Source organism: Micromonospora sonchi, assembly GCF_014646235.1.
GTDB lineage: Bacteria > Actinomycetota > Actinomycetes > Mycobacteriales > Micromonosporaceae > Micromonospora > Micromonospora sonchi.
The window spans coordinates 56,287-113,957 of record NZ_BMNB01000006.1 but is presented as its reverse complement, the minus strand read 5'-3'; the positions used below and the strand labels follow the sequence as shown (position 1 = coordinate 113,957).

Genomic DNA, 57,671 nt, shown 5'->3' with positions numbered 1-57,671 from the left:
GAGGAGTTCGACTCCTCGTGGGAGCGGGGCGAGCCGGCCACCTTCCCGATCGGCGTGGGGCAGGTCATCGAGGGTTGGGACAAGGGCCTGGTCGGGGTGACCGTGGGCAGCCGCGTGCAGCTCGACATCCCGGCCGAGCAGGCGTACGGCGACGGCGAGGGCGGACGTCCGGGTGGCCCGCTGCGCTTCGTGGTGGACGTTCTCGCCGCTCAGTAGGAGGTACGGATGACGGCGCTGGACAGCCCGGGGCAGGTCGCCCGGTTGATGTGGACCTGCTACGAGTCGGTGCACGCCGTCACCTACTTCCACCCGCGTGCCCGGGCCGCGTACGAGGCGGCCGGGCTGCGCGGGTTCTGGCGGGGCTACTTCGCTGGCCGGGCCGCCCCGCTCGGGCCGGTCGGTCCCGCGCCGGTGATCGCCGCCTTCTTCACCTTCGCCCCGCACGTGGTGGCCCGAGCCCTGCCCGCGGTGTGGCAGCTGGCCACCCCCGAGGAGGCGTTGCGGGCCCGGCTCACCGGGGCGGTGCAGGCGCTGGCCGAGTTGACGTACGAGTTGCCCGAACGGCACCTGACGGAGACCGCCGAGCTGCTGGAGGCCGCTGCCGCGGCGGTCGGGACGGCTCCCGGCCGGGTTCTCGGCGCGGCCAACGCCGCCCTGCCGCGCGGCGAGTATCCGCTGGCCCGGCTCTGGCAGGCCGCGACCACGCTGCGCGAGCATCGCGGCGACGGGCACATCGCGGCGCTGGTCGCCGCCGACCTCGACCCGATGGAGACGCTGACCTGGCGGGTCGCGGCCGGCATGGCGTCCGAGCCCCTGCTCCGTCGGGGCTGGTCGGAGCAGGAGTGGGCGCAGGCCCGCGACCGGCTGGCCGCCCGAGGCTGGCTCACCGCCGACGGCGAGCCCACCGAGCGCGGCCGGGCCGGCTTCCAGGCGATCGAGGACGCCACCGACGATGCCGCCGCCCGCCCCTGGCAGACCCTCGACCCCGGCTCCCTGGACCGCCTCCGCACCCTCCTGGCTCCCCTGGCCAATGCCGCCCACCGCGTCATCCCCTCCGACAACCCGATCGGCCTTCCCGGCCCCCGAAGTTAAAAAGGGGCCCTTCCTCTACGCCAGGCGTTAATAAGGGGCCCTTCCTTACTTCCGGGGTGGGGGAGGGAGGATGGCGGGGTGACGGTGGATGCGGTGGTGTTCGATCTGGACGGCGTGATCGTGGATTCCGAGCCGGTCTGGGAGGAGGTGCGCCGGGCGTACGTGGCAGACCACGGGGGCACCTGGCAGGACGACACCCAGCGCCGGCTGATGGGGATGAGCACCGGCGAGTGGGCCCGGTACCTCAGCGGTGAACTGGGCGTACGACGTACCGCCGAGCAGGTCGCCGCCGAGGTGGTCGAGGAGATGGCCCGGCGCTACGCGGCCCGCGTACCGCTGATCGACGGGGCCGACCAGGTGGTGCGCCGACTGGCCGCGCGGTGGCCGCTGGGGTTGGCCAGTTCCTCGCCGACCCGGCTGATCGCGGCGGCGCTGGCCGCCACCGGCCTGACCGACGCCTTCCGGGCCACGCTGTCGACCGAGCAGACCGAGCGCGGCAAGCCGGCACCGGACGTCTATCTGACCGTGGCGCGGCAGCTCGGCGTCGAACCGGCGCGCTGCGTGGCGGTGGAGGATTCCTCCAACGGCGTACGCTCCGCCGCCGCGGCGGGGATGACCTTGGTGGTGGTGCCGCACGGGTCGTACCCGCTCGATCCGGATGCGCAGGGGCTGGCCACGGCGGTGCTGGGCTCGATCGACGAGCTGACTCCGGAGGTGGTGGCCCAGCTCGGCTGAACCTCTGCCGGCCGGCCCCCGCCCCGCCTACGGTCGATGGTGGATCAGTGGCGGGAAGCGAGAGGAAGCGGGATGAAGGCCATCGTGTACGAGCACACGGGTGACCCTTCGGTGCTCCAACTGGTCGATCGGCCGGTGCCGGAACCCGGCCGGGGCGAGGTGCTGGTGCGCGTCGCGTACTCCGGGGTCAACCCGTCGGACTGGAAGGCCCGCCGGCAGTGGCCGCTGCCGGAGGGCTGGCGGATTCCCGGCCAGGACGGTGCCGGGGTGGTCGAGGCGGTCGGCGAGGGCGTCGACCAGGACCTGGTCGGCGAGCGGGTGTGGCTCTGGGAGGCGGCCTGGCAGCGGCCCTGGGGCACCGCCGCCGAGTACACGGTGGTGCCGGTTCGCCAGGCGGTACGCCTCGGTGACGCCTCCTTCGAGTTGGGCGCCTGCCTGGGCATCCCGTTCCTGACGGCGCACCGCTGCCTGACCGTCGGGGAGTACCTGCCGGACAGCCTGCGTCCGGGCGCGTTGAGCGACCACGCGGTGCTGGTGCAGGGCGGGGCGGGCGCGGTGGGCAACGCGGCGATCCAGCTCGCGGCCTGGGCCGACGCGTGCGTGATCGCCACGGTGAGCAGCGCGGAGAAGGCGCAGCTGGCCGCGGCGGCCGGCGCCTCGATGGTGATCAACTATCGGGAACAGGACGTGGTCGAGGAGGTCCGCAAGGTCGCGCCCGACGGGGTGCACGCGATCGTGGAGGTCTCCGCCGCGCGCAACGCCGCCACCGATGTGCAACTGCTGCACCACGGCGGGGTGGTCTGCGTCTACGCCGACGACGGCGGCGACGAGGTGACGCTGCCGATCCGGCCGCTGATGACGCCGAACGCACGCTGGCAGTTCGTGCTGGTGTACACGTTGCCGAAGGCGGCCAAGGCGCAGGCGGTGGTGGACGTCGCGGCGGCTGCCGCGCAGGGCGGCATCCGGGTGGGCGAGGAGGCCGGTCTGCCGCTGCACCGGTACCCGCTGTCGGCCACCGCCGCCGCACATCAGGCGGTGGAGGACTCCGTGGTGGGGAAGGTGCTGGTCAGCGCCAGCGAGTAGCGGGCAGATTTACCCATCGCCGGGACAGAACCGAACAAGTTTCGCGATACTGACGGTGCGGGTCGCCCCGCAGAGAAATGGGCGGCCCCGGCGCGGTGCGAACGCCGGGGCCGCCCACCGGGAGAGAGGTCTGTGCGAGGCCACTGTCCCTAACGGCGATGATGCGCCGAAAAACGTTACGGCGGGGCCCGTTTCGCAGATCCGGGCCGTCCTGCCCGGGCCGCCACCGTAGATTTGTCCGGGTGAGCATCTCCTGGGCTGATTCATATGTCGGGCAGCTGCGCGCCCTGGCCGGCGACCGGACGCTGATGTTCGTCGGCGCCCGCGCCGTGGTCCGCGACAACGCGGCCCGGATCCTGCTGATCCGTCGCTCCGACAACGGGCAGTGGGCAATGCCCGCCGGGGCCATGGAACTCGGCGAGTCGATCGCCGACTGCGCCGTGCGGGAGGTACGCGAGGAGACCGGCCTACGCGCCCTGCGGGTCAGCGCCTTCGCGCTCTACACCGGACCGGATCGCACCCACACCAACATGTACGGCCACACGTACCAGATCTTCACCGCCGCGTTCCGGGTCGAGGAGTGGGACGGTCAGCTGGCCCGGGTCACCGACGAGACCACAGACGCCGGCTTCTTCCACCGCGGGGCCATGCCGCACCCGCTCTCCGCCAGCGTCCTGGAGACCCTCGCCGATCTGGACGTCTTCGAGCAGACCAACCGCCTGATCCTGAAGTAGCTTCTGTAAGGAAGGGCCCCTTATTAACGCCTCCGGTAGAGGAAGGGCCCCTTATTAACACCCTTTCCCCATCGCGCCGTTGCACTGGCTCGCAGCGAGCCATCCCGGGCGGCAGGTTCGACCTCCTGCGCTCCGAGCGGCAGGTTTGACCCCGTCGGCCCGGGGGATCCGCCGGCATGGCAGGAGCAGCAGCGGAACATCCCCGGCTCGCCGATGTCGTGCAGAGCTGGTTCGGGCGCCCGGTTCTGGTGATCGGTGACGCCATGCTCGACGAATGGCGGTTCGCCGACTCGGACCGGCTGTGCCGGGAAGCCCCGGCCCCCGTCCTCACCCTGCGCCGCCGTATCTCCGCCGCGGGCGGGGCCGCCAACACCGCCGTCAACATCGCGATGTTGGGCGGACGATCGGCGCTGGTGGCACCTGTCGGGGCGGATGCCGCCGGCGACGAGCTGCACGACTGCCTGGACCGGGCGGGCGTCTGGGACCGTACGGTCAGCCAGCCCGGCCGCCCCACGCCGGTCAAGCGCCGAATGCTGGCCGGCGATCAGATCCTGCTTCGGGAGGACTCCGGCGAGCCGGACGATCCGCTCAGCGACGTCGGGGTCGACTGCCTGCTGACTTCCCTGGAATGCGCGACCGAGGAGTTGCAGGCCGCCGCCGGTGGCGCCACCCCGGCCCTGGTGATCTGCGACTACGGCCTGGGTGCCCTGCCCGCACCGGTACGCGCCTGGCTGGTCGCCGAACGGGACCGGTACGCCACAGTCGCCCTGGACGCACACGACCTCGCCGACTGGGGTGGCCTCGCCCCGACCGTGGTGACCCCGAGCTTCGCCGAGGCGGCCCGGCTGCTGGCCCGCGCCCGCACCGGCGCGAGGGCCGCCACGCCGCCCGAAGGCGGTGGCCGTGACGGCACGAGCCACCCGAACGGCACGGTTGGTGGTCACGAGGGCGGCGGCCGCCAGCTGCACCTGAAACATCCGGAGGTCGACCCGGCGGACGGCCCCTCCGAACTGACCGTGGGCGCCGCGCCCGGCGGATCCGGGCTACGGCGTACCGACGGGCCGACCGGCGAACCCACCCCGGGCGAGGGGCGGGTGGCGATGACCCGGGACGGGCTCAGCGTGACCGGCACCGGCGTGACCGTGAACGCCGACGCCGGGGCCGGCGTGGACCGGGCGGTGCTGGCCGAATCCCGGCTGGCCGAACTGCGCGCGCACACCGGCGCGGAGGTGGTCGCGGTGACCCTGGACTCCGACGGCGCGGTGGTTGGCGGTGCCGACGGGCAGCCGGCGCGCAGCCACAGCACCCCGGTGCCGGCCAGCCACGCCGTCGGTGCCGGCGACGCGTACCTGGCGACCATGACGCTGGCGCTCACCGTCGACGCACCGTTGTCGACCGCCGCTGAGCTGGCGCAAATCGCCGCGACGAGCACCATCGCCGGCACCGGCACCTGCGTCTGCCATCGCGAGGACCTGCTGGCCGCGCTGGGCCGGCCGGTGCCCGGCGGCGACGGTCGGCAGGTGCTGGTCGGCGCCGAAGCGCTGACCGCGCTCATCGCGGAGCACCGCCGCGCGGGCCGCTCCGTCGTCTTCACCAACGGCTGCTTCGACGTGCTGCACCGGGGACACGTGCGCTACCTGGAACAGGCCCGCGCCCTCGGGGACCTGCTGGTGGTGGCGGTCAACTCCGACGACAGCGTACGACGACTCAAGGGCACGGACCGGCCGGTCAATCCCGTCGAGGACCGCACCGCCCTGCTCGCCGCGCTGTCCTGCGTGGACCACGTGGTGGTCTTCGAGGAGGACTCGCCGGCCGAGCTGATCGAAGCCGTCCGCCCGGACGTCTACGTCAAGGGCGGCGACTACCCGCCGGAGCTGGTGCCGGAGGCGCCGCTGGTGCAACGGTTGGGCGGTCAGGTGCGCACTCTCGGGTACGTGCCGGACCGCTCCACCTCCGCGATCATCGAGCGGATCCGGGCGTACGGTCAGCAGGATGCCACGCCGGTGACCGCGCCTCCGGTGACCGCGCCTCCGGTGACCGGGCCGACCGGGCCGCCGGTGACCGGCAAGGCGCCGTGAACCGACCGCTGGACGCCGGCTCGCCCGAGGATTTCCGTGCCGATCGTCTGCTCGACGTGCTGGTGCCGACCCGCGACCGCCCCGCCGAACTGGCCGTCACCCTCTCCGGGCTCGCCGCTCAGGAGGGGGTGCCGGGGTTCGGCGTGGTGGTCAGCGACCAGTCCGACGGCGAACCCGGGTACGCGCACCCGGCCGCGGCCACCATGGTCCGGGCGCTGCGCCACCGGGGCCACCCGGTGCTGCTGACCCGCCGGCTGCCCCGGCGGGGCCTGGCCGAACACCGGGCCGCTCTGCTCGCCGCGTCCGCCGCCCGGTACGTGCTCTGCCTCGACGACGACGTCTGGCTGGAACCGGGGACGGTACCCCGGCTGGTCACCGCGATCGAGGAGCTGGGCTGCGGATTCGTCGGCAACGCGGTGCACGGTCTGTCCTACCTGGATGACGTACGACCGCAGACGCACCAGCATTACCAGGAGTGGACCGGCCGACCCGTGCCGGAGCGGATTCGCCCGGGCACGCCCGAGTGGGACCGGGCGCAGATCCACTCGGCGGCGAACCTGCTGCACGTCACCGAGGCGCTGGCGCTGCCCGAGGGCAGTTGGCGGGCGTACCGGGTCTCCTGGATCGGCGGCTGCGTGCTGTACGACCGCGCCAAGCTGGTCGACTCCGGCGGCTTCGACTTCTGGCGTCGGGTGCCGGAGCAACACCAGGGCGAGGATGTCGCCGCCCAGCTCGCCGTGTTGGCGCGCCACGGTGGCGCCGGGGTCCTGCCCAGCGGCGCCTACCACCTGGAGTCCCCCACCACCGTCACCCACCGTGACGTGGAGGCGTGGCAGGTCGTGCTCGCCGCCGACGACGCCGGAGCCGACGCCGGAGCCGGATGTTAATAGGGGGCCCTTCCTTACCCGCTTACCCGTTTACCCGAAAAGCAGTTCGCGGGCGGCTTCGAGGACCTCGGCTACCGGAACGTCGGTGACGAAGGAGTCGCGGTGCGGGCACTCGCCGTCGCCGGGTCGGTGTGGATAGATGCCGGGGGTGCAGTCCACGCCGCAGACCGGGCAGTGCAGCGTCCACGACGTGATCGGCCGGTGCCGGCCGCGCAGCGGGGTGGCCGTGGTGATCAGGTTGCCGACCCAGAAGATGCCGACCGTGGGGGCGCCGACGGCGGCGGCGAGGTGCAGCGGGCCGGTGTCGTTGGAGACCACCAGTGCGCAGCCGGCGTAGCAGCCGGCCAACCCGCCCAGGCTGAGCGTGCCCACCAACGGCCGGACCGGCACCCCGGCCGCCGCCACCACCTGGTCGACCACCTCCTGCTCGGCGGGGGTGCCGGTGACCAGCACCTCGTACCCGTCGGCGTGCAGCGTCCGGGCCACCTGAGCGAACCGGTCGGCGGGCCAGCGCCGCCGGGTGTCGGTCGCTCCCGGGTGCAGCGCCACCCGGGGGCGCTCCGGATCACCGAGCACGGAGCGCGCCTCGGCACGGTCGGCGTCGGTCACCGCCAGCGCCGGCGTGATCGTGGTGGCCGGGGCGCCGACCAGCGCCGCCACCTCGAGGTAACGGATCACCTCCGGCTGGTAGTAGACGTAGCGCAGCCAGCGGTCCAGCGGCGGGGCGTCCTCGGCGCGCAGCCCGGCGGTGACCCGGGCACCGAGCGCGGCGACCAGCGGGTTCGAGTTCGCTCCGCCGCCGTGCAGTTGCAGCGCCAGGTCGAAGTCTTCCGCGCGGGTCTCGGCCAGGAAGTCCACCATGCTCGACTCGGCCTCGCCGTCGGTCGGCGCGCGGATCCCGGGCGCGGGCGGCACCACCAACACCCGGTCCAATGGCCCCGGCCGGTCGCGCCAGAGCCCCGCGTGCCACGGCGTGCCGAGCAGCACGATCTCCGCCTGCGGGTACGCCGAGCGCAGCGCCTCCAGCGCCGGCAGTACGAAGATGAAGTCGCCGAGTGCGTTGGCGCGCAGCACGGCGATCCGGGCCACGTCGGGCACGAACCCGGTGGCCGGGGTGAGCAGGGGCGCCACCACGCCGCGCCGTTACCGGCCGGACTCGCCGGCGATGACGTCCGGTTGGTGCAGTTCCCGGTCCGCTGCCGGGTCGGCGCTGCTCGGCGTACCGCCGGAAAAGCCGGCGCGGCGCGGTCCGGTGCGGCCGACGGTGATGGTGCGCGGCGTGGGGCGGGTCGCCCGGGGCAGCCGCACCCGGAGCAGACCGTGATCCATCACCGCGTCGATCGCGTCCGCGTCCACCCGCGCCGGCAGCGGTACCCGATACTCGAAGCCCCGCGTCTCGAACCCGCCGGGGATCCCGTGGTCGGCGTTGACCTCGGCCTCCGTCCGGGCGCGTACGCACAGCTCGCGGTCGTCCACCTCCACCGCGACCTCCTCCGGGGCGACGCCCGGCAGCCGGACGACCACCTCCCAGCCGTCGGCGATCTCGCCCATCTCCACCTCGGGCGGCCCCGGTCGGCCACCGACCAACCGGCTCAGTTCGGCCCGCAACGACTGCAGTTCACCGAGCGGGTCCCAGCCCTGCTGTCCGCCTCGCCAGCCGCGTCCCGGTCCGGTCATCGCACGTCTCCCATCCGATGGCTGCTCGCTGCGCGCAGGGAACTCGGCGCGTCGAGGTTGGCGTCCGGGTCGACGCCCACGCCGAGCCGGTCGACCAGTTCCCCGCCGAGCCAGGCGCTGACGCCGAGGATGCCCAGCGCGACCACCTCGATGGCGATCAACGCGCCACCGGCGGCCCGCGAGTCGGCGTTGAGCCGCACCACCCAGACCGCCGCGAAGAGCAGGATCACCGCGAGGTTGGCGGCGGCGTGGGTGAGCCCCACCCGCTTGGCCCGGGTGCCGGTCGGGATGGCCAGCAGGTCGAACGTCCCGGCCGCCGCGGCCAGCAGGCCGCCGATCAGGCCGACGGTGATGTTCCAGTACGCCACCTCGCCGAGGAACCTCGGCCCGCCGACGGTGTCGATGATGTCGAACAGCACCGCCGTGACGAACAGGGCGGCCGGGAACATCACCAGCATCGGGTGGACGGGCTGACCCAGGATCTTGAGTCGACTCTCCATCTCCGGGCCTCCACGGTTTCCTGGTCATGGCGGCGCGCTCCCGCCCGGTGGGAGCCGTACCCCGGCCCGCACCGGACAAACCTCGCGGTAGGCGCGAGTAAGCTGATCGTGGCGGTTTCCCGTGCGGGTGCCGCCGTCATGGTCAACGCCACGGGGAGGCACACAGTGACGGTGGAGATCACGTCGGCGGCTCAGTTGCGCGACCTGCTCGGCACCCCGACGCCCCGCGTCCTCGCCAAGGAGCGCGCCGCGCTGCACGACCGGGACCGGCAGTGGCTGGACGCGTCGCCGTTCTGTCTGGTGGCGACCGCCGGGGCGGACGGCACCTGCGACGTCTCGCCCAAGGGCGACCCGCCTGGCTTCGCGCTCGTGCTGGACGACCGGACCATCGCCATCCCCGAGCGCCCGGGCAACAGGCGGGCCGACGGCTACCGCAACATCCTGGAGAATCCGCACGTCGGGCTGATCTTCCTCATCCCGGGCCGCACCGACACGCTACGGATCAACGGTCGGGCCCGGTTGCTGAGCGACGCACCCTGGTTCGACCAGATGGTGGTCCAGGGGCACCGACCCGTACTCGCCATCGTGGTCGAGATCGAGCAAATCTTCTACCACTGCGCGAAGGCGTTCCTCCGCTCCCAGCTGTGGCAGCCGGAGGCCTGGCCGTCGGATCCGCTGCCCAGCCGAGCCCGCCTGATCAAGGAGGTCGAGGCGCCGGCGAACACCCTGGCCGACCTGGAACGCCACTACGGCCCCGACTACGCCCGCAACCTCTACGCCTGACCCGACCTCGCCGGTGGGCGCCCGGCCTCGTGGTGCGGCACCTGCTCGGACAGGTTCCGGCGCCGCCAGGTCTGACCAACCTTCAGCACGCCGGCCGCGACGGCGACGTGGGCGGCAGTGGGAGCGAGCACGGCACCCGCAGCACCCAGGCACGACCACAGTGTCGCGGCGACCGGTTCCCCGGTTGCGACTGCCACGACAGCCATGTAGATCGCGGCCAGCACTGCGGCACCCGCGCACGTGATCAGCATCTTCGGGATAAACCGTCCGTCCTTCGCGACGGCATCACCGATCAAGCCAGCCGGCACGAACAGCAGCGGCACCAGGACGACACCCACGGCAGCGGCGATCAGCATCAGGATCAGACCCCCGAGCGGTCCACCCAGGCCCTCATTCGCCACCAACGCGTACCCGATCAGTCCGAGGTAGACGACGGCTGCCTGCCCGACGAACATCAACCAGGCGGCAACCGCACCAGCGAGGTGCCGAGCAAGCCTTCCGACCACGACGCCTCCCCGAAAAGACTTCAGCTACGCCTTCGGATCCTAGGCGGCAGGCCGGCGAGCGCGGCGTGGCCCCGCTTGACCTTGACACAGTGACAAGGTCTTCGCTGGGGGCAGGAGGTGATTCCGATGAGCAGTTCGGATCAGGACATCCGCGTTCTCCAAGGGCTGGAACACAGCAATTCGTCGGTGCGGCTGCGGGCCGCGATGGCCGTCGGCACGACCCCGGACCCGCAGTTCATCGACGCGCTCCTCGAGCGCTGCGCGATCGAGACCGACTTCTCCGTACGCGAGATGCTCACCTGGGCGCTCACCCGCCACCCGGCGTCGCTGACGGTTTCGAAGCTCGTCGGGGAACTCCGCGCGCAGCGTGCGCAGGCACGAAGCCAGGCATTGCACACGCTGTCCAAGCTCGGTGATCGGCGAGCGTGGCCGGCGATCACCCGGGTGCTGCTGACCGACGCCGACGACGAGGTGGCGCGCAGCGCCTGGCGAGCAGCGGTCGCACTCGTACCCGAAGCTGAGAAACCGGAGTTGGCCAGGGTGTTGACGACGCAGCTCGGGCGCGGCGAGCGTGAGATGCAGTTGAGCCTCAGCCGGGCGCTGATCGCGCTCGGTGAGATGATCGAGCCGATCCTGCGCGCGGCGATGACGGATCCCGACCCGGGCGTACGTCAGCACGCGATCGCCACGCAACGCTTGCTGCACGACCCGGATGCCGGATTCGAGTTCGCGTTGGAGGAGGCGAAGCGCGTCGTGGCCCTCGGCGGGACCAGCCAGGAGGGATGACCGGCAGTGTTGATCGGTGAGGTGGCCCGACGCTCCGGGGTCAGCGCCCGCATGCTCCGGCACTACGACTCGCTCGGCCTGGTGCGGCCGACAGGTCGCACCGGCTCGGGCTATCGCGAGTACTCCAACGAGGACATCCGACGCATCTTCCACATCGAGAGCCTGCGGTCACTAGGTCTGTCGCTGCGCGAGGTCGGGCGCGCACTCGATGATCCCGGCTTCACCCCCGCGACGCTGGTCGACGACCTCATCCGCCACACGCGAGCACGCATCGCGGCCGAGACGGAGTTGCTCACCCGACTCCGCCGGATCGGTGCCGCAGAACCCGCCGGCTGGGAGGACGTCCTCCAGACCGTCGCTCTCCTCCAAGCGTTGGGCTCGGAGAGCGCCGGGCGGCGCCAGCGCGCGGCCCTCTCCTCGGTCAGCGAGGTTCCGGCGCCGGTGGAGGCACTGGTCGAGGCGGTGTTGAACGAGACGGACCCGAACGTCGCCGGAGCCCTTCGCTGGGCTCTGGCGCAGTCGGGCGATGCCGGACTGGCGCTGCTGGCGGCGGGGCTCGACGCCCCCGTGGCCGAGGTACGCAGACGCGCCGTCCAGTCCATCGCCGAGATCCCGGGCGATGCCGCCACCGCACTGCTACGACACGCCCTCGCGAACTCCGACGTCGTGGTCCGCAGGTACGCCGCCCTGGCGCTCGGGGCACGTGGCGTCACCGACGCCGTCCCCACCCTCATCGACATGATCGTCGAGGAGGCGAACGACGTCGATGCGGCCGATGCGCTGAGCGTGCTGGCGAGTGATGCCGCGCTGGCGGATCAGATCGCCACCAGACTCGTCGACCGCCTCGCCCACGGCACCGCTGAGTCGTCGGCACGGCAACGGCTGGCCCAGGCGCTCGCGGACATCCCGGGGCCCGCGGCGTCACGTGCCCTCGCCGAGCTGTCAGCTGACGAAGACCGCGCCGTCGCGCTCACCGCGGCCTACATCCGCAAGCTGCGCGACGCGCGATAACCCTTGATCAGTACGGCTTCAAGCGGCGCGCCCGACGGTGGCGCCCCGACACTACGATCCGGCCCATGAAGGCGCCCCTGGTTCGGCTACTCGCCTGTCTGGCGGTCGTACCGCTCCTGGCAGGGTGCATCGCCGAGGCCTCTCATGAACCGACCGCTTCGCCGATGACGTACAGCTGCTGCGAGACGGCGGACATCGAGAAGCTTTACCAGCCAGGGCAGACGTTCACCCTGCACTGGATCGTCGGGGTGCGCGACGCGTCCGCGACCGTTCCGCCCCGGGTCGAGCTTCAGGCGAGCCTGACCGGCCCGTACGCCACGGAGGCGGAACTCAAGGACGCGGAGATGGGCGTAGTCACCGTTCCCGGGTTGGTCACCTACACCGCCGAACCGGTTCGACCCGCCGGTACGCCAGATGAACAGCCAGTCAGCGTCATCCCGATCGCCCCCGCGGCCAAGCCTGGCTACTACAACCTGGCCAGCTCGATGGTCGACGGTGACGCCACGGCCAGCGGGGCGAGCATCATCCGGATCGTCGCCGGAAGCTGACCGACCATCTGGTCCGCAGGCGCGCTGGTCGGCCGGCCCTAAGGAGGCGCTGGCGTCGTCGCCCGTTTCGGCCGGACCGATCCCCCAAACATCGATGGGTCATCAGTTGACCGGTATCGAAAGGACTCGCTAGAGTCGGCCGGCTATTGGTCATGGAGACGCGCCCACCATCAGCGATGGGGTACGGGCCAAGACGGAGGCGACCGTGGGTGCGGAGAAGGCCAGACAGCGGCTCATCGATACGGCGTCACCGTTGCTACAGGAGGGCGAGCGTGTCGAGGTAGCCAGCGTGGCGATCGTTGGCTCTGTCTCGACGAAGAACCAGGTCGTGTCGGGGGTGGCGACTGCTGTCTTGTCCGGCGGCCTGTTCACCGCCTTCTCAGTCGCGCTGAAGCAGTACGTGCTGTTGACGGACAGACGTCTGCTGTTCTTCGAAATGAACCAACTGACTGGCCGACCGACCCAGAACGTACTCGGTGAGTTGCCGCGTTCGGTCCTGCGTGCGTCTGATGTTCACGGTCGGCTGACCCGTGTTGTCGTCCTGACGGCAGACGGTGAAGCGACAAATCTGAAGCTGCGCTTTCCGTGGCCTGCACGCCACGATGCGGAGGCCCTGGCCGCCGCGCTGGCGGCGCCCGCGAGAACTGGCGGTGGTCCGGCGGCCGGAGCTTAGTCTCCGGCTGCCCACGGTGGCAGCAACGCCGCCGGCACTGATCGGTTCCCCTCGGTTGCACACCGGACCGTGCGCGTGATCCTCGCTGGAATAATCGCCCGATGCCCCGCGCGCGCCTCGCCCTGACCATCGGTGTCGTCCTGTTCGTAGCCTCGTGCGTCCTGCCGTGCGGACCGCTCCTGGATGAGATCGGGGCGTCCTTCCCGTACCAGGACCCGACGCCGGAAATGCTGGAGAAGCAGGCCGCCGAGATTGCTGCGGCCGAGCAGGCCCTGGCGGCACGCCTGCAAATCACCGTCGGGGTCGTGCTGGTTGGCGCCGCTGCAACCGCGTACGGCCTGTGGGCCTGGCACCGCACTCGTCGCAGCAGACGCCAGGCGAAAATTGCGGACCGTTGACGGTCCGCAGACGGCTGGGGCCTCTGCCTATGGATAGGCTGCGGAGGTGTCGGAGCAGGGTTGGCGTGAGCTGACGCCGGAGACCACTGCGATGGCGCCTCAACCCACTGCCAGCAAGCTAGCTCCTCGCGGGCTGTGCGGACCGCAGCAGCCAGGCCGAAGACTCACCGCGGAACCGCCAACCTGAAGGTGGTGGAACCGGCGCCCGTCCACATCCCCAGGCACGACGGCCACTACGCCTGGATCCAGCCGCCACCACCTGTTCCGACGACGGTGTCGTGGATCTCGGGAAACGGCGAAGCCCAGGTCGGTGACCCGGGCTTGCGTGTCGCTGCCTAGACGGTCGGCGCCGTCCGCCTGGTGCTGGTCCTCGAACGCTCGGCAACTCGATCCGCCCCGGCTCGTCCGATCCAGTCCGCCCCGGTGGTTCCCACGCGTGGCTCCCACACTGTCGGCTTGGGAATCCTGCACAATCGGCTGCGGCGGTTGCGGTGCGCCTACTGGCCAGCCAGTTGCTGCGCTCCCGAAACCAAGTCCTTGCCGTACCACACCTCCGTGTAGGGACCTGTGCAGTACGCCGGAGTCTCGACATCGCGCCCGTTACGAACTGGCGTTACGGCGGCAGATCCTTCCGAGCTGGGAGGACATCCCGCTTTCGGCAGTCTCGTACCCGGAGGCTGAGCGTGGTCGACCTCGGAAAACGGCGAAGCCCAGGTCGGTGACCTGGGCTTGCGTGCCGAGCCGCCTATCGGAATCGAACCGATGACCTACGCATTACGAGTGCGTCGCTCTGCCGACTGAGCTAAGGCGGCAACGGTGGTCAAGTGTACGGCACGCGCCGACCCCGGGTGGAGCGGGATTGCCGATTCGCCAACCGGACGCGAGGCGCTTGCGGCACAAGCGCGCCCGGGCGGTCGGCACTAGGCTGCAGCGGGTGACCGAGGATGCCACCCCCCGCGACGAACCGGTCGACACTCCCGACGACGGTCCGCGCCCCGAGCCCGCCACCCGAACGCCGCCGGCCGGCCCGAACACCATAGAGCCACCGGCCGAGGCGCACGACAGCGAATCGCCGGGCGCCGCGACCGGCCGGGCGGTGCCGCTGGGGCCGTACGCCGAGGAGGCGGACGGTGGGCGGGCGGCGCGCCGGCCGCGCAGCACCGATCCGCTGGAACTGGGGTTCACGCCGCGCAAGCCGGTGCCGTGGCTCGCGCCGTTCCTGCTGGTCAGCACCGGCCTGCGTACGCTGCTGGCAATGCTGTTCGGGGCGTACCTGGACAAACGGGAGCTGCAGAAGGCCCTCGACGCGGAGGTCGCCAAGCAGGTCGGGCCGGACGGTGGGCTCTGGCTGGACTACGTGGCCGACCTGGGCGACGGCTTCAACGCCACGTACTCGGTGGCCTACCTGCTCGCCCAGCCGGAACTGGTGGTGGACGGGCACCGGCTGCCCCGGGCGCAGACCCTGGTGATGGGGGGCGACCAGGTCTACCCGTCGGCCGACTACGCGGCGTACGAGGACCGCTGCAAGGGGCCCTACCAGGCGGCGCTGCCGGGCACTCCGCCGGAGCAGCCGACGGTCTTCGCGGTCCCCGGCAACCATGACTGGTACGACGGGCTGACCGCGTTCCTCCGACTCTTCGTCCGCAGCCGGGACCGCCACTTCGGCGGCTGGCGGACCGGCCAGTCCCGCTCGTACTTCGCCGTCGAACTGCCCGCCGACTGGTGGCTGCTCGGCCTCGACGACCAGTCCGGCTCGTACGTCGACGATCCGCAGCTGACCTATTTCGACACGGTGGCAAAGCGGCTGGGACCGCAGAGCAGGGTGATCCTGGCCGTGCCGGCGCCAGCGTGGGTCAAGGCCGTCGACCACCCCACGGCGTACGACTCGATCGACTATTTCATCCGGACCATCATCGCGCCCACCGGCGCCCGGGTACGCCTGCTGATCTCCGGCGACCTGCACCACTACGCCCGGTACACCGGGCCGGACGGCCGCCAGTTGATCACTTCTGGCAGCGGCGGCGCCTACCTGTATCCCACGCACAAGCTGCCCGAGCGGATCGAGGTGCCGCCCCGGGACACCCTGGCCCGCCGATCCAGCCCGTCCCAGACGTACGACCTGGCGGGCCGTTACCCCGACGCGGCCCGCTCCCGACGGTACGGCTGGGGGATCTTCGGCCGGCTGCCCCGCCGCAACCCGGGCTTCGCGGCGCTGCTCGGCGTCCTGCACACCCTGCTGATGTTCTCCATGGCCGGGGTGGCCGATTTTCGGTCCGTGGCCTCCGAACAGCGCCTGTTCAGCGTGCCGCTGGTGATGATGGTGCTGGTGACGGTCCTCGCGGCGGCGCTGTTCGCCAAGCCGCCCAGTTCGAGCGGCAAGCGACACGCGCGGCACTGGATCCTCGGTGTCGCGCACGGCCTCGCCCATGTCGGGCTGGCCGCCGCCGGCACCTGGGCCTGGCTGGCCCTGCCCTTCCACGAGTGGCCCTGGCCACTGCCGGCGGTCGCCGCGGCAACCCTCTACCTGCCGGTGATCGGTCTGGTCGCCAGCCAGTTGGTGGCCGCGTACCTGCTGTTCGCAAGCGGGTTCGGGGTGAACGTGAACGAGCTCTTCGCCGGTCAGGGCATCGAGGACGCGAAGGGCTTCGTACGCCTGCGCATCGACCCCGACGGCACCCTCACGATCTACCCCATCGCGATCGACCGGGTGGCCCGCGACTGGCGCGTCAACCCGGACGACTCCCCCGAGTCCTCCTGGCTGACCCCCGCCACCCCCCTGCACCCCCACCTGGCCGAACCCCCCACCACCCTCACCTGACAATGCGCCGATGCCGGCCCTCACGCCCGCGACGCGTTCAGCGAGGCCGCGATCTTGCACTTTTGGTCGCCGGTTAGTCCTGTTGTGCGGCTTTTGTGACGACACAAAGTGCAAGATCGACGCGCAGAGGGAGTGGGTGGGGTGGGGTGGGGTCAGGGGGTGTAGTGGGTGTCGTGGGCGCGGCGGGAGCCGCAGACGTCGGCGCGGGAGCACATGGAGCGCGAGCCGTCGGCGTCCAGACGGACGGTCACCGCATCCCTCGGGACACTGTGGCCGACCACGCGGCCCTCCCCTTCCGGCGTGCTGACGCGGGTGCCGATCGCCGGGGCCGACTCCTGGAACTTGGCGTACAGGGGATGCTCGTACTTCAGGCAGCACATCAGCCGACCGCAGGCGCCGGAGATGCGCAGCGGGTTGAGTGGGAGGTCCTGATCCTTGGCCATCCGGATGGTGACCGGCTCGAAGTCGGTCAGGAAGGTGGCGCAGCACAGGTCACGCCCGCAGGAACCGATGCCGCCCTGCACCCGCGCCGAGTCCCGGGCCGAGAGCTGGCGCAGTTCCACCCGGCAGTGCAGGGTCGCCCCGAGATCGCGTACCAGCGAGCGGAAGTCCACCCGGTGTGGGGCGGTGAAGTAGATGGTGCTCCGCTCGCCGCCGCCCTCGCCGCCGAGCACGTGGTCGACCGCCACCACCCGCATCGGCAGGTTGTGCTCGCGGATCAGGCGCTTGGCCGCGACCTTCGCCTCGGCCTTGCGTCGGCGCAGCGCCTCGTCCCGGCGCAGGTCCTCCTCCTGGGCCAGCCCGGCCAGCCGGGGAAAACCGTCGGTCTCCTCGGTGACCCACTGCGCCGCCCAGACACACTCGGCCACCTCGGGACCGTCGTCGGTGGGCACCAGCACCTTGTCGCCCACCTGCGGGCGCAGCTCGCCCGGATCGAGGTAGTAGAGGCGCCCGTACCGCTGGAAACTGACCGCGCAGAGCATGCCCATGCCCTTCACCCTACGACGCCGCACCGTGATCCCGCTCCGCCGGCGACACGCGCGACCACACCGGGCGACCATCCAGGACTGTCGACTTGATCGACGCCGGCGCCGGTCACCAGCCGATGCGGGTCGTCCGGGTGCCGGGCGCGGCACCGCCGCCGTCGGGTCGGGGTCGGCTGCCGGACGCGGCGCCGCCGCCGTCGGGTCGGGGCCGGGTGCCGGATGGGCGCAAGGGAGACTCGGCCAGGCTCGGCCCCCACTGCCGCAGCAGGGTCTCCGCCCCGTCGTACGCCACGCAGAGCACGGCCAGCACCCGGGCGGCGATCTCGGCGGCACCGGCGTTGCCCGGTGACGACGGCCCGGAGTGGGACTGCTCACGGGTCAGCGAGGTGGCCGCGATGACCGCCACCGCCTCGGCCGAGCCGATCACGTCGGCCAGGGCCCGCGCGACGGCGAGCCGGCTGTCCTCCACCCAGTGGGCGAGCGCGTCGGCGTAACCGGCGGTCGCCTCCAGTCGCCCGACCAGGCTCTCCGGCCCCTCGTCCAGGTGGCGCAGCAGCATCGCCCGGGACTGGCCGTACGCCGCTGCGGCCGACCCGGACCAGAGCAGCGGGTCGGTCAGCGCGGCGCAGGCGTGGTCGTACCCCTGGATGTGCCGGCGCACCGCGTGCCCGGCGCCGGCCAGCGGCGCGGGACGCAGGTCGAGGAAGCTGCGCAGCGCGTCGCCGGGAAGCACCTGCATCCGGCGCAGCAGCGGCCAGACCCGATGCCCCTCGGGCGCGCCGGCGGCGAGCAGGGTGTCGACCCGGCGCAGCAGGTCGAGCCCGGGCTCGGCGAGCCGGTCCAGGGCGTCCATCACGCCTCCCCCACCAATCGGCGGGCGGTGACCGAGTCGGTGTCGGCGTACCGGTCGGCGGCCTGACGTAGCGCGTCCGCGGTGGCGGCCAGTCCCGCCGCGGCGGCGTGCGCCTCCCGGGCCCGATCACCGGTGGCGGCGGCCCACTGCCGGTGCAGCGCCCGCCCGATCTCGCCCGGCCGCCCCGGGGCGTCGACGCCGAACGCCACCTGCGGCGGGTCGGTGGCGGTGACCGAGCGGGAGAGCGCGGTCAGGGCGGCGCTCGCCTCGTCGAGCCGGTCGGCCAGGGCGCGAAGGTCGTTCACCTCACGCCCCCGCCAGCGGCCGGTAGGCGGCGAAGGTCTCGTTGTGCAACTTTTCCCGCGCCCATTGTGCGGCGTCCGCGGCGGCGGCCACCGCGGCGCGCACCGAACCGGCCACGTCGCGCGGCGCTCGACTGTGCAGCGGACCGAGGAACCGCACGTCGGTGATCCGGCCGCTGGCGGTCACCACCACCTCCACCAGGCCGTCCGGTGACCGTACGGTTACTTCGACCGTCGCCACGGACCGGTCGAACTCGGCCTGGAGGGACTCGATCCGGCGGTAGCGCCGGACCGCCTCCTCGATCCACGCCTCGTCGATCTCACCGCGCGGCATCGGCGGACTCCTCCCCCAGTTGTCCTCACTATCCGTGCCGCCACCGTCACCACGGCACACCGGACCGTACCGCACGCGAATTGCACCTGTCGATGCCCGTGGACAACTGCCCGGCCAGCGAGGACCGGGCCGGCTACGTCGAGGTCAGCCCTTCCAGAGGGCGAGCATCATGGCTTCCACGGCGATCCGGGGCTTGACGTTGGTCTCGATCGCGGTACGGCAGGCGAGCACCGCCTCCAGCCGCCGCAGCGCCCCCTCCGCCTGCCAGCTGCGGGCTCCCGCGCCGGCCAGTTCGGCGGTGTCGGTGTGCACCGGTGCCACCGGTGCGCCCAGAGCCATGGTCAACGCGTCCCGGTAGAACGCGGCCAGGTCGACCAGGGCCCGGTCCAGCGCGTCCCGCTGGGCCCGGGTCGCCCGCGACTTCTGGCGCCGCTCCAGGTCCTTCAACTGCCCGGCGGCTCCCCGGGCGGCACCGGCCGCGCCCCGACCCGTGCCACCCGCACCGAGCGCGGTCTCCAGCGCCGCGCGCTCCGCCGCGTCGATCTCCGCCACCGACGCTTCGGCCTCCGCCTCGGCCGCCTCGATGAGCGCGGACGCCGCGTCGAACGCGGCACCGACGCCGGTCAACCGACGCGGCACCGCGAGCACCGCCTCCCGCCGGGCCCGGGCCTGCGGGTCGTTGGCCAACCGTCGGGCCCGCCCCACGTGGCCCTGGGTGGCCGCCGCCGCCCACCGCGCCACGTCGGGCGCGATCCCGTCGCGCCGAGCCAACACCTCGGCCACCGCGTCGGGCGGTGGCTGCCGCAGGGGTACGACCCGGCAGCGCGACCGGATCGTCACCGAGATGTCGTCCGGGTGGGTGGACGGCGCACAGAGCAGGAAGACGGTCCGCGGCGGGGGCTCCTCCACCGCCTTGAGCAGCGCGTTTCCGGCCGCCTCGGTCAGCCGGTCGGCGTCCTCGATGATCACGATCTGCCAGCGCCCGCCGGACGGGGTGCTGGCCGCCCGGAGCACCAGCGCGCGCATCTCGTTGACGCCGATGGAGAGCCCGTCGGGCACCACCAGTCGTACGTCGGCGTGGGTGCCGGCCTGGGTGGTGTGACATCCGGGGCACTGCCCGCATCCGGTGCCGTGCACGCACTGCAACGCGGAGGCGAAGGCCCGTGCCGCGACCGACCGGCCCGACCCGGGCGGCCCGGTGAAGATCCACGCATGGGTCATTCCCGCGCCCGGGTCACCTCCGGCCCCGGCCGGAGCCGCGCCGGCGTCCTCCGCCGGGGCGGTCGTGGCCGCCTCCCGCTCGCCAGCGGTCCGCAGGACGGCTGCGGCCGCCGCCGCGGCGCGGCGCAGCGTGTCCACCGCCTCGTCCTGCCCGACCAGGTCGGCGAAGGCGTCCGGCATCAGGTCCGCTCCGTCGTCACCAGCTCCGTGGGGGATAACTCGGACTGTACCGGGATGTCCGGGCCGTTCGCCGAGCCCGGGTTCGCGCCGGAGGCGCCGAGCAGATCCTTCACCCGGCGGGCCACCCGCTCGGCGATCTCGTCGGCCGGACGGGCGGCGTCGAGCACCAGGTACCGCTTCGGGTCAGCGGCGGCGAGGTCGAGGAAGGCGTACCGGACCCGCTCGTGGAAGGCGACCGACTCGGCCTCCAGCCGGTCGGCGGCCTGGTTTCGCGCGGCGACCCGGGACAGCCCGGTACCCGGATCGACGTCGAGCAGCACCACCAGGTCGGGCTTGAGCCCACCGGTGGCCCAGGAGGAGAGCCAGGAGACCTCGTCGACCGGCAGCGTGCGGCCGGCGCCCTGGTACGCCAGGGAGGAGTCGACGTACCGGTCGCTGATGACCACCGCGCCCCGGACCAGCGCGGGGCGGACCACCGTGGCCACGTGGTGCGCCCGGTCGGCGGCGTAGAGCAGCGCCTCCGCGCGCGGCGAGGGTGCCTCGTCGACGGCGGTGTCGAGCACCAGCGAGCGGATCCGCTCGCCGATGCCGGTGGCACCCGGCTCACGGGTGACCACCACGTCCCGCCCTTCGTCCCGCAGTCGCTCGGCCAACCCGGCGAGCTGGGTCGACTTGCCCGCGCCCTCGCCGCCCTCGAAGACCACGAAGAGCCCGGCCGAGACGAACCGCTCGGCCGGCATCAGCGGGCGGCCCCGGATCGATCCCCAGAGGTCGGCCAGGACCGGAACGCCCTTCTTGTCGTCCATCTGACCGAACGCGCTGATCCCGGCGAAGATCCCGGCCGCCCCGGCGGCGAGCAGCAGCAGACGGGTGGCGGAGACCGAGATACCGAGATCGGCGATGGTCAGCATGCGGGACCCACCGACACCGGCGAGCAGGCTGCCCAGCGCGATGGCGAGGATCAGCACCATCCGGGTGCCGATCTGCACCACGGCGAAGACGCGGCCGCGTACCTCGTCGGCGACCTCGCCGCCGAGCAGGGTGGTGCCGGCGAGGAAGGCCATCCCGGCACCGGCGCCGACCAGGACCGCACCGACCAGCGCCATGGACAGGTGGATGGCGAAGGCCAGGGTCATCACCGAGGCGCTGGCCAGCACGATGCTCATGCCGAACCAGCGGCGCCGGGACAGGTCCCGGACGATCATCGGGCCGAGCCCGATACCGACCGCCAGACCAACGAAGATCGCACCGAAGAGCAGGGAGAACGCGGCGTCACCGGCGCCGAGCGAGTCGGCGAAGAACCGGCCGGTGCCGATGACGATGCCGCCGCTGGCGAAGGCGCCGAAGATGCCGAGGACCAGCCCCCGGACCAGCGGGGTCTTTCCGATGAACCGCCAGCCCTCCACGAACTGACGCAGCATGCTCTGCTCGGTGTGCTCCCGCGCACCGTCCCGCACCTGGCTGATCTCCTTGATGCCGAGCGCCACCACCAGGGCGGTGGCCAGCCGCGAGAACGCGTTGAACCAGAGAGCGAGCTGGGCGGGCTCGGCCCAGTTGGGCGCGTTGTCACCCACGGCGGCCCGGACGATCCCGTCCAGCGACGCGGCGACCACCGCGGCGAGGACCGGGGTGATGCCGTACGTGGTGATGAGGGTGAGCTGGTTGGCCGTCTCCAGCCGGGCCCGCGGGATGAGGTTCGGTACTGCGGCTTCCTTGGCCGGGATCCAGAGCAGGGTGACCGTCTCGATCAGGAACGTGGCGATCACCGCCCAGCTGACCACCCGCGCGCCGCTGGCGCCGCTCAGCGCGTACAGCGGGATGGACGCGAACAGCACGAACCGCAGCACGTCGGAGATGACCATCGTCCAGCGCCGGTCGAACCGGTCGGCGAACACCCCGGCGACCGGGCCGAGCAACAGCGCGGGCAGCAGCCGGACGGCGATCACGCCACCGAAGGCCGCGCCCTTGGCGGTGTTCCCCTCCACCTGGGCGGCGGCGAAGACGCTGGTGGCGAGCAGGCCGAACCAGTCGCCGAAGGAGGCCACGCCGAGCACGATCCAGAGCCGGCGGAACGGCCGGATGCGCAGCACCGAGCGGATCGCCGAATAACCACTCAGGTCGGCCTGACTGCCGGAGCGGCCGGCGGTGCCGGCGGGTTGGTCCGTGGACGGCGACACGCCGGACGACTCGCCGTTGAATTGGCTTTCGATGGCCGTACCTCCACGTGCCGGCCCATCGCTGGGCACCCCCGGTGGAACACTCTAGACCCGACGGGGTTTTCTCCCGTCGCGCATCACCTGCTCGTCGCAGCCTAGGCCGCCGTTACCAGTCCGCCAGGCCGACAGATGCGAGGGCATTTCGCATTAACGGTTTCACAGTTAGCGTGCAGACGTGGCCACCGACAGCGAGAACCTGCGCCACCGGCTGGACCGGGCGACCGCGCATCTCGATCCGCCGTACGCGGTGGTCGACCTCACCGCCTTCGACGCCAACGCCGCCGCGCTCGCCCACCGGGCCGGCGGCAAGCCGCTGCGGATCGCCAGCAAGTCGCTGCGCAGCCGCGACCTGATCACCCGTGCGCTGGCCCGGCCAGGCTGGCACGGGGTGATGGCCTTCACGCTGCCCGAGGCGATCTGGCTGGTCCGCACCGGAGTCACCGACAACGTGGTGGTGGCGTACCCCACGGTCGATCGACGGGCACTGGCCGAACTGGCGGCCGATCCGGCCCTCGCCGCGACCATCACCCTGATGGTCGACGACCCCGACCAGCTCGACTTCTGTGACGCGGTGTGCGCACCGGGCCGCCGCCCCGAGTTGCGGGTCTGCCTCGATCTGGACGCGTCCTGGCGGCTGCTGGGCGGGCGGGTGCACGTCGGGGTGCGCCGATCACCGGTGCACACCGCCCGGGCGGCCGGCCGGCTGGCCGCCACCGTCACCGCCCGGCCGGGCTTCCGGTTGGTCGGGCTGATGTCGTACGAGGCACAGATCGCCGGCCTGGGCGACGCGCCGCCCGGGCGGAGGGTGCTCGGCACCGCGATCCGGCTGGCCCAACGCGGCTCGTACCGCGAGCTGCTGGCCCGCCGAGGTGCGGCGGCGGCCGCCGTACGCGAGCACGCCGAGCTGGAGTTCGTCAACGGCGGCGGCACCGGCAGCGTGGCCGTGACCAGCGCCGATCCCGCGGTCACCGAGGTCACCGCGGGATCGGGCCTGTACGGGCCGACGCTGTTCGACGCGTACCGCCGCTGGCGCCCCACCCCGGCGGCGTTCTTCGCCTGCGCGGTGGTGCGCCGGCCGGCGCCGGGGCTGGCCACCGTGCTCGGCGGTGGCTGGATCGCCTCCGGCCCGGCCGCCGCCAGCCGGCAGCCTCGACCATGGTTGCCGGCCGGGCTCAAGCTGATCGGTGCCGAAGGCGCCGGCGAGGTGCAGACCCCGCTGGCCGGCGCGACGGCCGCCGCCCTGCGCCCCGGCGACCGCGTCTGGTTCCGCCACGCCAAGTCCGGCGAGCTGTGCGAACACGTCAACGAGCTGCACCTGGTGGAGGGCGACGAGATGGTGGCCACCGTGCCGACCTACCGCGGCGAGGGCCGGGCCTTCCTCTGAACCGGGCCGAGCGTCAGGCGGACGCCGGCGTCGCCTCCGCGGACCCGACGATCTGGTCGTCGACCGGCTTCGCGGGTTGCACGACCGGCCGCTGGCCGGCCTCGCCCCGAGCGTCCACCTGACGGTGCAGGTAGTCACGGATCAACGCCTTGGCCTCGACCAGCACCCGGTCGTCGCCGTCGGACGTACGGCGGAACGCGAGCTTGATGAGCGCGTCCGCGACCTCCACCGCGATCTCCAGGTGGAAGCGCAGGTCGGGCACGTCGGCCAGCCCGAACCGCTCGGTGAGCACGCGGGCCAGTTGGTCCGCGATCACCCCGTTGTTGTCCCGCTGCTCATCGAGCAGATGCAGGTCGACCACGTCGCCGAAGTGCAGGGTACGGAACCCGGGAACGGTGCGGTGCATCGTGATGTATTCGTCGATGCCCGCGTCGACCCCGTCCCACCAGTGGGTCAGGTCGTCCGAGGCGAAGCGCTCGTCGAGCCGTTGGAGGTAGGACTCCATCGTGCGCAGGGTCAGCGCCTGCACGATCGCCCGCTTGTCCGGAAAGAACTGGTAGACCGACCCGATCGCCACCTCGGCCCGCTCGGCGAGCAGGGTCGTGGTCAACCCCTCGTACCCCACCTCGTCGACGAGTTCGGCGCAGGCGTCCAGCATCCGCTGAACGCGCGCGACACTACGGCCCTGCACTGGTACCCGACGCAGCGGCCCGGTCGTGGCGGCTGAAGTGGACACTCGCCACCCCCTCTCGACGGATGAAAAATATCTCCACGTCACGACTTCGTGACTACCGGTATAACGAGCGGACTTCGATTGCGGTGTTTACCAGGGAGAACGTTCCTGATATGAATTTGGTTCATATTCACGTCGAGGAGCGTCAATGGTTGAAAACGCACCCGCCGATGCCGCCTGGACCAACTGGGCCGGCAACCAACACAGCGTCGCGACGGCAGTCCTGCGGCCCTGCACCATCGCCGAGGTCACCGAGCAGATCCGCTGCGCCGCCGAGACCGGTGAGCGGATCCGCCCGATCGGCAGCGGACACTCCTTCACCCCCGTCGCGGTCAGCGACGGACGGCGGATGGACCTCACCCGACTCGCCACCGACATACGCGTGGACGTCGATCGGCGCCTGGTCACCGTACCGTCCGGGATGACCCTGCGGCAGCTCAACGCCCTACTCACCAGTCACCACCTGGCGCTGCCCAACCTCGGCGACATCGACGCCCAGACCGTGGCCGGCGCGATCTCCACCGGCACCCACGGTACGGGTGCGGCGTACGGCGGCCTGGCCACCTTCGTCGAGGCGCTGACCCTGGTCACCGGAACCGGCGAGGTGCTGCACTGCTCCGCCGCGGAACGTCCCGACGTGTTCGACGCGGCCCGGGTCTCCCTCGGCGCCCTCGGCGTACTGGTCGAGGTGACGCTGCGCTGCGTGGACGCCTTCGTGCTGCGGGCACACGAGCGACCCGCCGCGCTGGACGCCGTGCTGGCCGAACTGTCCGGCCTGATCAACGGGCACGACCACGTGGAGTTCTTCTGGTTCCCGTACACCAGCCGCGTCCAACTGAAGGTCAACGACCGGGTGGCCGTCGACCACGCCCCGCTACCCCGCTGGCGCGGCTGGCTGGACGACACCTTCCTGGCCAACACCGTCTTCGCCGGGGCCTGCCGGCTCGGTCGCGCGGCTCCGGCCCTGGCGCCGACAATCAGCGCCGTCTCCGCGCGGGCACTCAGCGAACGCATCTACACCGGCCGCTCCGACGCGGTCTTCTGCAGCCCGCGCCGGGTCCGCTTCCTGGAGATGGAGTACGCGCTGCCGCGCGAGGCCCTGCCGGAGGCCTTCGACGCGCTGCGCCGGATCGTCGACCGGCTGCCGTTCAAGGTGCTCTTTCCGGTCGAGGTGCGCTTCACCGCGGCCGATGAGATCTGGCTGTCGCACTCGTACGGGCGCGACTCGGCGTACGTCGCCCTGCACCAGTACGTCGGCATGCCCTACGAGCCGTACTTCCGAGCCTTCGAAGAAGTGGCGACCGGCCTGGGCGGTCGCCCGCACTGGGGCAAGCTGCACTGGCGGGACGCGGCCTCCCTGGCCCCTGCCTACCCCCACTGGCAGGACTTCCAACTCCTCCGTACCCGCCTCGACCCACACACCGTCCTCTCCACCCCCTACCTGACACAGATCCTCGGCTAGCCATTTCGGATCTTGGACCGAAAGGGCCCCCAGGGCAGTTTCGCAACAAGATCCGGCGAGGTCAGTCGGACTTCGAGGAGGTCGCCTTCTTGGCGGCGGTGGATTTGGTGGCCTTCGCCGGGGTCGCCTTCGAAGCGGTGGACTTCGACGAGGTCGCCTTCGAAGCGGTCGCCTTCTTGGCGGCGGTCTTCTTGGCAGGGGTCTTCTTGGCGACAGCCTTCTTGGCGGCCTTCTTCTTCGGGGCCGGGCCCTTCGCCCGCTTCTCGGCGAGCATCTCGGAAGCCTCCTCGATGCTGAGCGCCTCGGGGGTCTGGCCGCGCCGCAGGGAGGCGTTGGTCTCCCCGTCGGTGACGTACGGGCCGAACCGGCCGTCCTTGATGACCAGCGGCTTCTCGGTCAACGGGTCGACGCCCATCTCCCGCAGCGGCGGGGCGGCGGCCCGGCGCTGGCGGGCCTTCGGGGCGGCCAGCAGGGCCAGCGCCTCGTCCAGCGTGACGGTGAACATCTTCTCTTCCGACTCCAGGGAGCGGAACTCGTCACCACGCTTGACGTACGGGCCGTAGCGGCCGTTGTTGGCGACGACCTCGTTGTTCTCGGCGTCGACACCGATCAACCGGGGCAGGCTGAGCAGCTTGAGCGCCTCGTCGAAGGTGAGCGTGTCCGGCGACTGGGAACGCAGCAGCGACGACTTGCGCTCGCCGCTGGCCACGTACGGGCCGTACCGGCCGGACTTGAGCAGGATCGGCTCCCCGGTCGCCGGGTCGTCGCCGAGCTTGCGCTCGCCCCCGCCACCGAGGAACAGCTCGTGCACCTTCTCCGGGGTCAGTTCGTCCGGCGCCAGGCCCTCGGGGATCGGCGCCCGGTCGCCCTGGCCACCGCCCTCCTCGCCCTCCCCGGTGGGCTGCTCACCGGGAACCGCCCGCTGCAGGTACGGCCCGTACCGGCCGACCCGCACCATCACCTCACGGCCCTCGTCGTCGGTGAACAGCGGGATGGAGTTGACGCTGCGCGCGTCGATCTCGCTGAGGTCCTCGGTGACCAGCTTCTTCAGCCCACCGGAGCGGGCGATGTCCTGGTCACCGGCGCCGTTGGTGGTGCCGAAGTAGAACGCGGTGAGGAAGTCGACCGCCGCGTGGTCTCCGCCGGCGATCTCGTCCAGCTCGTTCTCCATGCTGGCCGTGAAGTCGTAGTCGATCAGGCGCGGGTAGTGCCGCTCCATCAACCCGATCACCGCAAACGCCAGGAACGACGGGATCATCGCCTGGCCGCGCTTGACGACGTACCCGCGGTCCTGGATGGTCTGCATGATCGAGGCGTACGTGGAGGGGCGGCCGATGCCCAGCTCTTCGAGGGCCTTGACCAGCGACGCCTCCGTGTAGCGGGCGGGCGGCTGGGTGTGGTGGCCCTGGGCGGCCAGCTCGTCGGCGGTCAGCGGCTGGTCCTTCACCAGGTTGGGCAGGCGCCGCTCGGCATCCTCGGCCTCGGCGTTCTCGTCGTCGCTGGACTCGACGTACGCGCGCAGGAAGCCCGGGTCGGTGATGGTCTTGCCGGTGGCGCCGAAGTCGGCCTCCTCGCCGGCGGCCGTGGTCGCCCGGATCCGCACCGAGACGCTGGAGCCGACCGCGTCGGTCATCTGCGAGGCGATGGTGCGCCGCCAGATCAACTCGTAGAGCTTGTACTCCTCGACCGACAGCTCGTTGCGCACCGTACCCGGGGTGCGGAAGTTGTCCCCCGCCGGGCGGATCGCCTCGTGCGCCTCCTGGGCGTTCTTCACCTTGCCGGTGTAGCGGCGCGGCTCCGGCGGCACGCTGCGCTCGCCGTACAGCTCGACGATCTGCCGGCGGGCCGCCGCGATGGCGGTCTCCGACAGGTTCACCGAGTCGGTACGCATGTAGGTGATGTAGCCGTTCTCGTAGAGGCGCTGCGCGGTGCGCATCGTCTGCTGCGACGAGAACCGCAGCTTGCGGGCCGCCTCCTGCTGAAGGGTGGAGGTGATGAACGGCGCGTACGGGCGGCGCCGGTAGGGCTTCTCCTCGACCCGGGTGACGGTGAACGGCCGCCCTTCGAGGCGAGCCGCGAGCCCCCGGGCGCCGCTCTCGTCGAGGTGCACCACCCCCGCCCCGGCGCGTACCTTGCCGGTGGTCGGCTCGAAGTCCTTGCCGGTGGCGATCCGGTCGCCGTTCAGCGCGACCAGGGTGGCGTTGAAGTTACGCGGCCCCTCGCCGGCGTTCGCCACCGCCAGGGTGGCCAGGATGTCCCAGTACTCGGCGGTGCGGAACGCCATCCGCTGCCGCTCGCGCTCGACCACGATCCGGGTCGCCACGGACTGCACCCGGCCCGCCGACAGCTTCGGCATGACCTTCTTCCACAGCACCGGAGAGACCTCGTAGCCGTAGAGACGGTCGAGGATGCGCCGGGCCTCCTGGGCGTCGACCAGGTCGCGGTCGATCTCCCGGGGGTTGGCCACCGCCGCCTGGATCGCCGGCTTGGTGATCTCGTGGAAGACCATCCGCCGGACCGGCACCTTCGGCTTGAGCGTCTCGACCAGGTGCCAGGCGATCGCCTCGCCCTCGCGGTCCTCATCCGTGGCCAGGAGGATCTCGTCGACCTCCTTGGCCAGCTTGGTCAGCTTGCTGATCTGCTGCTTGCGGTCGGCCGAGACGACGTAGAGGGCGTGGAAGCCGTTGTCGACGTCGACCCCGAGCCGGGCCCACGGCTCGCCCTTGTACCGGGCGGGGACGTCGGCGGCGTTGCGGGGCAGGTCGCGGACGTGCCCGAAGCTGGCCTCCACGACGTACCCCGGGCCGAGATAGCCCGAGATCGTCTTGGCCTTCGCCGGGGATTCGACGATGACCAGACGAGTGGTTCCAGCGTTGCTCGGCACGTCTGTTTCGACCTCTTTCCTGCTCGTGGGTGCGATCACGCCCGTTGTCGAGGCGCACTCGACCCACCGGTACCCGGTGGCCCGGATGTCCAACGTAACGCGCCGTCCGTGTTTCGGGTTTCGCGAACGGCGATCTGTCCGGGACGATCTGTGCTCGCGCCGGACGGCGTCACCGTACACCCTGGGTAGGGGTTTCAGCGGGCCACTGCGACCATGGCAGCCCCTCCGTGAAGGTGGAACCCGGCCGATTCTCGCTGTGTTCCGCGACACCCGGCTGTCCCCCATCGGACAGCCGGGACCGCACCCGATCGGGGTCAGTCGCGGGTCGGCCAGGCTGCCGGTGGCGCGGCGGACGGACGCCCGCCGACCAGTTCGGCCAGCCGTTGCAGACCGCGGCGGCCGGCGATCCGGTACGCCGGACCGCCGGCGCCGGGCTCTACCAGTTCGCCGCTCAACCCGGCCGCGACCAGGGCGCCACCGGCCACCGTCCAGCGCATCGGGTCGGTGCCCCCGAGGTGCAGCAGGAAGTCCGGCGGATCGGCCACCCCGGCCGCGGCGAGCCAGAGCCGCAGCCGCCGGCCGTCCAGATGGAGGCCGGCGGGCGGGTGCTGCGTCGGGCCGCGCAGCCACGCCGCCGCGAGCGGCACGAGTGTCCGGGCGTACGCGGTCCGCACGGCGTACCGCCGCTCCTCGGTGGCTGCCCAGGTCGCCCGTACGCCCCGCTGGGCCAACTCGGCGACGAGCACGTGCACCCGCCATCCGGCGTCCACCACCACCGACAACCGGGCCGTGCCCCCCATCCGGTGCACCTTCCCGGGCCCGACGAGCAGCCCGGCGAGGTCGGCGACGGAAGGCTCAGCGGTCTCCGCCCCGAAGAAGACCAGTTGCCCGTCGTCCACCGCCGTCCGCTCGACGTCGGGACCGCGTCGACGGGGTGCCGGCGGAGCCGGGTCGGGCACTGGGAACGACACCGGCAGCGGTTGCACCGCCGGTGGCTCACCGGAACCGCTCAGCGGCATTCAGGTACCTCGTCGAAGGCGCGCTTCAGTTCCTCGGAGTTCAACCGGCTGGTGTCCAGCGCGCTCGCGTCGTACTCCTGTTGGAGGACCTCCACGGCGGCCCGGACCCCGTCGTAGAAGGCGGTGGCCTCACCGGTGCTCAACGCGTCGATGGTGCTACCGGCCCGGCCGTAGGCGTCGCGCATCGACGCCAGGGAGGCGCGGAAGCCGGCCGAGATCTCCTCGCCGTGCTCGACCCTGGGCACTCCCGCCTGCTCCACCTTGCGCCGGGCGTCCTCGCTGGCCTGCTCGGCCCCGCCGAAAAGGCGGACCAGATTCTCCTTGGCCTGGGCGGGGGTGGTCTGCGCGGTCATCTGCTCGTTGGTGCTGCTGGTCAGCTTGCTGATCTCGGCCCGCCACGGGGTCAGCGCCGAGCAGACCGACGCGGCCCAGGCCCGGGGGCTGGGGCCGCCGGCCCCGCAGGCAGCCAGCAGGGCCAGCGTGACCAGCACCACCGTGAGCTTTCCGGCCGCCGCCGCCCGGCACGTACGCATGCGTTGCAGCGTACGGCCTCGGTCCCGGCTCGGCACCGGTCAGGCGGTCGACCCCGACGGTCCCCGGCCGGCGCTGCCGCCGACCGGGGACCGGGACGAAGCCGGAGGATCAGGCCTTGATCTCCTCCGGGCGCGGGTCCGCCGTGCTGGCCCCGTTGTCGGGGTCCTCACCCATCACGATGCTCTTGCGCTTGCTGAACACCACCGCCGCGACGACGATCAACGTCGCCACCACCGCGATGGTGACCCGCAGGCCGACGTTGCGGTCGGTGCCCACGCTCCACGCCACCACGGCCGGCGCGATCAGCAGCGAGACCAGGTTCATCACCTTGAGCAACGGGTTGATCGCCGGTCCGGCGGTGTCCTTGAACGGGTCGCCGACGGTGTCGCCGATCACGGTCGCGGCGTGCGCCTCGGAGCCCTTGCCTCCGTACGCGCCGTCCTCGACCATCTTCTTGCTGTTGTCCCAGGCGCCACCGGAGTTGGCCAGGAAGACCGCCATCAGCGTGCCGGCCCCGATCGCGCCGGCCAGGTACGACGCCAAGGCGCCGGGCCCGAGGCCGAAGCCGACCGCGATCGGTGCCATGATCGCGAGCAGGCCGGGGGTCATCAGCTCCCGCTGCGCGTCCCGGGTGCAGATGTCGACGACCTTGCCGTACTCCGGGCGCTGGGTGTAGTCCATGATCCCGGGCAGCTCGCGGAACTGCCGGCGTACCTCCATCACCACCGCCCCCGCGGAGCGGGAGACCGCGTTGATGGCCAGGCCGGAGAAGAGGAACACCACGGCCGCGCCGATGATCAGGCCGACCAGGTTCTGCGGGTTGGCCACGTTCAACGCGTTGAGGATCTCGGTGCCGACATCGGTCACCCCGGCGTCGGCGTACGCGGTGCGCAGGGTGTCGGTGTACGAGCCGAACAGCGCGGTCGCGGCCAGCACCGCGGTGGCGATCGCGATGCCCTTGGTGATCGCCTTGGTGGTGTTGCCGACCGCGTCCAGTTCGGTCAGCGTCCGCGCGCCGTGCTCGTCGATGTCGCCGGACATCTCGGCCACACCCTGGGCGTTGTCGGAGATCGGACCGAAGGTGTCCATCGCGACGATCACGCCGACGGTGGTGAGCAGACCGGTACCGGCCAGCGCCACGGCGAACAGCGAGAGGGTGATCGAGCCGCCGCCCAGCAGGAAGGCGCCGAAGACACCGGCACCGATGAGCAGCGCCGAGTAGACCGCCGACTCCAGGCCGACGCTGATGCCGGCGAGGATGACGGTGGCCGCGCCGGTCTGGGAGCTCTTGCCGATGTCCTGCACCGGACGGCGGTCGGTCTCGGTGAAGTAGCCGGTCAGCGCCTGGATGGCGGCGGCCAGCACGATGCCGATGACGACCGCACCGATGACCACGCCGCGCGGGCCGAACAGCGGGTCCCCGCCCCGCACGTCGAGGGCCTCGCGCCAGCCGTCGCCGAGCTGCGCGGCCCAGGACGGCTGAAGGTAGGCGACCGAGGCCACCGCGACCAGCACCGCCGAGATCAGCGCGGAGAGGTAGAAGGCCCGGTTGATCGCGGTCAGGCCGTTACGGTCCGAGGTGCGCAGCCGGGTGATGAAGACGCCGATGATGGCGACCAGCACGCCGATCGTGGAGATGATCAGCGGGAGCACCAGACCGTCGGTGCCGAACGCGGCCCGGCCCAGGATCAGCGCGGCGACCAGGGTGACGGCGTACGACTCGAACAGGTCTGCGGCCATGCCGGCGCAGTCACCGACGTTGTCGCCCACGTTGTCGGCGATGGTGGCGGGGTTACGCGGGTCGTCCTCGGGGATGCCCTTCTCCACCTTGCCCACCAGGTCGGCGCCGACGTCGGCGGCCTTGGTGAAGATGCCGCCGCCGACCCGCATGAACATGGCCAGCAGCGCGGCGCCGAAGCCGAAGCCCTCCAGCACCGTCGGCGCGTCGCCCCGGAAGATCAGCACCACCAGTGCGGCACCGAAGAGACCGAGCCCGACGGTGAGGAAGCCGACCACTCCACCGGTCCGGAAGGCGATCTTCATGGCCGCCTCCCGGCCGCCCTCGCGCTCCCGGGCGGCGGCGGCCACCCGCAGGTTGGCCCGGGTGGCCAGCCACATGCCGGCGCCGCCGATGAAGGCGCTGAACAGGGCGCCGACCACGAAGAAGAGCGACCGGCCGAGCTTCACCGCGGTCTCGCTGCCGGCGGTCTCGTGCACCGGCAGCAGGAACAGCAGGACCACGGCGATCACCACGAAGATCGCCAGGGTCCGGAACTGCCGGAGGAGATAGGCCGAGGCGCCCTCCTGGACGGCCCCGGAGATCTCCTGCATTTTGGTGGTGCCCTTGCCGGCCGCCAGCACGGTCTTCGTCAACGCGGCGGCAAAGGCGAGCGCGACCAACGCGATCACCGCGGCGATGACGACGTACGTGACGTTTGCTCCGGTAAGGGAGATCGCGCCGCCGCTATCGGCGATCGCGCCGCCGCCCTCGGCGGCCAAGGTGTCGGACATCTGTGTCCTCCTGTGCGGAACAACGCGCCGGTCGGTGCAGAAGCACCGACCGACGCCTGGATGCGAGTAGCAAGTGCGCGCCGAACCGCATCGGCGAGCCAACGACGAACGCCCATCTGCGCTGGCTGCTCGATGGATCACTTGCTGACAACCCGCGTACTGTAGCTCTCCGCAGTGTTCGAGGTCACACCCAGGTAGCACCGTGTCTCGATGATCTCCGTCGCTGTGCTACGAATCGAAATCTGATATAGGAAGCGACATCCATGACAATGCCGCCGCATTCCCTGATCGGAATGCGGCGGCAGGACGAATCGGCGTCAGCGGTTCAGCGGCCAGACCATTCGGACCTCGGTGCCGACACCCTCGTCGACGGGCCGCACCTGAAGGTCGTCGACGAAACCGGCGAGCAGCGCGAAACCGACACCGGTGGTGAGGTCGTCCTCGTTCAGCGACTCGTTGGCCAACTGGTCGGCGTTCAGCGCGTGCAGGCCGATACTCGCCTCGATCGGCGCCCGGTCCACCACCCGCACCGCGTACCTCCCGGAGTCGGACATCTCCACGAGCACCGGGTCGGTCAGGCCGTACTGGCGGTGCAGGGCGACGGCGCGGGTGCATGCCTCACCGATCGCCAGACGCACCTCGTCGAGCAGGTCCTCCCGGACCCCGGCCCGCCGCGCGACCGCCACCCCGACCAGGCGGGCGGTGCGCACGTGCACCGGAGCCGGCGAGAAAGAGAGCCGGACCGTGGCCATCACGCGCCGGCACCGGTCGCCGCTTCGACCGTCGGATGCAGCGGGAACACCTGGTCCAGCGCGGTGATCCGGAAGATCTTGAGGAGCGGCTCCTTGTCGCAGACCAGGGCGAAGCTGCCGTCGGCGGTGCGCAGCCGCTTGAGCGCACCGACCAGCACGCCCAACCCGGTGGAGTCGAGGAAGTCCACCCGGCCGAGGTCGACCACCACGTGCCGGGCGCCGGCGTCGATCAGCTCCAGCAGCCGCTCGCGCAGTCGAGGGGCGGTGTAGACGTCCACCTCACCGCCGACCTCGAGCACCGTGTGCTCCCCCACGGTGCGGGTCGCCAGCGACAGCTCCATCGGTCCCTCCTCACGCGGCCGTAAGCTCCTTGGCATCTAACCACTACCCGGGAGGCCGGCCGACGACTCACCGGGGCGGGTCCCGACCTTGCCCGGCCCGCCGATTTCTGATTTCCGAACACCAGTGCGAGAGTGCAGGACGTGACCTCGGCAGCCAGCGTATCCGCCGGCCGTGGCGCCGAGCGGCCACCGGGCCCCGTACCGGTCGCGGCTCCGGCCGTCACGCCGGACGTCCTGCTGCGCCGGCTGCGGCAACGGCACGCCACCGACCCGGTCACCCACGTCGAACGGGTGCCACCCCGGGCCGGTGTGTCGGTGCCGTGGCCACGGTGGGTTCCAGAGGAGCTACGCGCCGCGTACGCCCGGCGGGGGGTGGCGACGCCGTGGCGGCACCAGGCCGAGGCGGCCAGCCTGGCGTACGACGGGCAGCACGTCGTGGTGGCCACCGGCACCGCGTCCGGCAAGTCCCTGGCGTACCAGTTGCCCGCGCTGGCCACCCTGCTCGCCGATCCCCGCGCCACCGTGCTCTACCTGGCACCGACCAAGGCGCTCGCCGCCGACCAGTTGCGCGCCGTCGCCGCGCTGGAGATCGAGGGCGTACGCCCGGCCTGCTACGACGGGGACACCCCCCGCGCCGAACGGGAGTGGATCCGGCGGCACTCCCGGTTCGTGCTGACCAACCCCGACATGCTGCACCACGGCATCCTCCCCGGCCACGCGCAGTGGTCCGGGTTCCTGCGCCGGCTGACCCACGTGGTGATCGACGAGTGCCACGTCTACCGGGGTGTGTTCGGGTCGCACGTCGCCCACGTGCTGCGCCGGCTGCGCCGCCAGTGCGCCCGCTACGGGCGGGGCGCGGGCCCGACGTTCGTGCTGGCCTCCGCCACCTCCGGAGATCCGACAGCGGCGGCCGGGCGGCTGACCGGGCTGCCGGTGGCGGCGGTCACCGAGGACACCTCGCCCCGGGCCGGGGTGACCTTCGCGCTGTGGGAGCCGCCGCTGCTGCCACCCGAGGGCGCCGCCGGGGCTGGCCGGCAGGTGCGTACGCCCGACCCGGCCCGGCCCGGGGATCCGGCCGAGGCGGCCGACCTCACCCAGGTCCGTCGATCGGCGCTGCGGGAGACCGCCGACCTGCTCGCGGACACCGTCGCCGCCGGCGTACGCACGCTGGCCTTCGTCCGTTCCCGGCGGGGAGCCGAGGTGGTGGCGACCAGCGCCCGGCGCAGCCTGGACGAGGCGGTTCCCGGGCTCGGCGATCGGGTCGCCGCGTACCGGGCCGGCTACCTGCGCGAGGAACGCCGGGAACTGGAACGCGCGCTGCTGCACGGCGACCTGCTCGGGCTGGCCTCGACGAACGCGCTGGAACTGGGCGTCGACCTGATCGGCCTGGACGCGGTCCTGATCTGTGGGTACCCGGGCACCCGGGCCTCGCTGTGGCAGCAGGCCGGGCGGGCCGGACGCTCCGGCCAGGAGGCGCTCGCGGTGCTGGTGGCCAGGGACGACCCGCTGGACACCTACCTGGTGCACCATCCGGAGGCGGTGTTCGGGGCACCGGTGGAGGCCACCGTGCTCGACCCGGCCAACGCGTACGTGCTCGGGCCACAACTGGCCTGCGCGGCGGCCGAGGCCCCGCTGACCGTGGCCGACCTGGAACTCTTCGGCGACGGCGCGAAGGAGGCGGTCGAGGCGCTGGTCGAGGTGGGTGCGCTGCGGCAACGGCCGACCGGCTGGTACTGGCGGCAGCGGGAACGGCCGCAGGTGGACCTGCGCGGCGAGGGCGGCGCCCCGGTCTGCGTGGTGGAGGCGGCGACCGGCCGGCTGCTCGGCACGGTCGACGGCGGTTCGTCGCACGCCCTGCTCCACCCCGGCGCGGTCTACCTGCATCAGGGCGTGTCGTACGTGGTGGACTCCCTCGACCTCGACGACGGCTGCGCACTGGTGCACCCCGAGGAGCCGGACTGGTCCACCCACGCGCGGGACGTCACCTCGCTGTCCGTGGTGTCGGTGCGCTCGTACGTCGACGCCGGTCCGGTCGGGCTGTTCCTCGGCGAGGTGGACGTGACCAACCAGGTGGTGTCGTATCAGCGGCGCCGGATCGCCACCGGCGAGGTGATCGACACCCGTCCGCTGGATCTACCGGCGCGGGAGCTGCGTACCGTCGCGGTCTGGTTCACCCTCTCCCCGGAGGCGCTGGCCACGGCCGGGGTGGAACCGGCCGAGGTCCCGGGGGCGCTGCACGCCGCCGAACACGCCGCGATCGGGCTGCTGCCGCTGGTGGCCACCTGCGACCGGTGGGACATCGGCGGGCTCTCCACGCCGGTGCACCCGGACACCGAGGCGCCGACCGTCTTCGTCTACGACGGCCACTCGGGCGGGGCGGGCTTCGCCGAGCGGGCGTACGGCATGGCCGCCGCCTGGCTGCGGGCCACCCGTGACGCGATCAGCGAGTGCGGCTGCGAGGCCGGCTGCCCGTCCTGCGTGCAGTCGCCCAAGTGCGGCAACGGCAACAACCCGCTGTCCAAGCCGGACGCCGTCCGGGTCCTCGACGTGGTGCTGGCGAACCTGCCGCAGTGAGCGGCATGAAATTCGGGTCGTTCGGGCAAGAACGTGGGAGCGCTTGCTCTACACCATCGACCAGGAAAAACTCAGTACCGACCAGCAGATCGCGCTGGGCGCTGCGCTCGCCACCCTGGCCCAGGCCGAGCGGCTGGATCAGATCAACGAACGGCTCACCACCATTCAGCAGTTGCTCACCAACTGGGCGCACCGGTCGACCGCCGACGGCGTCCGGTGAACGTGGTTCACGCGGGGCCGATCGGGGGCGCGGCGGTTTGCCGAGTTGTGCGACACTCCGGCGCACCACGGTTGAGGAGATTTCATGCAGCTCGATAACTTGCAGGCCCAGCACCAGTTCCACATCCGCCAGCGGATCCGGTTCATGGTCAATCAGTACGAGGTCCACAGCGTCGCGCCGGACGGCTCCGAGGGCGGTCTGCTGGCCTTCGCCCAGCAGAAGCGGCTCGCCTTCAAGGAACAGGTGACGATCTACACGGACGACTCGAAGCAGCACCCGCTGCTCGGGTTCAAGGCCCGGCAGCGTCTCGACCTGGCCGCCACGTACGACGTCACCGACCACGCCGGCAACCCGATCGGCCTGTTCCGCAAGGATTTCGCGCAGTCGCTGCTCCGCTCGACGTGGCACGTCGAGCAGGCCGGCCTGCCCGCCGTCACCGGCCAGGAGCGCAGCATGCCGGTCGCCCTGGTGCGCCGCTTCGTCGACTCGCTGTCCTGGCTGCCGTACCACTTCGACTTCGTCGCCGGCGGCCAGCCGGTCTTCTCGGTGGTCAAGAAGTGGGGCCTGCGCGACCGGTACGTGGTCGAGATCCAGCACCCGCAGATCGACCGCCGCCTGGTGATCGCGATGGCGATCGCCCTGGACGCCCTCCAGGGCCGCTGACCGTCCCGCGAGGGCGGTGCGTTCGTCGCGCCGCCGTCCCGGGGCGGTGCGTTCGTCGCGCCCGCGCGAGCCGAAGCAAGCCGCCCCCGCGGGATCGGCGCCTTCGCGCAGTCCGGCCCCACCGGCGATACCAGATGCAGCCCGGGATCACATCGTTCAAGTACACGTCATGTCACACAGACATAATCATGTCTGTGTGACATGACGCCTCACCGAGGAGCGATTCCTCATCCTGAGCCGTCCAGGAGGCCGAATCGCTCACGGCGGGTGTGGATCACCGTCCACACCTGCTCTCACGGCCCACCCGACAGCAGGCCGGCAATCGCCAGCCGTGCAGCAGGCCCGCGATCATCAGCGCGCAGCGGGCCGGCAGTCGTCAGCCGCGCAACGGGCCGGCTCGGGAGGTTGCCGTGACGGTCCGCCTCAGCCCTGGCAACGGTTCCACGGTCAGCTGGGCCGTGACGAAGACGTCGAGCCCGTCGAGCTGGCACCGAACCAATCGAGCCCCGTTCGCGGCGACGACCTCGGCAGCTCGTCCGCACGCCACCGGCTCGTCCTGAAGGGCTCGAGCGGCACCGGCCAGGGCGCCGAAGTCGGCGGCGACCCGGGCCTGCTGACGGGCCACCCGGGCCGCGCCGACACCGGCGCCGAAGAGGCCAGCCAGCACGAACGCCAGACCGACCGCCAAGAGGCAGATCGTGGCCCCGCCACGATCCCGCCCCTGGGCCGGAAAACGTCGGCCCCACGAGCGGGCGAAGCGGACGAACCAGCGTCGAGTGGCGCTCATGGCTGCGGCTCCGGTGCACCCGGCTCGGCGGCCGCCACGGCCACGCCCACCACGGTGACGGCCGGAAGGTTGCCGCCGAGCACCCGGACCGGAGCGCGTACCGTCGCCCGGATCATGTCGCCCTCCAGCACGACGACCACCTCTGCGTTCGGCGGTGCGTGCCGGCTGCCGGCCAGCGTGCCGTCCGCGCCCCGGGCGGCGGCCAGCGCCGCCTCCCGGGCCGCGTCCAGGCAAGCCGCCTTGGTGCTGACCGCGTTGACGGCGGTCAGGCCGGCGAGCAGGAGCAGCAGCAGCGCCGGCAGGCCGGCCGCCATCTCGGCGGTGAACGAGCCCCGGTCGCGACCGGCCGGCCGGCGCCCGGTCAACTCAGTGCCCGGTCGATGACGGCGGCCAGCGCCGACTGCACGCTGTCCGAGGTCAGCACCTTGAGCAGGATGCCGCCGAAGGCGACCGCCGCGAGCGTTCCGACGGCGTACTCCGCCGTGTTCATGCCGGCGTCCCCGCGAAGGCGGGCGAGGATTTTGCGCACGTGTTCGTCCTTTCTCGATGGGGTTCACAACACGTCGCCGAGGACGGCGACGATCACCGGCACCAGACCGGCGAGAATGAAGGCGGGCAGGAAGCACAGGCCCAGGGGCAGCACGATCAACACACCAGCCCGACGGGCCGCCGCCTCGATCGCGATGGCCCGGTCCGCGCGCAGGTCGTCGGCGAGCCGGGTCAGGGCGCCCGCCAGCGCGGCCCCGCTGCTGGCTGACCGCACGGCGGCGGTGGCGATGCGCTGCCCGCCCGGCACCGTGGTCAGGTGTGCCCACGCCTCCTGCGGTACGCCGCCGAGCTGCAACGTCCGGCCGACGCGGCTGAGTTGTTCGGCCAGCGGACCGCCGAGGGCGTCGGCCACCGCGAGCACCGAACGCTCCACCGGCGCACCGGCTCGCAGCGCCGCCGCCAGCAGGTCGGCGGCGAGCGGAAGATCGGCGGTGGCGCGCAGCCGCCGGGTACGCACGGCCGGGTGCTCGATCCGGCGGAGCAGCCGATCCAGCAGCACCACGGCCGGCAGCGCGACCACCACGCCGACCCAACCCTCGACCAGTACGGCCACGGCCACGCCGGCCAGTCCGGCCGCCAGCCGGATGGTGTCCAGCCGGATGACGTTGAGCCGGCGACCCGCCAGGCCGCCCGGCCGCTCGCCGACGTCGACGCCGTTGGGGCCGCTGGGGCCGCTAGGGCGGTTGGGGCGGTTGGGGCGGTTGGGGCGGTTGGGGCGGGACCCGCGGTCCTTGCCGTACCCGCCGCCGCGGCTACCGGAGCGGACACCGGTCGCCCCATTCGTCAGTCGGCGGAGCCGCCGCTGGGGGCGATGCCTGCTGGTGGCCAGCACGGTGAGCAGCACCGCACCGGCAACGCACCCGGCGGCCAGGATCGGGCCGGACATCAACCCACCCCGGTGGGCACAGTGCCGAGTCGATCCGCCCAGAGCAGCCCGACCACCTGGAGAGCGACGGCACCGATCGCGCAGCCGCCGCCGATCGGCGTGTGCAGCAGGACCTGAAGCGGGTCGACGCCGATGCCGTAGCCGAGGCCGATGCCGCCCAGGGGGAGGGCGGCCAGCAGCCAGGCGGTGGCCCGCGCCCCGGCCGCCTGAGCCGCCGCCGCGGCCAGTCCCCGGTCCGTCGACCGGACATCGGCCTCGATCCGCTCGACCAACTCGGCCAACGGCGCGCCGGTACGGTCGGCGAGCCGCACTGCGGCCTGAGCCAGCCGCCCGGGGCGGTCCGGTAGTGCATCGGTGCCGGACGGGGTCCCGGCCTCGGTCGTCGCACGTCCGCCCGACGAGGCAGCCTCGCCCGACAGTCCGGTCCCCGTCACCGGCGCGGTCGCGCAACCCGGCACTGCCTCGCCGTTCAGGACGACCTGACCGGCCACGTCGATCGGCACGTGCCCGCCAGGCGCGGCGGCCCGATGAGCGGTGACCCGATCGGAGCCAGGAGTCCGGCCGGCTGTCGGGGCGAATTCGCCGGGTCGCCGCGCCTCGACGGAGGCCGCCGCAGCCGGGCGGGTGAATCCGAGCCGTTCGGCGGCCACCGGCACGGGCAGCCCCGCCCGAAGGTCTGCCGCGAGGGCGCACAGCTGGTCCAACCGGTCCCGGCTGGCCTGCGCCGCCCGTTCCGCCGCACCGTGTCGCAGCAGCGCCCGTGCCCCCAGTGCGCCATACCCACCGAGCGCGACCGCCGCCACCGCGCCGGCGAGCAGTCCGCCCAGTCCCGCACCGAGCACCACGGTCAGCAGCAGGACACGCCGGGGCGGAACCGACCGAGTCCCCGGCCGGCCCGGCACCGATGCGCCCCCACTCGGCACCGGCGCACGGCGCACCGGTAGATTGAGGTTGCCGGCGGCTGAGGTGCCGGAAACGGCGGCCGGTGGGCGGCGGCTGCCGCCCCAGCCAGGTGGACGGGATGTGCCCGACGGGCCGACGCCGATGGCTGGCGTACCCGGGCCGGACCGAGGGTGGACGACCACGCAGGCCGTACCGCCTGGTTCGGGAGCGTCCGCCGGGGCTTCCGCGGCGCGCAGCGCGACGACCCAGTCGACGAGCGGGTCGTCGGCGCCCCGCCGGCCGGACCTGGTCCGGCCCCCGGTCAGCCACTTGTGGGCCAGTCGGGCCGCGACGACTACCAGCCCCAGCGCGGCCAGTGCCCACCAGTGAACGGCGCTCATGACGGGCCCGCCGATCCGGGCCAGGGCTCGCACAGGATCGGTGGCACCGGCACGTCACGGTTCTGGATCAGGGTGCCGAGGGCTCGCGCCGCGAGACCGATCCCGCGACCTCGGATCCAGGCGGGAATCGCCGTGACCAGCCGGTCCGGGCCTTCCGGCAGCAGCAGGCAGATCGCCTCCAACATCCGTCCCTGCGGCGTACGGCGGATGTGGAACACCACCTGAAGCGCCGAGGCCAACTGGGCGTGCAGGGCCGGACGGGGCAGCCCGCCGAGCATGCCGAGCGCCTCGAGTCGGGCCGGTACGTCCGACGGCGCGTTGGCGTGCATCGTCCCGGCACCACCGTCGTGACCCGTGTTGAGCGCCGCGAGGAGATCCACCACCTCCCCGCCCCGGCACTCGCCCACCACCAACCGGTCCGGGCGCATCCGCAACGCCTGCCGGACCAGGTCGCTCAGGCCGACCGCGCCGGAGCCCTCGACGTTGACCGTGCGCGCCTGCAACCCGACCACGTGCGGATGCACCGGACGCAGCTCGGCGGCGTCCTCGACCAGCACGATCCGTTCGGTGGCCGGCACCAACCCGAGCAGCGTGTTCAGCAGGGTCGTCTTGCCGGAGCCGGTGCCGCCGATCACCAGGTACGCGAGCCGGGCCGCCACCACCGCGGCGAGCACCGGCGCGACCGGGCGGGGCACGGCACCCTGCGTGACCAGCTCGTCCAGAGTGAAGGGTCGCTGCCGGAAGGTACGCAGCGACAGGTACGGCCCGTCGGTCGCCACCGGCGGCAGCACGGCGTGCAGCCGCGTACCGTCGGCGAGCCGCGCGTCCGCGTACGGTGATCCGTCGTCCAGACGGCGACCGGCGCTGGCGGTGAGTCGCTGCGCGAGCCGGCGGACGTCGTCCACGGTGCCCAGCGGTACCGGGACCTGATGCAGCCCCTGCCCGCGATCGACCCACACCCGGTTCCCGTTGACCAGCACGTCGGTCACCTCGGGGTCGGCGAGCAGCGGGGCGAGCGGCCCGGCACCCACCAGGTCGTCGCGTACCTGGTCGGCCATGCGCAGCAGGGCGGTGTCGCCGAGGACGGCGGCGTCGGGCTCGGCGCGTACGGCGGAAACGATCGCGGCCGGGGTGACCGGTGTCGCGGCGGCGGCGATGCGCTGCCGCACGCGGGCGGCGAGTGTCTCCTCGGTCATGCCGCACCCGCCGGGGCCTGGCCGGTCAGATCGGTGACGATCCGCTGGCAGAGCTCGGCGAGCGGGCCCCGCCCGCCGGCGGCCGGAGCCTCGCCCCGCTCCAGCCCACGGCAGAGCCCCGGCTCGGGACGCAGGGTGCCGGCCAGCGGCAGGCCGAGCGCCCGGGCCACCTCGGCCGCACGCAGCCGCCCGGGTGCCGGACCACGGACGATGACCGAGAGGTCATGGCAGTGTGGTGCGGCGACCGCGACCACCCGAGCCGCAGCGGCGGTCGCCCGCAGCTCGGCCGGCACCACCACGAAGGCCCGGTCGGCCGCCTGGAGGGCGGTCACCGCCGCGTCGTCCAACTGCCGAGGGAGGTCGACCACCACGAACTCCCGGCCGCGTCGAGCGGCGTCGAGGGTGGCCGCCATCGCCTCGGCCGGCACGGCGAGCAGGTCGCCCCGGTCCCAGGAGAGGACCACCAGGTCGCCTCGGCTGGGCAGCGCCCGGACCAGAGCCGGGGCGTCGACCCGCCCGTCGGCACCGGTCAAGGCCGGCCAGCGCAGTCCTTCCAACTGCTCCCAGCCGAGCACCAGGTCAAGGCCGCCGCCGAGCGGATCGGCGTCGAGCAGGAGGGTACGCAGCCGGGCCCGGGCGGCGGTCACCGCGAGCCCGCCGGACAGGATGCTCGCTCCGGCTCCGCCCCGACCACCCACCACGGCGACGACCCGGGCGCTCGTCGCGCCGTCGACCCCGCAGTCGGCGAACTGGTCGACCAGCCAGGGCTCGGCCGCCGGCAGGACGGCGACGTGTTCGGCGCCGAGCAGGTCGGCGACCTGCCACCCGGGCTCCATGTCGCCGGCCCTGCCGACCAGCACCAGCCGGGACCGCCGGGGCAGCCGCGCCCGCAGGCAGGGCTGGGCCTGGTCGGTGCCGACGAGCACCAGCGGGGCGGGCTGCCAGCGGGTACGGGCCGCTGCCGGGTCGGCGGCGACCTCCACCTCGACGCCTCCGGCGGCGGCGAGCCGGAGCAGATCATCGAGCAGGTCACCGTCCGCGGTGACGACCAGCGGTGGTCGCCGGTGCGGCGGGACGGAGGTACGGGATGGCATCGCGGCCTCCAACGGTCGGCGCGGGTTCGCTGAGCCGAACCCTGCCGCCGGCACCGCCCTCGATGCCGCCCCGCGACGATGATCTGTGGATAACCGGGCCGGTTGTGGACAACGCCCGCAGCGCCTGTTGATCTGCTATGGACCGATCCCGCCCGAAGTCGCTGATTTCGTCCCTCATCAGCCATGGCGCGATGTGACACGGAACACGCATAATCGACGTCCTGTGCCGTCGGCGGAACGGCATCCCTTGCCGGATCGAGGTCATGAAGCACTCACCCGAGCACGAGCAGCAGGAACCCCGCGATGAGCCACCGCTCCGGATCGGTCCGTGGCTGTCCAACCCGCGCGGCAGCACCACGCCGCCGTCGCGGCCGGCACAACGCGCGCTACCGGCGGCCCCCGTCGTCCGCGAGAGCCGGTCGTCGCAGGCGCCACCCGCCGCCGTACGCCAATCCACGGTCATCACCGTCGAGCCGGCACATCGCGGTGACGGCCGTACGTCGCACCGGCTGATGCTGGCGGGCGTCGCCGCCGCCGTACTCGGTCTTCTGCTCACCGTGCTCTGGCCGACGACGGAACCGCCGCCGGTCACCGGCGCGGACGGGCCGGCGGGCTGGCTGGGTCCGTCGCCCGTCGGCCTGTCGCCCGAGTCGGCCCGGTCCCTACCCGGCGTCGCGGTGTCGCCCTCCCCCGCGTCGTCGGTCGGTGGGGTCTCCTCCTCCCGGCCGGAGAGACCCGGCCATATCTCCGCAGCGGCGCGCCTTCCCTCGCCATCGGCGACGGCGTCCCGGCCCGTCCCCGCCCCCAGTCCAAGCAGGTCCAACTCCCGCCCGACGCCGCCGCCGAGCCGGCCGGGCCGCCCGCCCAAGGCCACTCCACCCGCTCATCTGCCGCAACTGTCGCCGCTGCCAGGCTGGCGGGAGCGCCACCTACGCTCAGTCAGTGGCGGCGCGGAGACCAGCATCGAGTTCGTCAACCTCAGATCGCGGCCGGTGACCCTCTACTGGCTGGACCACCACGGCCGGCGCCAGCAGTACGCGGTCATCCCGCCGTCCGCCTCCCACCACCAGCACACGTACGTCGGCCATCCCTGGGTGGTAACCGACCGTCGCGGCCGGGCGTTGGCCTGCTTCGAGCCGACCCGCACCCCGGCCCGCGCCGAGATCCGCTAGGGGCTGATCCGAGGAATCCCAAGCACAAAGGGACGCCCCTCGTCGGGGGGGGATCCCGTCTTAATCTGTCGGCTGCTGTCAACCGATGACGCGTCACGCGCCGACGAGCACGTGCCAGCGCCGTCACCACCCTTCGCCTCAGGCGGCACCATTGATTGTTGCTTCCAGGGCATCAGGGCGACCGTGACCGCTTCACCCTTGCCCACGAACTCGGGCACTTGGTGCTTCACACCTTTCGGCCTTGGACAACCCACGGCCAGGCGGAAGAGGAGGCGAACCAATTCGCCATGGCCTTGATGATGCCTCTCGATCGCGCCCGCGCCAGAATGTCAGACAGCTGGTAACTCACTGACTACGCTCGACTGAAGGCAACGTGGGGGTGCCCATCCAGGCGTTGATCATGCGTTGATATACCGTCGGCAGCATCGGGGACACTCGGAGGAACTCCCTGTTCGCACAATTGTCGGCAAAGGGATGGCGCAAGCAAGATCCGGTCTCCATGAGGCGCGAAGCCCCCAAGTTGCTTTGGACGCCGCTTTCCCGCCGCCATGGCAACCGATCACACCTTCAAGGCGCAGATGCGCTAGCAGTCCACCCGACGCTACTGAGGTAGAGTGCGCCCACTCCTCAGGCGACTCGCGTCGGCAAAAGTCAATTCGGACCGACTCAGAACGACGGAGTAGGGAAGATCGACTTTGGTCGGGGCCGCAGCGTCATGCGGCAGAGAGATTAGCGCCAGCAAGCCATAATTGAGTGGCTTTGCCCGAATCACTGCGGTCGTCCGGCTGGCGCGGGTAGGTTAGGCCTTGATCGTCACAACGACCCCGACGGCGACGAGACACGCCGCGTGTCAGATTTCTGACACTACCTTTGGTGCGCCCTTGGTAACTTCGAGCAACCCTTGACCGATGAAGTTACCAAAGGTGGACCCGAGTGCCCGGAGGCAAAGGCAACAAGGCCGAGGTCCAGGAGCTACGGGATGACGTCGATCTCACTCAGTACGGAGAGGACGGGGAGGGTTTCCGAAGCTGCCTACGGGTAGACATTGGTGAGACAGAGATGTCTTTGATCATTGGTCGCCAATCAAAGATGGCAGTCGCGCTCCTGGTCACCAAGGCTGCGCCACCTTGGGCGACGGCCCGATACACCACCGTTGGCGCGCTCCGTCAAGCTGGCTTCGAGGTCGTCCACTCACCCACAAGAGGCAATCCCCTTCACGTCTCGGTCTTCCCACCGTCCGGACCACACGGGCCCGCCGAGTGGGATGACGCTATGGCAACGAGCTTCGACAAGTGCTTCACTGAGTCCACGGGAGGTGATACTCGTGAGTAAGTCTGTTCTCCCAACGTTGGGCAACCTGGCATGGGCGCCGGTCACTTCGGTGGAGGAGGTCGAGATCTTCGATCGCTTCAACGGTGTTCCTTCATTGGGTGTATTCAGAACGGGCGGTCAGTCTCATTTGTTCTGGCGCGTGCTCGGCTACACCGGCGACATCTCTCTTTGGCTGTATGTCCCACTGTCAGATGGAGACGAGGAGGCCCTAGAGGACGACGAGGGTCCTAGCCTTCTAGATGGAATCGTCTACCACTCACCTAGGCAGCGCTATGTGACAGTTGGTGTTGCCAACTACTACAGGCTCCTGTTCGAGCGCGAGTGGAGCATTCCGGCCGAAGCAAAGCGTGGCGAAATCCTTCGTTCTCTGATTGAGGATGTCACGGCAGCTCTTCAGCTTGCAATTGATGAAGACCTGCCGGCCAGTAGGAGAGAGGACTTCAAGAAGGCGCGTGAGGCTGTACGCCATCTTGTCGCCTGCTAACGACCGAACGCGCCGCTCCTAACCCTTTGACGGGGGTGGGGGCGGCTCGTGCTTTCTGCGGAGACCACACGCACCTGGTGGCTTTGCCATCCCATCTGCCATCGACCCACCCTCCTGGGGAGCGGGCCGCCGCCCGGCCCGCTGTTGGTTGTACATCCCCCGTCACCCTCAGTGGCTCGCCGGCGCCGCCGCACGAGTGAACAGCGTCAACGGCCGACCGTCCACCTGATACGAGAACCGACGTACCCAGCCCGCGCGTTCGTAGAGCCGAACCGCCGCCGCATCCGGGTGAGTGGCCAGCCACGCAGGATGGTCGCCGACTTGACGCGCCAGCAGATCTCGGCCACTCCGTGCCCTCGGTATGCCGGGGTGACCATCAGCTCTGCCACCACCACAGCCGGACACGCCCGCCTGACAGCGCCCTCGACGAGGACGGAGAGGCCTGGAACTTGCGTCGGAGCGCTTCCATGGGAAAGGGACGACCCCCGTCGGGGGGTGACGGGGGTCGTCGGGGGTTCGGCTCCGGGGGGGTCGAGCCGAACCCGCTCAGCGGTCACGGGGGGTGCAACCGCCGAGGGTCTGCCGTTGTACGAGATAAAAGTGCTCGTCTTGTGGACAAGTCTGCCTGAGCAGACCTGTGTACGTCGAGTGGTGTAGCCTCCACTCCCTGCGAATTCCGGTTCGGAGAGTGTGACCGCAGTCACTCTTCGCAGGCGCGGTGCGGCCGTACCGCAGGTTCGAGCGGTCTTCGGCCCCCGGGCACCCGCCGACGATAGACCATCGGGCTAGACTTTCGCGCCGTGGGCCGAAGTGCCGCTTTCTTCGATCTCGACAAGACCGTGATCGCCAAGTCGAGCGCCTTGGCGTTCGGTCGGCCGTTCTACCGGGACGGCCTCATCACCCGGCGAGACGTGGTCAAGTCGGCGTACGCGCAGCTGATGTTCCGGCTGGGCGGCACCGACGAGCAGACCATGGCCCGGACCCGGGACTACCTTGCCACGCTCTGCAAGGGGTGGCAGGTGGAGCAGGTCCGTCAGATCGTCGCGGAGACGCTGCACGAGCTGATCAACCCTTACGTGTACGCCGAGGCCGCCGCCCTGATCGAGGAGCACCAGGCCGCCGGCCGGGACGTCGTCCTGGTCTCCGCCTCGGGTGAGGAGATGGTGCGCCCGATCGGCGCGTTGCTCGGCATCACCGACGTGATCGCCACCCGGATGGGTGTGCTGGACGGTCGGTACAACGGCGAGGTCGAGTTCTACGCGGCCGGCCCGCGCAAGGTCGAGGCGGTCAGCGAGCTCGCCATCGAGCGCGGGTACGACCTGGCCGACTCGTACGCGTACTCCGACTCGTACAGTGATCGGCCGTTGCTGGAGTGCGTGGGTCATCCGACGGTGGTCAACCCGGACCGGCAGCTGCGCAGGTTGGCCGTCGAGAACGCCTGGCCGGTGCTGGAGTTCCGGCACCCGGTCCCGCTGGGTCGGCGGCTGCGGGAACGGCCCGCCGTTCCGGTCGCCGCAGCCGCGCTCGGGGTGGGCGTCGGGGTGGCGATCGGCATCGCCTGGTACGGCCGCCATCGCCGGACCCGTGCCAGCACCGCCCCGGCCTGAGCGTCCACCGCCGGCCGTCGTACTCGCCTCGCCGCAGCCGGCACCAGGACGGTGCCGGCGCCTACCCGCGCTCCGAGTTGCGGCGGGCCGTCAGGTGGTGGCCAGCACCTCGTCGCCGATCACCTTGAGCTGGTCGGCGCCCACCTCGACGGCGGCCATGTAGTGGCGCAGCCAGGACCGCAGCCCGTCCGGGGTGCCGGTGGCGAAGGCACCGGCCGCACCGACGTACTCCGGTTCACGCTCGCGGTGGCCGACGTCGACAGCGAGCAGCCCACGCGGGTCGAACCCGCTGGAGAGCAACACCAGGCGGGCCGCGCCCCGGGCCACCACGCCGGAGGGCCCGGCGAACGGGCGTAGGTTCAGCAGTTCCCCGTGTACGACGGCGGCCAGCACCAGCGGGGTGACCGTGGTGCCGCCGGCCACCAGCCCGGCCAGGCCGTCCAGCCGGGCGGCGACCACCGGATCGTCGACCGGTCGGCCCAGCTCGGCGTCGGTGACCAGGTCCCGGGCGGCGAGTACGTGCAGTTTCGCCAGTGCCTGCCGGGGGGCCTTCGGCCAGAGGTCGCTCAGCCCGGGCAGCGCCCCGGCGACCCGTAGGGCGCCCTGGAGCACCGGCTCGGTGACGGTGCCGGCGCGTACCGCCTCCCGCTCGTGGATCCGGCCTTCCAGGGCGGCGCTGGCCACCGCGGAGCGCAGGCTGACCTCGGCGACGACCTCGCCCCCGTGCCGGCGCAGCGCGCGGTGGCCGAGCGCCTGGTCGAAGCGGGTGCGGGCCTGCTCGACGGCGTCGGCGACGTCGGCGAGGGCGAGCAGCGGCGCGAGCGGGTCGTTCGTCACCCCGTCACGCTAGCGACGCCGGCGTTGCGGTGTTAACAAGGGGCCCTTCCTCTACCGGAGGCGTTAATAAGGGGCCCTTCCTTACATCTCGGCGCGTGGGAGGGGCCGTTGGGCGCTGGGGGCTGGTGGGTTCGGTCGCTTCGGTCGTTCGCCCCGGCTAACCTGCCCGGAAGAGACGCAGGCCACCCCCCGAGCGACGAGGAGTAACGGCATGAGTGAGGCATTGGCCAACTTGCTGAACGAGACGCGCCAGTTCCCACCGCCGGCCGAACTCGCCGCTGACGCCAACGTCACCGTCGACGCGTACGCCGAGGCCGCGGCCGACCGGCTGGCCTTCTGGGAGCGCCAGGCCGGGCGGCTGAGTTGGGCGAAGCAGTGGGACCAGGTGTTGGACTGGTCGACTCCGCCGTTCGCGAAGTGGTTCGTCGGCGGGCAGCTGAACGTGGCTTACAACTGTCTCGACCGGCACATCGAGGCCGGCCGGGGCGACAAGGTGGCGATCCACTGGGAGGGCGAGCCCGGTGACACCCGCACCGTGACGTACGCCGAGCTGCACCGGCTGACCTGCCAGGCGGCGAACGCCCTCACCGACCTCGGGGTGGTCGCCGGTGACCGGGTGGCGATCTACCTGCCGATGATCCCGGAGGCGGCGGTCGCGATGCTGGCCTGCGCCCGGATCGGCGCGACGCACAGCGTGGTGTTCGGTGGGTTCTCCAGCGAGTCGCTGACCAACCGGATCCAGGACGCCTCGGCCAAGGTGGTGATCACCGCCGACGGTGGCTACCGGCGGGGCAAGCCGTCCGCGCTGAAGCCGACGGTGGACGAGGCGGTGGCGAACTGCCCGTCGATCGAGCACGTCCTGGTGGTCCGGCGCACCGGCGAGGAGGTCGCCTGGTCGGAGAAGGACCGCTGGTGGCACGAGACGGTGGAGACGGCGTCGGCCGAGCACACCCCGGCGGCGTTCGACGCCGAGCACCCGCTGTTCATCCTCTACACCAGCGGCACCACCGCCCGCCCGAAGGGCATCCTGCACACCACCGGCGGCTACCTGGCCCAGGTGGCGTACACCGCGCACGCGGTCTTCGACCTGAAGCCGGAGACCGACGTCTACTGGTGCACCGCCGACATCGGCTGGGTCACCGGCCACTCGTACATCGTGTACGGCCCACTGGCCAACGGCGCCACCCAGGTGATGTACGAGGGCACCCCGGACACCCCGCACAAGGGTCGGCTCTGGGAGCTCGTCGACAAGTACCGGGTCACCATCCTCTACACCGCGCCCACCCTGATCCGGACGATGATGAAGTGGGGTGAGGAGATCCCCGCCGGGTACGAGTTGTCCTCGCTGCGGCTGTTGGGCAGTGTCGGCGAACCGATCAACCCCGAGGCGTGGATGTGGTACCGGCAGCACGTCGGCCACGGCGAACTGCCCGTGGTGGACACCTGGTGGCAGACCGAGACCGGCGCGATCATGATCTCGCCGCTGCCGGGTGTCACGGCCGCCAAGCCGGGCTCGGCGATGGCCCCGCTGCCCGGCGTCGACGCCGACGTGGTCGACGACCAGGGCCAGTCGGTGCCGAACGGCGGCGGTGGCTACCTGGTGCTGCGTGAGCCGTGGCCGTCGATGCTGCGGACGGTCTGGGGCGACGACAACCGGTTCCTCGAGACGTACTGGTCGCGCTTTGGCGCGGGCGCGGGTGGCGCCACCGGCGGGGAGTGGGTCTACTTCGCCGGGGACGGGGCGAAGAAGGACGACGACGGGCACATCTGGCTGCTCGGCCGGGTCGACGACGTGATGCTGGTGTCGGGGCACAACATCTCCACCACGGAGGTGGAGTCGGCGCTGGTGTCGCACCCGTCGGTGGCGGAGGCGGCGGTGGTCGGCGCCACCGACCCGACCACCGGCCAGGCGATCGTCGCCTTCGCCATTCCGCGTGGCAGCGCGGAGATCTCCGGGGAGGCGGGCGAGCAGCTCATCGCCGACCTGCGGGCCCACGTGGCGAGGACGCTCGGGCCGATCGCCAAGCCCCGACAGATCATGCTGGTGCCGGAGCTGCCGAAGACCCGGTCGGGCAAGATCATGCGTCGCCTGCTGCGGGACGTGGCGGAGAACCGGTCGCTGGGCGACGTGACGACGTTGCAGGACTCGTCCGTGATGGAGTTGATCGCGTCCGGCATGAGCGGCGGCAAGTCCGACGAGGACTGACGGCAGGCGTACCACCGGTACGGGTGGCGGTCCACACGGACCGCCACCCGTCGTCGTTTCGGCGCGGCCCCGCCACGAAGAGACCCTCATCAAATCGACGCAGACCCCTTCCCACCGGCCCCGGTAGTGCCTAGGTTCACCAGTGGCCCCATTTTCGCGGAGGCCATTCCACCGGCCCACAACCCCCGATGGGTCGGTTCCCTCGATCCGGAGGTACCACGTGCGGAAAGTCGCAGTGGGTCTGCTCGGGCTCTCATTGACGGCGACCGGGCTGACGGTCGGCGCATCGGCCGCCGCCGCGCCGGTGGCCGAGTCGCCGACGGCCGTCCCGTCGGTCGCCGAGCCCGCCCACGCCGAACACGACCTGCCGAATCCGCTGGAGGAGAAGCGCCGCGCCCTGCGTCAGGAGGGTCTGAGCGAGGTGCTCTCAGGCCGCGCCACGGCGGAACGGATCAACGGCAGCACCGTGGTCAAGGTCGGCGACCGGGCCATCCGTGGCGGCAAGGCCGGTCGCGACGCCCGGACCACCAAACGCGGCAAAGGCCCCACCGAGAAGCAGTACGTCGAGCTGTCCCGGGAGAAGACCGACCAGATCTTCGTGATCCTCGCCGAGTTCGGCAACGAACGGCACCCGAACTTCCCCGACCGGGACACCGACCCCGAAGTGCCCGGCCCGGCGCGCTTCGACGGGCCGCTGCACAACGAGATCCCGAAGCCGGACCGCCGGGTGGACAACTCCACCGTCTGGCAGCCGAACTACGACGCCGACCACTACCGGAAGCTCTACTTCGGCACCGGGCCGGGCGTCGAGTCGGTGAAGCAGTACTACGAGGCCCAGTCCTCCGGCCGCTACAGCGTCGACGGTGTGGTCACCAACTGGGTCAGGGTCAACTACAACCAGGCCCGGTACGGCCGCTCCAGCGGCTACCCGTGTGAACAGATCATCTGCTCCAACGTGTGGGCGCTGGTGCGCGACGCGGCCAACCAGTGGGTCGCCGACCAGCGGGCCGCCGGCCGGACCGACGCGGAGATCGCCGCCGACGTGCGGGCGATGGACCGGTGGGACCGGTACGACCACGACGGTGACGGCGACTTCAACGAGCCGGACGGCTACATCGACCACTTCCAGATCGTGCACGCCGGCGGCGACATGGCCGACGGTGACCCGCTCTACGGCGAGGACGCCATCTGGAGCCACCGCTGGTACGCGTACGCCACCGACCAGGGTCGCACCGGCCCGGCGAACTTCCCGGCCGGCGGCACCCAGATCGGCAACACCGGTGTCTGGATCGGCGACTACACCATCCAGCCCGAGAACGGCGGGCGCAGCGTCTTCTACCACGAGTACGCCCACGACCTCGGCCTGCCCGACGACTACAACGTCATCAGCGGCGGCGACAACAACAACGAGCACTGGACCCTGATGGCCCAGAGCCGGCTCGGCGCCAAGAACGACGGCGGCATCGGCGAGCGCGGTGGCGACCTGGGCGCCTGGAACAAGCTCCAGCTCGGCTGGCTCGACTACGAGGTGATCCGGGCCGGGGAGAAGCGCACCCTGGTCCTCGGCCCGCAGGAGTACCACACCGAGGAGGCCCAGGCCGCCGTGGTGGTGCTGCCCGAGCGGGAGTACACCTTCGACAACGGCGCGCCGTTCGAGGGCGCCAGGCAGTTCTTCTCCGGCAACGCCGACGACCTGAACAGCACCCTGACCCGGTCGTTCGACCTGACCGGGAAGTCGTCGGCGGCAGTGTCGCTGAAGGGCCGCTACAGCATCGAGGAGGAGTACGACTACCTCTTCTTCGAGACCTCGACCGACGGTGGGCAGACCTGGACCCCACAGCCCGGCACGGTCGACGGTGAGCCGTTGAAGGAGATCTCCCCCGGCCGCTTCGCCCTGTACGGCAGCTCCGAGGACGAGTGGGTGGACATCCAGATCCCGCTGGACGCGGTGGTCGGCGACGTCGTCGGGTTCCGGCTGCGCTACCAGACCGACGGCGCGGTCTCCGAGGGCGGGTTCTTCGGTGACGCGATCACCCTGACCGCCGACGGCGAGACGGTCTTCACCGACGGCGCCGAGGACGGCGGGGCGGGCTGGATGCTGGCCGGCGGCTTCGAGGTGGTCGAGGAGAGTTACACGCGCAGCTTCGCGAACTACTACATCGCGGGCACCCGGCAGTACATCTCGTACGACAAGTACCTCAAGACCGGCCCGTACTTCTTCGGGTACGCCAACACCAAGCCGGACTACGTGGACCACTACCCGTACCAGGAGGGTCTGCTGATCTCGTACTGGAACACCCGGTGGGCGGAGAACGACACGTTCGCACACCCGGGCGAGGGCCGGAACCTGATCATCGACTCCCGCCCCCGGCCGATCTACAACCTGACCGGGCGGCCCTGGCGGGCCCGGATCCAGGTCTACGACGCGCCGTTCAGCCTGAAGAAGGCGGACTCCTTCACGCTGCACCTGAACAGCCAGCCGCAGCACATCCGCGGGCAGGCCGCGCAGCCGCTGTTCGACGACACGAAGCAGTACTGGTTCCCGGAGCTGCCGAACCACGGCGTCAAGCTCCCGGCCACCGGCACCAAGATCAAGGTGCTCGAACAGAAGGGCATCAACACCAAGGTCCGGTTCTCCTGAGCCGCTGAGCCAACCGAACGATGCTCCGGGCAGGTCACCTGCCCGGAGCATCGGCACGGGGGTCCTAGGCTGTCGGTCATGACCGAGCAGCGTGGCGACACCGTCGACGAGTCCTGCGTCCTCACCGAGGGGCCGTGGACGCACCGGTTCGTCGGCGCCAACGGCAGCCGGTTCCACGTCGTCGAGGCCGGCACCGGGCCGATGGTGCTCTTCCTGCACGGCTTCCCCGAGCACTGGTGGGCCTGGCACCAGATGCTCCCGGCGCTTGCCGACGCCGGCTTCCGCGCCGTCGCCGTCGACCTGCGGGGCTACGGGGCCAGCGACAAACCACCCCGGGGGTACGACGGCTACACGCTCGCCGCCGACGTGGCCGGCACGATCCGGGCCCTGGGCGAACGCTCGGCCACCCTGGTCGGCGCCGGCGCCGGCGGGATGATCGGCTGGACCGCAGCGGCTTTCCACCCCGCGCTGGTCCGCCGGCTGGTGGTACTCGGTGCCCCCCACCCGCTGCGGCTACGCGCGGCGATCTTCGCCGATCCGCGTGGACAGTTCGCCGCCTCCACACCCGCGCTGAGGTTCCAGCTGCCCCGCTACGAGCACGTCCTCACCCGCAACGAGGGCTGGGCGGTGGAGGAGATCCTGCGCCGCTGGGGTGGCCCTCGTTGGGTCGCCGGCCCGGAGTTCGCCGGGTACGCGCGGCGCTACCGGGAGGCCATGCGCATCCCGCAGGCCGCGTTCTGTGCCCTGGAGGGCTACCGGTGGGCGTTCCGGTCGGTGCTGCGGTTGCACGGCTACCGGTTCGTCAAGTTGATGCAGCGGCCGCTGGTCACCCCCACCCTGCAACTGCACGGCGCGCTGGACGAGGCCTCGTTGCCGCGTACCGCCCAGGGCTCGGGCCGCTACGTCAGCGCACCGTACGAGTGGCGGCTGCTCGACCAGATCGGGCACTTCCCGCACCTGGAGGCGCCGGAGCTGGTGCTGGGCGAGGTGCTGCGCTGGGCAAAATCCTGACGGCGGTTCAGATCCGCTGTTCCCGCAGGTCGGTGACCTCTGTGGCGGGGGCCCACCCCTGATAGACGCCGAAGTCGAAGGCTTCCAGGCGCATCGCCTGGGCGACCGGCCAGCGTCCACCGGTGTACTCGACCCGCAGCCAGCCCTCGTGCTCCCCGAGCACGATGAACGGTTCACCCTTCCAGGTGCAGGTCGTCCGGACGTACGCCAGTTCCTCGATCTCGGCGGCCGGCACGACCCGGACGTTCCGGCCGGGCCGCACCTCGGCGAAGCCGTCGCCCGGCTCCGGCCGGTAGAGCCGGACCTCGCCGCCGTCCGGGCTGGCATGGTATTCCCGGCCCCGCCAGCGGGCCACGTAGCCGTCACGCATCACTGCTCACCGGCCCGTCGCCAGGAAAGCGTGTCGGCGTCGAGGACGGCGACCAGGCGTTCCGTCCCGTCCGCGCCGAGGCGCAGCAACTGTGCGCCGTGCGGAAGCCGGACACTGTCCACCTTGAACTCCGCCAGGACATCGCTGCTCTCACCGGGCGCGAAGCCGTTGCCCCGGAACGGCGGGCGCTCGATGACCCAGCCCTCCATGGCCCGCATGGCGGCCTCGTTCTGCCCACCGTAGGGGATCCGGTAGAGGCTGGGCCGGTACGCAGGCCACCGCAGCACGTAGATCTCGTCGGCGTCCGAAGTGAACGGCGATTCCGGATGCTGCAGGCCGAGCGCGCGGTACAACTGGGCAGGGGTGGTGAGGTGGGCCAGCTCGGTCGCCCGGTGCACGAAACCGGAGACCCGGTCGTAGCCCCGTTCCAGGTAGTAGCCGAGTTGGCTCGGCGCGACCGCCTTCTGCATGACGATCGGCCGGGCGGGGTCAGCCACCGGTGCGGCCTTCTTCCGTTGGCCGCTTGACGGCGTCGGTGGGTCGATGCTCGGCTCGGGCTCGCTCTCCGGGTCGTCGCCCAGGCCCAACTCGGTCGCCCAGTTGGCCAGCCCGACGATCTGCTCACCGGGCAGCTTCGCCCCGACCGGCGTACCAGGGTTGACCGCGAACGACCACGACGGGTCGGGCCACCGGCGGATCAGCTGGACGAAGCGGACCTGGATCGTGTCGGCGTCCGGGTCGGTGTGGTCGGCGAAGCGCCGCGGCGAGGTGTAGCCCAGGACGAAGGTCTGGCCGTCCAGTTGTACGGCCGGCCAGACGAAGCCCGGGTCGCCGGGTCGGCTGCCCGGTGCGGAGTCGGCGGCCACCGGCATCAGGACCTGAGCCAGCAGCAGTGTGGACAGGAAGGTGTCGGTGTTTCCGGCGTTCGCCGCGCTGAGCAGTTCCTTCTCCACCTCGTTGGCCGGCTGGAAATCGGCCACGACGGCCGCCGGTGCCGCCGGCGCCGGCGCGGTGGGCTCCGCCTGGACGCCGACACGCGGCTCGGGGGCAACCTGCGAGATCGGCACGGTCGGCTCGGCCGGCACCCCGATGGACGACGGTGAGATCGGCACGGTCGGCTCCGCCGGCACCCCGATGGACGACGGTGAGATCGGCACGGTCCGCTCCGGCTCGACCGTCGGCACCGGCACGGTCCGCTCGGCGTCGGCCCCGGCGCCGCTGCCCAGCGGCACGTCGGCCTCGGGCGGATCCGTTCGGGTGTCCCTGGCGGGCGGGGGCGGGTGGTCCTCGAAGGGCGGTGTCGCGGTCAGGTCCCGGGCCTCGATGATGGTGCCCTCGATGACGATCGGCGTGAAACCACGCCGTGGCGCGGGCGGGCCGGAGACCGGCTCCGCGATCGACGGCGACTCCTCCGCAGGCTCCGTTGGTCGGCGGCGGGGCAGCGATTGGGTCGCCTCCGTGCCGGTGGGGTTCGCGCCCGGCAGGGCCGTCGGACCGACCTCGGGAGCCAGCCCCAGCGGACGGGTCGGCTCCGACGCGGAACCGGCCTGCGACGCCAGCGGCTGGGTGACCTCCCCGCCCGGCTGCGGTCGAGCTGCGGTGCCGGAGCGGTCGTCGTCGGTGAAGACGAAGGCTCGCGGCTCACCCGCGCCGGGCGGCCCCGCGGCCGACCCACGCCGTGGGAACGGCTGCCCGCTGCGCCCCAGCCGCGACGGTGGGGTGGCCCGATCGGCGAGCCGGTCGCCTCGGGGAGCGGGCCTTGCCGCCGCCGGTTCGAAGAACGATCGCCTGCCCACCTGGTCGACACCGGGCTCCGCGGGCCCCCCGTTGGCCGGCGGCCCGGATCGTTCGGGCGGGGCCGGCCACCCCTGCCCCGGAGAGGCAACCTCCTCGCCACGGGGCGGCATCGGCCGGCGCGGAGGCAGAGCACCCGGGCCGTCCGGCCGCACGCCGCCGACCGGAAGACCCACGCCGCCACGGTGACCCACCCCGGCAGCGCCCGGCGGAGCCGACCGGTCAACGCCGGCCGGCCGGGGGCTGGCGGGAGCGGTCCGGCCGGCGTCCGGTTGCCCGGGTGCCGAGCCGGCAGGCTGCGAGCGGTGCGGGTCGGCGAGCGTGCTCGGCGCCGGCAGGGGCACCTCGGGAAGATGGAAGGCCGCGGGGACCACCGGCGGCGGGCCCACATCGGCCGGTCGCTGGTCCGGTGCCCGGACCTCCGGGGCCCGCTGGGCGGCTGGTCCAGCCGTGCCGGCGGCACGCGACCGGTTCAGCGCCTCGACGCGTTCCAGGCGGGCCCGCGCGCCCACCGTCCGGCCGGGCAGCCGTACGTCGCCACGGGACAGTTGGGTGACGTACCAGGCAGGCAGGTAGCCCTCGACGGGCAGACCGGGATTGACCGCCAGCCACCATTCGTGATTCGGCCAGTTCGCGGCCAGCTCCGGGTAGCCGATGCGCCGGTTGGGCCCGGCGTGCTCACCGAGGCAGGCCCGTACCGCCTCGATGGAGGTGAACGCCAGCACGTGGGTGCGGCCACCGGTGGTCCAGGTGCCCCAACCCACCGGCGCGCGGCCCGGCACCTCGGCCGCGATCGGCAACAGCAGCTCGACACGGGACAAAATGCGGAAATAGAGCTGCTGATCGTTGCTGCGCAGCGCGTCCCGCATCGCCGCCTCGGCCTCGGTGGCCGGCTCCCAACTGGTCACGGCCACCCCTCCTCCCGGGCACAGGTCACAGGTGCC

52 protein-coding genes, 1 tRNA gene and 2 pseudogenes (1 of these 55 running past the window's edge) are annotated in these 57,671 nt (G+C 71.8%); 26 read left to right on the top strand and 29 right to left on the bottom strand.

The genetic code is table 11. The annotated features are described in order from the left end of the window. The 7 genes from IEY61_RS08595 to IEY61_RS08565 all read left to right on the top strand — a co-directional run. On the top strand, positions 1-216 hold the 3' end of the coding sequence (locus tag IEY61_RS08595) for an FKBP-type peptidyl-prolyl cis-trans isomerase (RefSeq protein ID WP_189042288.1). The gene continues 441 nt to the left of window position 1, outside the view; 216 of the gene's 657 nt are visible here — the last part of the coding sequence; its start codon lies off the left edge, out of view; it ends in the stop codon at positions 214-216. 9 nt (positions 217-225) lie between these two features. After that, on the top strand, positions 226-1,092 hold the full coding sequence (locus IEY61_RS08590) for an SCO6745 family protein (protein WP_444543345.1): 867 nt from the start codon (positions 226-228) through the stop codon (positions 1,090-1,092). Between the two features lie 78 nt (positions 1,093-1,170). Further along, the gene (locus IEY61_RS08585; RefSeq protein WP_189042286.1) at positions 1,171-1,827 is read left to right on the top strand and encodes an HAD family hydrolase; all 657 of its coding nucleotides are present in this window, start codon (positions 1,171-1,173) and stop codon (positions 1,825-1,827) included. A gap of 72 nt (positions 1,828-1,899) precedes the next feature. After that, positions 1,900-2,910 (top strand): NADPH:quinone reductase, encoded by a 1,011-nt coding sequence (locus tag IEY61_RS08580; RefSeq protein WP_189042284.1) that lies wholly within the window; start codon positions 1,900-1,902, stop codon positions 2,908-2,910. 242 nt (positions 2,911-3,152) lie between these two features. Beyond that, positions 3,153-3,644 (top strand): NUDIX domain-containing protein, encoded by a 492-nt coding sequence (locus IEY61_RS08575; protein ID WP_189042282.1) that lies wholly within the window; start codon positions 3,153-3,155, stop codon positions 3,642-3,644. 176 nt (positions 3,645-3,820) lie between these two features. Then, positions 3,821-5,722 (top strand): D-glycero-beta-D-manno-heptose 1-phosphate adenylyltransferase, encoded by a 1,902-nt coding sequence (gene rfaE2, locus IEY61_RS08570; RefSeq protein ID WP_189042280.1) that lies wholly within the window; start codon positions 3,821-3,823, stop codon positions 5,720-5,722. After that, positions 5,719-6,609, top strand: coding sequence for a glycosyltransferase family 2 protein (locus tag IEY61_RS08565; RefSeq protein WP_189042278.1), 891 nt, complete (start codon positions 5,719-5,721; stop codon positions 6,607-6,609). The genes rfaE2 and IEY61_RS08565 overlap by 4 nt, the downstream gene beginning before the upstream one ends. 30 nt (positions 6,610-6,639) lie before the next feature. Here IEY61_RS08565 and IEY61_RS08560 read toward each other — a convergent pair whose 3' ends face one another. Genes IEY61_RS08560 through IEY61_RS08550 form a run of 3 tightly spaced genes read right to left on the bottom strand, consistent with a single transcriptional unit; the run spans position 6,640 to position 8,786 of the window. Continuing rightward, a complete protein-coding gene (locus IEY61_RS08560; protein ID WP_189042277.1) occupies positions 6,640-7,743 on the bottom strand; it encodes a glycosyltransferase family 9 protein in 1,104 nt (367 codons plus the stop codon). Positions 7,744-7,752: 9 nt separating this feature from the next. Beyond that, on the bottom strand, positions 7,753-8,286 hold the full coding sequence (locus IEY61_RS08555) for an Hsp20/alpha crystallin family protein (protein ID WP_189042275.1): 534 nt from the start codon (positions 8,284-8,286) through the stop codon (positions 7,753-7,755). Continuing rightward, complete coding sequence (locus IEY61_RS08550; RefSeq protein WP_189042273.1) at positions 8,283-8,786, bottom strand: DUF2231 domain-containing protein; 504 nt, start codon at positions 8,784-8,786, stop codon at positions 8,283-8,285. Before IEY61_RS08550 ends, IEY61_RS08555 begins: the two co-directional genes overlap by 4 nt. 165 nt (positions 8,787-8,951) lie before the next feature. On the opposite strand from IEY61_RS08550, the gene IEY61_RS08545 reads away from it, so the two are divergent. Next, positions 8,952-9,569 (top strand): pyridoxamine 5'-phosphate oxidase family protein, encoded by a 618-nt coding sequence (locus tag IEY61_RS08545; RefSeq protein WP_189042270.1) that lies wholly within the window; start codon positions 8,952-8,954, stop codon positions 9,567-9,569. Here the strand turns inward: IEY61_RS08545 and IEY61_RS08540 are convergent. Continuing rightward, entirely contained in the window at positions 9,560-10,075 is a 516-nt protein-coding gene (locus IEY61_RS08540) for a hypothetical protein (protein ID WP_229705765.1), read from the bottom strand. The genes IEY61_RS08545 and IEY61_RS08540 overlap by 10 nt on opposite strands. Positions 10,076-10,201: 126 nt before the next feature. Between IEY61_RS08540 and IEY61_RS08535 the strand changes: the two genes are divergently transcribed. From IEY61_RS08535 to IEY61_RS08515, 5 genes are all read left to right on the top strand, one after another. Beyond that, positions 10,202-10,861 (top strand): HEAT repeat domain-containing protein, encoded by a 660-nt coding sequence (locus IEY61_RS08535; protein WP_189042269.1) that lies wholly within the window; start codon positions 10,202-10,204, stop codon positions 10,859-10,861. Between the two features lie 6 nt (positions 10,862-10,867). Continuing rightward, on the top strand, positions 10,868-11,872 hold the full coding sequence (locus IEY61_RS08530) for a MerR family transcriptional regulator (RefSeq protein ID WP_189042267.1): 1,005 nt from the start codon (positions 10,868-10,870) through the stop codon (positions 11,870-11,872). Between the two features lie 65 nt (positions 11,873-11,937). Further along, entirely contained in the window at positions 11,938-12,420 is a 483-nt protein-coding gene (locus IEY61_RS08525) for a hypothetical protein (RefSeq protein WP_229705764.1), read from the top strand. Between the two features lie 205 nt (positions 12,421-12,625). Further along, positions 12,626-13,093 carry a hypothetical protein gene (locus tag IEY61_RS08520; RefSeq protein WP_189042265.1) on the top strand — a complete coding sequence of 156 codons (468 nt, stop codon included), beginning with the start codon at positions 12,626-12,628 and terminating at the stop codon, positions 13,091-13,093. Positions 13,094-13,194: 101 nt separating this feature from the next. Then, positions 13,195-13,491, top strand: a complete 297-nt coding sequence (locus IEY61_RS08515) for a hypothetical protein (RefSeq protein WP_189042263.1) — start codon at positions 13,195-13,197, stop codon at positions 13,489-13,491. 739 nt (positions 13,492-14,230) lie between these two features. On the opposite strand, the gene IEY61_RS08510 is transcribed toward IEY61_RS08515, so the two are convergent. Continuing rightward, positions 14,231-14,303, bottom strand: a tRNA-Thr gene (locus IEY61_RS08510). Between the two features lie 284 nt (positions 14,304-14,587). On the opposite strand from IEY61_RS08510, the gene IEY61_RS08505 reads away from it, so the two are divergent. Beyond that, positions 14,588-16,309: a metallophosphoesterase family protein gene (locus IEY61_RS08505; RefSeq protein WP_189042505.1), complete on the top strand. Its 1,722-nt coding sequence runs from the start codon at positions 14,588-14,590 to the stop codon at positions 16,307-16,309. Positions 16,310-16,461: 152 nt separating this feature from the next. Here the strand turns inward: IEY61_RS08505 and IEY61_RS08500 are convergent, their stop codons facing one another. From IEY61_RS08500 to tmk, 6 genes are all read right to left on the bottom strand, one after another. Beyond that, positions 16,462-17,298 (bottom strand): PSP1 domain-containing protein, encoded by an 837-nt coding sequence (locus IEY61_RS08500; RefSeq protein WP_189042261.1) that lies wholly within the window; start codon positions 17,296-17,298, stop codon positions 16,462-16,464. A gap of 106 nt (positions 17,299-17,404) precedes the next feature. Continuing rightward, positions 17,405-18,148 (bottom strand): hypothetical protein, encoded by a 744-nt coding sequence (locus IEY61_RS08495; protein WP_229705763.1) that lies wholly within the window; start codon positions 18,146-18,148, stop codon positions 17,405-17,407. Then, positions 18,148-18,453, bottom strand: a complete 306-nt coding sequence (locus IEY61_RS08490; protein ID WP_189042259.1) for a hypothetical protein — start codon at positions 18,451-18,453, stop codon at positions 18,148-18,150. The genes IEY61_RS08495 and IEY61_RS08490 overlap by 1 nt, the downstream gene beginning before the upstream one ends. Before the next feature lies 1 nt (position 18,454). Further along, entirely contained in the window at positions 18,455-18,784 is a 330-nt protein-coding gene (locus IEY61_RS08485; RefSeq protein ID WP_189042257.1) for a YbaB/EbfC family nucleoid-associated protein, read from the bottom strand. A gap of 144 nt (positions 18,785-18,928) precedes the next feature. Then, positions 18,929-20,185: a DNA polymerase III subunit delta' gene (locus IEY61_RS08480; RefSeq protein ID WP_189042255.1), complete on the bottom strand. Its 1,257-nt coding sequence runs from the start codon at positions 20,183-20,185 to the stop codon at positions 18,929-18,931. Next, positions 20,185-22,239, bottom strand: coding sequence for a dTMP kinase (gene tmk, locus IEY61_RS08475; protein WP_229705781.1), 2,055 nt, complete (start codon positions 22,237-22,239; stop codon positions 20,185-20,187). The genes IEY61_RS08480 and tmk overlap by 1 nt, the downstream gene beginning before the upstream one ends. 337 nt (positions 22,240-22,576) lie before the next feature. Between tmk and IEY61_RS08470 the strand changes: the two genes are divergently transcribed. Further along, positions 22,577-23,785 carry an amino acid deaminase/aldolase gene (locus IEY61_RS08470; protein WP_189042253.1) on the top strand — a complete coding sequence of 403 codons (1,209 nt, stop codon included), beginning with the start codon at positions 22,577-22,579 and terminating at the stop codon, positions 23,783-23,785. A 13-nt stretch (positions 23,786-23,798) separates the two neighbouring features. On the opposite strand, the gene IEY61_RS08465 is transcribed toward IEY61_RS08470, so the two are convergent. Then, a complete protein-coding gene (locus IEY61_RS08465; protein WP_189042501.1) occupies positions 23,799-24,443 on the bottom strand; it encodes a TetR/AcrR family transcriptional regulator in 645 nt (214 codons plus the stop codon). Positions 24,444-24,666: 223 nt separating this feature from the next. On the opposite strand from IEY61_RS08465, the gene IEY61_RS08460 reads away from it, so the two are divergent. Further along, complete coding sequence (locus tag IEY61_RS08460; RefSeq protein ID WP_189042251.1) at positions 24,667-25,980, top strand: D-arabinono-1,4-lactone oxidase; 1,314 nt, start codon at positions 24,667-24,669, stop codon at positions 25,978-25,980. Between the two features lie 61 nt (positions 25,981-26,041). On the opposite strand, the gene topA is transcribed toward IEY61_RS08460, so the two are convergent. From topA to IEY61_RS08430, 6 genes are all read right to left on the bottom strand, one after another. Continuing rightward, entirely contained in the window at positions 26,042-28,864 is a 2,823-nt protein-coding gene (gene topA, locus IEY61_RS08455) for a type I DNA topoisomerase (protein ID WP_189042249.1), read from the bottom strand. Positions 28,865-29,178: 314 nt separating this feature from the next. After that, entirely contained in the window at positions 29,179-29,883 is a 705-nt protein-coding gene (locus tag IEY61_RS08450) for a hypothetical protein (protein WP_189042248.1), read from the bottom strand. Beyond that, positions 29,874-30,416, bottom strand: coding sequence for a hypothetical protein (locus tag IEY61_RS08445; RefSeq protein ID WP_189042246.1), 543 nt, complete (start codon positions 30,414-30,416; stop codon positions 29,874-29,876). Before IEY61_RS08445 ends, IEY61_RS08450 begins: the two co-directional genes overlap by 10 nt. Positions 30,417-30,525: 109 nt before the next feature. Beyond that, positions 30,526-32,928, bottom strand: a complete 2,403-nt coding sequence (locus IEY61_RS08440) for a sodium-translocating pyrophosphatase (RefSeq protein ID WP_189042244.1) — start codon at positions 32,926-32,928, stop codon at positions 30,526-30,528. Positions 32,929-33,245: 317 nt separating this feature from the next. Beyond that, positions 33,246-33,683, bottom strand: a complete 438-nt coding sequence (locus IEY61_RS08435; protein WP_189042242.1) for an ATP-binding protein — start codon at positions 33,681-33,683, stop codon at positions 33,246-33,248. Continuing rightward, a complete protein-coding gene (locus IEY61_RS08430) occupies positions 33,680-34,021 on the bottom strand; it encodes an STAS domain-containing protein (RefSeq protein WP_189042240.1) in 342 nt (113 codons plus the stop codon). The genes IEY61_RS08435 and IEY61_RS08430 overlap by 4 nt, the downstream gene beginning before the upstream one ends. Positions 34,022-34,162: 141 nt before the next feature. Here IEY61_RS08430 and sftH point away from each other — a divergent pair, with 141 nt between their 5' ends. The 3 genes from sftH to IEY61_RS08415 all read left to right on the top strand — a co-directional run bounded on the left by sftH (position 34,163) and on the right by IEY61_RS08415 (position 37,478). Next, entirely contained in the window at positions 34,163-36,595 is a 2,433-nt protein-coding gene (gene sftH, locus IEY61_RS08425) for a DEAD/DEAH box helicase (protein WP_189042238.1), read from the top strand. 43 nt (positions 36,596-36,638) lie between these two features. After that, complete coding sequence (locus IEY61_RS08420; protein ID WP_229705762.1) at positions 36,639-36,815, top strand: hypothetical protein; 177 nt, start codon at positions 36,639-36,641, stop codon at positions 36,813-36,815. Positions 36,816-36,899: 84 nt separating this feature from the next. Next, positions 36,900-37,478 (top strand): LURP-one-related family protein, encoded by a 579-nt coding sequence (locus IEY61_RS08415; protein WP_189042235.1) that lies wholly within the window; start codon positions 36,900-36,902, stop codon positions 37,476-37,478. A gap of 376 nt (positions 37,479-37,854) precedes the next feature. On the opposite strand, the gene IEY61_RS08410 is transcribed toward IEY61_RS08415, so the two are convergent. From IEY61_RS08410 to ssd, 7 genes are all read right to left on the bottom strand, one after another. Beyond that, positions 37,855-38,265 carry an Rv3654c family TadE-like protein gene (locus tag IEY61_RS08410; RefSeq protein ID WP_189042234.1) on the bottom strand — a complete coding sequence of 137 codons (411 nt, stop codon included), beginning with the start codon at positions 38,263-38,265 and terminating at the stop codon, positions 37,855-37,857. Continuing rightward, a complete protein-coding gene (locus IEY61_RS08405; RefSeq protein WP_505820368.1) occupies positions 38,262-38,579 on the bottom strand; it encodes a TadE family type IV pilus minor pilin in 318 nt (105 codons plus the stop codon). Before IEY61_RS08405 ends, IEY61_RS08410 begins: the two co-directional genes overlap by 4 nt. Before the next feature lie 47 nt (positions 38,580-38,626). Then, positions 38,627-38,755: a DUF4244 domain-containing protein gene (locus IEY61_RS08400; protein ID WP_229705779.1), complete on the bottom strand. Its 129-nt coding sequence runs from the start codon at positions 38,753-38,755 to the stop codon at positions 38,627-38,629. A gap of 63 nt (positions 38,756-38,818) precedes the next feature. Beyond that, positions 38,819-39,439 (bottom strand): type II secretion system F family protein, encoded by a 621-nt coding sequence (locus IEY61_RS08395; protein WP_189042497.1) that lies wholly within the window; start codon positions 39,437-39,439, stop codon positions 38,819-38,821. Between the two features lie 260 nt (positions 39,440-39,699). Further along, positions 39,700-40,983 carry a type II secretion system F family protein gene (locus IEY61_RS31940; protein WP_308424557.1) on the bottom strand — a complete coding sequence of 428 codons (1,284 nt, stop codon included), beginning with the start codon at positions 40,981-40,983 and terminating at the stop codon, positions 39,700-39,702. Next, a complete protein-coding gene (locus IEY61_RS08385) occupies positions 40,980-42,179 on the bottom strand; it encodes a TadA family conjugal transfer-associated ATPase (RefSeq protein WP_189042228.1) in 1,200 nt (399 codons plus the stop codon). The genes IEY61_RS31940 and IEY61_RS08385 overlap by 4 nt, the downstream gene beginning before the upstream one ends. Next, positions 42,176-43,273, bottom strand: coding sequence for a septum site-determining protein Ssd (gene ssd / locus IEY61_RS08380; RefSeq protein WP_189042226.1), 1,098 nt, complete (start codon positions 43,271-43,273; stop codon positions 42,176-42,178). Before ssd ends, IEY61_RS08385 begins: the two co-directional genes overlap by 4 nt. A 263-nt stretch (positions 43,274-43,536) precedes the next feature. On the opposite strand from ssd, the gene IEY61_RS08375 reads away from it, so the two are divergent. From IEY61_RS08375 to IEY61_RS08360, 4 genes are all read left to right on the top strand, one after another. Next, on the top strand, positions 43,537-44,445 hold the full coding sequence (locus tag IEY61_RS08375; protein WP_189042224.1) for a VHL beta domain-containing protein: 909 nt from the start codon (positions 43,537-43,539) through the stop codon (positions 44,443-44,445). A 155-nt stretch (positions 44,446-44,600) separates the two neighbouring features. Beyond that, a complete protein-coding gene (locus tag IEY61_RS32105) occupies positions 44,601-44,789 on the top strand; it encodes an ImmA/IrrE family metallo-endopeptidase (protein ID WP_189042222.1) in 189 nt (62 codons plus the stop codon). A gap of 980 nt (positions 44,790-45,769) precedes the next feature. Next, a complete protein-coding gene (locus IEY61_RS08365; RefSeq protein ID WP_189042220.1) occupies positions 45,770-46,261 on the top strand; it encodes a hypothetical protein in 492 nt (163 codons plus the stop codon). A gap of 800 nt (positions 46,262-47,061) precedes the next feature. Continuing rightward, a complete protein-coding gene (locus IEY61_RS08360) occupies positions 47,062-47,868 on the top strand; it encodes an HAD family hydrolase (protein WP_189042218.1) in 807 nt (268 codons plus the stop codon). A 90-nt stretch (positions 47,869-47,958) separates the two neighbouring features. On the opposite strand, the gene IEY61_RS08355 is transcribed toward IEY61_RS08360, so the two are convergent. Continuing rightward, entirely contained in the window at positions 47,959-48,705 is a 747-nt protein-coding gene (locus tag IEY61_RS08355; protein WP_189042216.1) for a Fic family protein, read from the bottom strand. Between the two features lie 211 nt (positions 48,706-48,916). Here IEY61_RS08355 and acs point away from each other — a divergent pair, with 211 nt between their 5' ends. The 3 genes from acs (at position 48,917) to IEY61_RS08340 (ending at position 54,563) form a co-directional block, all read left to right on the top strand. Then, complete coding sequence (acs, locus tag IEY61_RS08350) at positions 48,917-50,911, top strand: acetate--CoA ligase (RefSeq protein ID WP_189042214.1); 1,995 nt, start codon at positions 48,917-48,919, stop codon at positions 50,909-50,911. A 235-nt stretch (positions 50,912-51,146) separates the two neighbouring features. Next, positions 51,147-53,552: an immune inhibitor A domain-containing protein gene (locus IEY61_RS08345; RefSeq protein ID WP_189042495.1), complete on the top strand. Its 2,406-nt coding sequence runs from the start codon at positions 51,147-51,149 to the stop codon at positions 53,550-53,552. A gap of 78 nt (positions 53,553-53,630) precedes the next feature. Further along, positions 53,631-54,563 carry an alpha/beta fold hydrolase gene (locus IEY61_RS08340; protein ID WP_189042212.1) on the top strand — a complete coding sequence of 311 codons (933 nt, stop codon included), beginning with the start codon at positions 53,631-53,633 and terminating at the stop codon, positions 54,561-54,563. A gap of 7 nt (positions 54,564-54,570) precedes the next feature. Here the strand turns inward: IEY61_RS08340 and IEY61_RS08335 are convergent, their stop codons facing one another. The 3 genes and pseudogenes from IEY61_RS08335 to IEY61_RS08330 all read right to left on the bottom strand — a co-directional run. Continuing rightward, positions 54,571-54,936, bottom strand: coding sequence for a UCP033725 family protein (locus IEY61_RS08335; protein ID WP_189042210.1), 366 nt, complete (start codon positions 54,934-54,936; stop codon positions 54,571-54,573). After that, positions 54,933-55,412: pseudogene (locus tag IEY61_RS32285) on the bottom strand (SseB family protein); the annotation flags it as partial. The gene IEY61_RS08335 and the pseudogene IEY61_RS32285, both read right to left, overlap by 4 nt. A 69-nt stretch (positions 55,413-55,481) precedes the next feature. Beyond that, positions 55,482-57,635, bottom strand: a pseudogene (locus tag IEY61_RS08330) (SseB family protein); the annotation flags it as partial. Positions 57,636-57,671 lie beyond the last annotated feature (36 nt).

Excerpts from the sequence above, each read along its gene's own strand:
- IEY61_RS08590 (WP_444543345.1), top strand. The coding sequence starts at position 226 with ATGACGGCGCTGGACAGCCCGGGGCAGGTCGCCCGGTTGATGTGGACC.
- IEY61_RS31940 (WP_308424557.1), bottom strand. The coding sequence starts at position 40,983 with ATGAGCGCCGTTCACTGGTGGGCACTGGCCGCGCTGGGGCTGGTAGTC.
- ssd (WP_189042226.1), bottom strand. The coding sequence starts at position 43,273 with ATGCCATCCCGTACCTCCGTCCCGCCGCACCGGCGACCACCGCTGGTC.
- IEY61_RS08410 (WP_189042234.1), bottom strand. The coding sequence starts at position 38,265 with ATGAGCGCCACTCGACGCTGGTTCGTCCGCTTCGCCCGCTCGTGGGGC.
- IEY61_RS08450 (WP_189042248.1), bottom strand. The coding sequence starts at position 29,883 with ATGCCGCTGAGCGGTTCCGGTGAGCCACCGGCGGTGCAACCGCTGCCG.
- IEY61_RS08550 (WP_189042273.1), bottom strand. The coding sequence starts at position 8,786 with ATGGAGAGTCGACTCAAGATCCTGGGTCAGCCCGTCCACCCGATGCTG.
- IEY61_RS08440 (WP_189042244.1), bottom strand. The coding sequence starts at position 32,928 with ATGTCCGACACCTTGGCCGCCGAGGGCGGCGGCGCGATCGCCGATAGC.
- IEY61_RS08525 (WP_229705764.1), top strand. The coding sequence starts at position 11,938 with ATGAAGGCGCCCCTGGTTCGGCTACTCGCCTGTCTGGCGGTCGTACCG.
- IEY61_RS08465 (WP_189042501.1), bottom strand. The coding sequence starts at position 24,443 with ATGCTGGACGCCTGCGCCGAACTCGTCGACGAGGTGGGGTACGAGGGG.
- IEY61_RS08555 (WP_189042275.1), bottom strand. The coding sequence starts at position 8,286 with ATGACCGGACCGGGACGCGGCTGGCGAGGCGGACAGCAGGGCTGGGAC.
- IEY61_RS08400 (WP_229705779.1), bottom strand. The coding sequence starts at position 38,755 with ATGAACACGGCGGAGTACGCCGTCGGAACGCTCGCGGCGGTCGCCTTC.
- IEY61_RS08480 (WP_189042255.1), bottom strand. The coding sequence starts at position 20,185 with ATGCCGGACGCCTTCGCCGACCTGGTCGGGCAGGACGAGGCGGTGGAC.
- IEY61_RS08415 (WP_189042235.1), top strand. The coding sequence starts at position 36,900 with ATGCAGCTCGATAACTTGCAGGCCCAGCACCAGTTCCACATCCGCCAG.
- IEY61_RS08515 (WP_189042263.1), top strand. The coding sequence starts at position 13,195 with ATGCCCCGCGCGCGCCTCGCCCTGACCATCGGTGTCGTCCTGTTCGTA.
- IEY61_RS08460 (WP_189042251.1), top strand. The coding sequence starts at position 24,667 with ATGGTTGAAAACGCACCCGCCGATGCCGCCTGGACCAACTGGGCCGGC.
- IEY61_RS08580 (WP_189042284.1), top strand. The coding sequence starts at position 1,900 with ATGAAGGCCATCGTGTACGAGCACACGGGTGACCCTTCGGTGCTCCAA.
- IEY61_RS08445 (WP_189042246.1), bottom strand. The coding sequence starts at position 30,416 with ATGCGTACGTGCCGGGCGGCGGCGGCCGGAAAGCTCACGGTGGTGCTG.
- IEY61_RS08340 (WP_189042212.1), top strand. The coding sequence starts at position 53,631 with ATGACCGAGCAGCGTGGCGACACCGTCGACGAGTCCTGCGTCCTCACC.
- IEY61_RS08495 (WP_229705763.1), bottom strand. The coding sequence starts at position 18,148 with ATGGACGCCCTGGACCGGCTCGCCGAGCCCGGGCTCGACCTGCTGCGC.
- IEY61_RS08405 (WP_505820368.1), bottom strand. The coding sequence starts at position 38,579 with ATGGCGGCCGGCCTGCCGGCGCTGCTGCTGCTCCTGCTCGCCGGCCTG.
- IEY61_RS08430 (WP_189042240.1), bottom strand. The coding sequence starts at position 34,021 with ATGGAGCTGTCGCTGGCGACCCGCACCGTGGGGGAGCACACGGTGCTC.
- IEY61_RS08535 (WP_189042269.1), top strand. The coding sequence starts at position 10,202 with ATGAGCAGTTCGGATCAGGACATCCGCGTTCTCCAAGGGCTGGAACAC.
- rfaE2 (WP_189042280.1), top strand. The coding sequence starts at position 3,821 with ATGGCAGGAGCAGCAGCGGAACATCCCCGGCTCGCCGATGTCGTGCAG.
- IEY61_RS08385 (WP_189042228.1), bottom strand. The coding sequence starts at position 42,179 with ATGACCGAGGAGACACTCGCCGCCCGCGTGCGGCAGCGCATCGCCGCC.
- acs (WP_189042214.1), top strand. The coding sequence starts at position 48,917 with ATGAGTGAGGCATTGGCCAACTTGCTGAACGAGACGCGCCAGTTCCCA.
- IEY61_RS08500 (WP_189042261.1), bottom strand. The coding sequence starts at position 17,298 with ATGGGCATGCTCTGCGCGGTCAGTTTCCAGCGGTACGGGCGCCTCTAC.
- IEY61_RS08375 (WP_189042224.1), top strand. The coding sequence starts at position 43,537 with ATGAAGCACTCACCCGAGCACGAGCAGCAGGAACCCCGCGATGAGCCA.
- IEY61_RS08485 (WP_189042257.1), bottom strand. The coding sequence starts at position 18,784 with ATGCCGCGCGGTGAGATCGACGAGGCGTGGATCGAGGAGGCGGTCCGG.